The sequence below is a fragment of the Mycobacterium sp. genome, from assembly GCF_039583785.1.
In the GTDB taxonomy this organism is placed as follows: domain Bacteria; phylum Actinomycetota; class Actinomycetes; order Mycobacteriales; family Mycobacteriaceae; genus Mycobacterium.
Genome location: NZ_JAVKSG010000015.1, coordinates 1 through 56,287 on the forward strand (window position 1 = coordinate 1; position 56,287 = coordinate 56,287).

Below are 56,287 nucleotides of genomic sequence, written 5' to 3' on the forward strand. Positions count from 1 at the left end.
CTGGAGAAGAAGTGGGGCGCTCCCACGATCACCAACGATGGTGTGTCCATCGCCAAGGAGATCGAGCTGGAGGACCCCTACGAGAAGATCGGCGCCGAGCTGGTCAAGGAAGTCGCCAAGAAGACCGACGACGTTGCCGGTGACGGCACCACCACGGCGACCGTGCTCGCGCAGGCGCTCGTCAAGGAAGGCCTGCGTAACGTGGCGGCCGGCGCCAACCCGCTGGGCCTCAAGCGCGGCATCGAAAAGGCCGTCGAGAAGATCACCGAGACCTTGCTGAAGTCGGCCAAAGAGGTCGAAACCAAGGAGCAGATCGCGGCCACCGCCGCCATCTCGGCCGGCGACGTGCAGATCGGCGAACTGATCGCCGAGGCCATGGACAAGGTCGGCAACGAGGGTGTCATCACCGTCGAGGAGTCGAACACCTTCGGCCTGCAGCTCGAGCTCACCGAGGGTATGCGCTTCGACAAGGGCTACATCTCGGGTTACTTCGTCACCGACGCCGAGCGTCAGGAAGCGGTCCTCGAGGACGTGTACATCCTGCTGGTCTCGTCGAAGGTTTCGACGGTCAAGGACCTGCTGCCGCTGCTGGAGAAGGTCATCCAGTCCGGCAAGCCGTTGCTGATCATCGCCGAGGATGTCGAGGGCGAGGCCCTGTCCACCCTGGTGGTCAACAAGATCCGCGGCACCTTCAAGTCGGTTGCCGTCAAGGCGCCGGGCTTCGGTGACCGCCGCAAGGCCATGCTGCAGGACATCGCGATCCTGACCGGTGGCCAGGTCGTCAGCGAAGAGGTTGGCCTCTCCCTGGAGACCGCCGACATCTCGCTGCTGGGTCAGGCCCGCAAGGTGGTCATCACCAAGGACGAGACCACCATCGTCGAGGGTGCCGGTGACTCCGACGCCATCGCCGGACGGGTTGCCCAGATCCGCGCGGAGATCGAGAACAGCGACTCCGACTACGACCGCGAGAAGCTGCAGGAGCGTCTGGCCAAGCTGGCCGGCGGTGTTGCGGTGATCAAGGCCGGAGCTGCCACCGAGGTGGAACTCAAGGAGCGCAAGCACCGCATCGAGGACGCCGTGCGTAACGCCAAGGCGGCCGTCGAAGAGGGCATCGTCGCCGGTGGTGGCGTGGCCCTTTTGCAGGCGGCTCCTTCGCTGGACGACCTGAAGCTCACCGGTGACGAGGCGACGGGCGCGAACATCGTGCGCGTCGCGCTGTCGGCCCCGCTGAAGCAGATCGCGTTCAACGGCGGGCTCGAGCCCGGCGTCGTCGCGGAGAAGGTGATGAACTCCAAGCCGGGTGTCGGCCTCAACGCCGCCACCGGTGAGTACGAGGACCTGCTCAAAGCGGGCGTCGCCGACCCGGTCAAGGTGACGCGTTCGGCGCTGCAGAACGCGGCGTCCATCGCGGCGCTGTTCCTGACCACCGAGGCCGTCGTGGCCGACAAGCCGGAGAAGGCGGGCGCCCCTGCGGGTGACCCGACCGGCGGCATGGGCGGTATGGACTTCTAGTTCGAGTCCGCAGTCAACGGAAAGCCCGGTCCCCGTGTGGGGCCGGGTTTTTCGTATTTCTGGGTAACTGATCTACTGAGCGTTCGAATGGTTTGCTGACGAAGGGACGACGTAGTGGGAAATTCGTTATGGCGCACGATGTTTGGAGTAATCCCTGGCTGCGTGTTTGGTCTGATCGTCGCGCCGACCGCCGGTGCCACGCCCGATCCGTGCTCGGCCAGCGGGTTAGCGGCCACTGCCAGCGGGGTGCTCAACTCAGCGAGCGGATACCTCGACGCCCACCCGGATGCCAACAACGTGCTGACCGCAGCGGTCAATCAGCCGCCGGCGGACGCGAAGGCGTCGGTGCGCGGCTACTTTCTCGGCCATCCCGGTGAGGCGTTGGAGCTGAAGGGCATCGCCCAGCCGCTGCTTGACCTGCGCGGCCGGTGCAACACCGCGGTGTCACCGGACCAGCTGGCCGAGCTCTTCGACGCGCTGTCGAGCTAATACCTCCGGCGCGAAAGCCGAAAGCCACCGAGCCCGAGGGAATCCATATCAGCGCCTCGGGCTCGGTGGCTTTTGCTTCTAGTCCTGCTCTGCGCCTGCGCCTGCGCTTGCACCTGCGTCTGCGCCTGCGGTCGTGTTCTTGCGCCGCAACACCACGAAGGCCGCGATCGCGAGCAACAATGCCCCAGCCGCAACCACCAGCGCGACGATGGACGGCCACAGCGGGGTGTTGTTCTGGACTGTCTCGGTGGTAGTGAAGATGTCCAGATCGGAGGTCCCCGACGACAGCTTCAGCACCGGAGCCGGGTGGGCAGGCTGGGGCGGACCAGCGAACGGGTCGTCATTCCAGTTCACTATGCGCCCGTCGCTGTAGGTCTGTTCGGCGGGCAGCGCCACCGCGTTCCGGCTCGGTAGGGGGCCGGCGTAAAGGCGGAACTGGTCGAACTCTTTGGGCCCGATCGCCGACTGCGGGTTGTCGGCCGCCCAATGCACCTCAGAAATGAAGGTGTTATGCACCGTGCCGTTGTTGTCCGTTTGCGGCGTCGGGAGTGGCTTCTCGGTGAACATCACCGTCCAGCCCGGCTTGGGCTCGGCCTTCACGACGAAAATGGGAGCGTTCTCGGGGAGAAACACCCGCAGTCCGACCGTTGCGTTCGAATCTGAGTCGTTGGGGACGCTGAACGTCAGGACTCCGTAACCACCCTGCCTAACGTTGGTGCCGGAGACCTTGATGTGTGCCAGCGCGGGCGATGCGAACACCAGTGCGGCCAAGGCGGCCGCCATAGCGAGCAAGACGGCGCGTAGGGGATTCTTCGCGCGTGCGGGATTCTTCAAAGAAGTCACTTCCTTCACTGCTGTCGATCAATCAACCCGACACTCGGGCTTCGGTAGCAGAGGTTACGCGATGCTGCTGCCATAGAGCAGGACGTTTTCGATGCCCGTGTCGCCTCCGGTGCCGACGACGGCGCGGTCAACGGGGTCCGCGAGATGTCGACGCGCTGCTACCCGGGCACCGGTTGCCGGCCGCGGATCAGCTTGCCCGGCCGCGCGTCGGTCGGCACACCGTTCTCCGCGATCACCTCGCCGGTGACGATCGTGGCCACGTAACCATCGGCGGTCTGGTCGAGCCGACGCCCGCCTGCGGGCAGGTCGTGGATGATCACCGGCTTGTGTAACTGCAATGCGGCGTGGTCGATCACGTTCAGGTCGGCCTTGTATCCCACGGCGATCCGACCCCGGTCGCCCAGACCGGCGACGCGGGCCGGCACCGAGGTCAGCCTCCGCACGGCTTCGGGCACCGCGAACCGTCCGGACTTGCGGTCGCGCGCCCAGTGCGCCAGGAAGTACGTCGAATAGCTTGCGTCGCAGATCATGCCGTAGTGCGCGCCGCCGTCGCCGAGGCCGAGCACTACGTCGTCGCGGTGCAGCAACTCGCCGACGGTGTCCAGTGAGTTGTTCTCCAGGTTGCTGGTCGCGACCAGCAACATAGCGCGGCCGTCGTCATCGAGCAGTCGGTCGTAGGCCTCGTCCATCGGGTTGATGCCCTTGGCCCGGGCGCGGGCGCCGATGCTGTCGGCGGGATTCGGCTCGTAGTTCGGATTGTCTGTCAGCGGAAAGATCCAGTCCCACATCTGGGCCACGTAGAGGATCGGGTGGCCGTGGCCCGGCTTGTCGGCGAGGATGCGAGCGCGGACTTCCGGCTTGCGCATCTCGGCGACGCGCTCGGGCAGCGGCAGGTCCGCGATCTCGCGGTAGCTGGGATACAGCACGAACGGGTTGGCGCTCAGCTGCAGACCGATGATCAGCCCGATCGGACGCGGCAGCAACTGCGCGGTGACGTCTCCGCCGGACGCGTTGGCCTTCTCGATCATCGTGATGGCGTCCGGCCAGGTCGGGTCGCCGGTGTTGCCGACAACCAATGTGAACGTCACCGGCAGGCGCAAGTCCTCGGCGACGTCGAAGACCGTCTGCAGCACCGGCTGGTAGCCGCCTGCCGGGATGTCCGGCACGAACTGCAGCAGACCGCCCCCACCGTCGACGACACCGCGCGCGATCTCCTCGATCTCTTCGCGGGCCGCGTCGTAACTCGGTATCGGAGAACCGCTTTCGGTCTTGTGGATGGTGAACCGGGACGTGGCGAAGCCCAGTGCGCCGACCTCGATCGCTTCCTTGGCCAGCTGCCGCATCTCGGCCAGGTCCTCGGCGGTGGCCGGCTCGCGGTCGGCGCCGCGCCGGCCCATCACGTAGACCCGCAGCGGGGAGTGCGGCAGATACGCAGCCACATCAATGTCACGCCTGCCTTTTTCCAGCACGTCGAGATATTCAGGGAAGGTTTCCCAGTTCCAGGGCAGGCCGTCGGTCATCACCACACCCGGGATGTCTTCCACTCCGGCCATCACGTCGACCAGCACGTCGTGGTCCTCTTGGCGGCACGGCGCGAAGCCCACGCCGCAGTTGCCCATCACCGCGGTGGTCACCCCGTGCGCGGACGACGGCGTGAGCCGCTCCGACCAGATGGACTGGCCGTCGTAGTGCGTGTGCAGGTCGACGAAGCCGGGCGTGACCAGGTGACCGGTTGCGTCGATCTCGCGGGTGGCCCCGGCGCCGTTGACGTCGCCGATCGCCGCGATGATGCCGTCGCGCACTGCAACGTCGCCGACGTACGGCTCAGCTCCGAGCCCGTCGACGATGGTGCCGTTGCGGATGATCAGGTCGTAGGTCATCTAAATAATCTACGACCATGTCGGTAGCTGATGCCAGGATGTTTCCGTAATCGACCACGGGTAGGGTCGCGACTATGTCTGATGCCGCGATTCGAGAGTTGTTGCGCGATGCCTTCACTCGGCTGATCGAGCATGTCGATGAGCTGACCGACGGGCTCACCGACGAACAAGCCAACTACCGTCCGTCACCGCGTACCAACAGCATCGCCTGGCTGATCTGGCACAGCGCGCGGGTGCAGGACATCCAACTCGCGCCGATCGCCGGCGTCGACCAGGTGTGGACGGCCGGTGGATGGGTGGATCGGTTCGGTCTCGACCTGCCGCGCAACGACTCCGGGTACGGCCACGGGCCGACGGAGGTGGCCAAGGTGCGGGCGCCGATCGAACTGCTGGCCGGCTACTACCACGCCGTGCACGAGGTGACGTGCGAGTTCGTCGCCGGCGTCACCGCCGAGGATCTGGAACGCATCGTCGACCGCAACTGGGATCCGCCGGTGACCGCCAGCGCCCGGATCGTCAGCATCATCGACGATTGCGCCCAGCACCTCGGCCAGGCCGCTTACCTGCTGCCGCTCGCTCCCGAACCCAGCTAAAACTTGACACCCGTCGACACTGACAGCCGGCGTCTACGATCACGGCTATGACCACGATCACGCTGTCGCGCCCGCGCCCCGTCGCCACCTAGTGCGGTTCGCGCTGGCGGTACTGCTGTGGTTGTGCACCACGGTCGCGTTGGCTGTCGCCGTGCCGACGGCGTGGACCCAAATCCACGTCGTCGACGTCAACGGCTACACGGCGATGGCGCGCAAAGCGGCCGGCGACAAGACGTTGCAGGCGGTGATGGCGGCTGAACTCGCCACCAAGGCAACGGTTCTGATCAATCAGGGTGGCGGTCACGCCGCCTCGGCGCAAGTCCACGGCGTCGCGGCCGAGTACACCGCCGGCTCCGACTTTCCGGTGCAGTTCGCCGACGCCAACCGACTGGCGCACGACTGGATGTTCACCGGCGCCCACACCCAGTCCGAGGGCAACGAGTGGGTCGTCGACCTGTCCGGCATGCTCAAGGACTCCGCGTTCGAGCAACTGCTGTCGAGCTACAACGTGAAGGTGCCCGACACGGTCCGGGTTCCGGTGACGGTGTCGACACCAAAGGTGTTGCAACCAGGGCAGCTACGCCCGCTGGCCCGCTGGGGTCTGTGGGCGAGCATCGGCGTCGCGGCGCTGACCGGGTTCTTCGCGCTGCTGACGCTGGTCGCGGTGCGCAGTCGTGGCCGGGCGCTGGCCGGTCTCGGGATCTCCGCGCTGGTTGTGGGTGCTGCGGGCTGGATCGCGATCGAATTGGCCCGTTACCCACTCAACGACACGCTGAACAACACCACCGGCGGTATCCGCGGGATCGCCGATGTGATGGTGGGGCAGGCCGAACGGAGCCTGCACGACTGGCTCGACTTCACCTTGGCGGCCGGCGGCGCGCTGGTGCTGCTCGGTGTGCTAGTGGCTGGCCTCGGCGGGCTGCGGAAGGGCTGAAAAGTGTTCGCGCAGTAGGGCATCCAGCTTCTCGTTGGCCGAGCGTAGTCCACCGATGACCAGGCCGAAGATTTTGCTGCGCACCTTTTCCGGCTGGTCGATCAACGGGGCGTACATGTGCCGCATCAGGTCCAGCCGCGCACTGCACAGCCAATTCATCAGCTCGGGGTCTTCGAACCAGGTGATCTGGTTACGTTGCTCGGCGAGCGTCGTGGTCAGCCAATCAATGTCGGTGTTGGGATGAGGAATCGGCCGGCACAGCCGGTTTCGCGTCTCGTCATTGTCGTAGGAGGCTTCGACGTGGGCGATCATCCCCGAGCTGAACACTTGCTGGCAGCCGCGGATGCTCTGCAGCGTGATCCGACCGTCGTCGAACACCGTTACTGCCGGGCGTTTTTCCAGGCCGTCGGCACTGCAGTCGACGAACAGCGCAGAGCCGTCGACGGTGATCTCGCCGTCGTCCAGCACCACCCGGCCGGGTTCGATGCTCTGCACGCGGCCCATCCGGACGACGTCGCCGATCCGCCGCAGCTGCTCGAGCTCGGTCGTCGTCACGTTCGCGCAGCGATACATCGTCGGCTGCACTGACGGATCGAGCCGCAGTAGATTGCCGCACGCCTCCAGGCGGTCGAACAGATCGGCCACATCCGTGGCGGCCTCGATCGCGACCAGCCGCTGGGCGAAACCCGTCTGAAACCGCTCCAGGAACTGCGGGCCGGGCTGTATGTTGGCGCGGTCCATCAGCCACGAATCGCGCGGCATGATCCAGGTCAGCCGTTCGGGTGCAATACCATTGCGCAGCAACCACAAACACGCGTCGATACCGGTCTTGCCGGCGCCGACGATGACGAATCGCTCGCGACCGACCGCGTTGGCCGGCATGTCGTTGGGGGGCACGCAGTCGACGCCGTTGGCGACGGTGTAGGCCGGTGGCCGCATCGACGGCACCGTGGTCTGCAGGTAGGTCGCGTCGACGATCCGCTTGCGGACGTTGACGGTGCGCTCGCCGCCGCCCAGGACGCGAAAATGGCTGTCGCCCAGATATTCGGCCATCGGGAAGTAGGACAGCTGCCCACTGGGCAGCAGGTCCTGGTGCATCACCTTCTCGAAGTAGGCGCAGATCTCGCCGACCGTGGCCAGCTCGTACAGCCCTGCATTCCAGCCGAGTTGGTCGATGCTGTCGCTGCCCAGCGCGCGGGAGTTGACGCCGTAGTAGGCCGACGGCTGATGCAGGCGGACGAACGGATACGCACTATTCCAGTGCCCGCCGGGGGAGTGGCCACGATCGACCATCACCACCTGCGCGTCGGTCTCGTTCACCAGCGCGTCGGTGAACGCCATGCCCATCGCGCCGGCGCCGACGACCAGATAATCCGTGTCGATCGTCGTCAGGCCAATCCCTCCCCTCGGTGGCGACGTTAGCGGATCCCCAGAACCGCCGTCAGGTCAGCGGTAGTTTCGCGAAGATCTTTCCGGTCGGTTGCGGTGACCCGTCGCCAGGTTCGACGGTGAACGCCAGCACGCTGGAATTGTCCAGGCTGGTGAACGTGTGCGTGGTCGACGGTGCGATGGCGGCGGTGTTCATCGTGCCCGCCGACTGCGGGCCTTTGTCGCCGACCAGCCACATCTGGTAGACGGTGCCCTGCGACGGCGGCGGCACGTTATTCATCAGCAGCACAGCGCCATTCATGTCCCGAGAGAACACCATCGTTGCCGTTCCACCGGCCATCGGGGTCGACACCGTTCGCATGTCGGGGGCCGACATGATCTGCTCGGCCATCGCCGGTGCGTGCGCCGGTCGCAGCGCGATTCCCGCGCCGAAGGCCGCCAATGCCACCACGATTGCAGCGGCTGCCGCCAATATCGCAGTGCGCCAACGAGATGTGCGTGCTGTGGATGTGCGTGCTGTGCTGGCCAATACCGCCGCGCGCAGACGCTCCGGTGGTTCGCTGGCGGTCGCCGAGGACACGAGGGCCATGGTCTCGCACACCGCGCGCACCTCGTCGTCGAAGGCAGTCGCGACCGCACGCGGTGCAGTCGCGCGTTGCCGGTCGATGGCGACACGCTCGGTCTCGGAGACGGCGTTCAGCGCGTATGGCGTGGCCAGTTGCAGCAAGTCGAACTCGGCGGGCTTGGTCATGTCACACCCAGGCAACCGCGGAGCCCGCGCAATGCGTCCCGCATCCGAGATTTGATCGTCGACAGGTTGGCCGACAGCCGATGAGATACTTCGGCGTATGTCAAACCGCCGTAGTACGCCATTTCGATGCACTGCCGCTGCACGTCGGTGAGCGAATCCAGGCAAGCCGTCACCCGACGCCGCTCGTCGGCGGCTATCGCCGACTCGGCGACGAGATCGCTTGGTCGCTCGAGGGTGGCCGCGCCGTAGCGTGATTCCCGCTGGCCGGCGGATTGTTCGGCGCGCACCCGGTCGACAGCGCGGCGATGCGCCATGGTCATCAGCCAGGAAAGTGCGGAGCCTTTGGCGGAGTCGAACGACGCGGCGCTCCGCCACACCTCCAGGTAGACCTCTTGAGTGGTCTCTTCGCTGTAGCCCGCGTCGCGCAGCACGCGAGTGATCAAGCCGTAGACCCGGGCCCGGGTGGCGTCGTAGAGCGCGGCGAACGCCTCGGCGTCGCGATGCGCTACTCGACGCAGCAATGCGTCGAGTTCGGTGCCGTGCCGGGGTCCGCTCATCGACCGGTAGCCTAGCCGCTCCGCGATAGCGGCCGTCATGATCGTGCCGATCGGGGCGCACGCGGGATGAAAAACGATGTCCGTTGCTGGTATTCGCTGAAGCCGGACCGGCCTCGCATATATTTCTCGGTGAGCCGCGCCCCGGTGACGCGAACCAGGAAATATGTCATCAGCGCAGGCGAGAGAACGGTAATCAGCGACCGCCAGCCGGCCAGCGTGATCAGCCACAGCCCCCACCAGACGCAGGCGTCGCCGAAGTAGTTGGGGTGACGGGTCCATGCCCACAGCCCGCGATCCATCAGCAGCCCCTGGTGCGCGGGGTCGGACTTGAACACCCGCAGTTGACGGTCGCCGATGGCTTCGAAGAGCAGGCCGGTCAGCCACATCAGCGTGCCGGCGACGGTGGCGACCAGCCAGGGCCGCGGGGTGGGGCCGGTAACCGCCGAGAGTTGCAGCGGTAGTGAGATGATCCAGGTGGCGAAGGCCTGCACCAGGAACACCTTCACCACCACCTGGCCGACGGTGGCGCCGTGCAGCGTGTCCGCATAGCGGGGATCCTCACCGTGACCCAGCGACCGGCGGTAGATGTAGCCGCTGAGCCGCGACGCCCAGATCGCGACCAACGCCAGCAGCAGCCACCGGCGCAGCGGGTCACCGCTGCCGAGGATCGCCGCGGCCGTCGCGACGACGATGAAGCCCAACCCCCAGGCCACGTCGACGACGTTGTAGCGCCCTATCCGCCGGCCGATGCCGAAGGTGATGGTGTGCAGCACCAGCAGCGCGACGGCCGATGCTGCGGACACCGTGACGAAGTCGGCGATCATGGCGCCGCCCCCTTGGCGAAGGTCCATTGGTGGACATCCAGGTAGCCCGACCGGAAGCCGGCCTCCGCGTGGGCCAGGTACAGTTCCCACATCCGTGCAAAAACCTCGTCGAATCCGATGTGCGACAACGTTTTTCGGCGCTGCATGAACCGCTCCCGCCACAGTCGGAGCGTTTCGGCGTAGTGCTCGCGAAATGACAGCATATCGACTGCGCGCAAACATGTCTCACGCTCAGCGATGTCCATGATGGCCGTGGTGGACGGAATCAGCCCGCCGGGGAAGATGTACTTCTGAATCCAGGTGTGCGTATTGCGGGTAACCGTCATCCGGTTGTGCGGCATGGTGATCGCTTGGATCGCGAGCCGTCCGCTGGGCGTCAGCAGCTGATCCAGACTGCGGAAATAGTCCGGCCACGCGTGAAAGCCGAGGGCCTCGATCATCTCGACCGATATCACCGCGTCGTAGTTTCCGCCGACATCGCGATAGTCACGCAGATCGATCTGCACACGATCGGACAGCCCGGCGGCCGCGACGCGACGGCGCGCCAGCCATTGCTGGCGCTCGGAGAGCGTGACCGAGCGGACTTTGGCCCCGCGGGCCGCCGCCCGGATGCAGAGTTCCCCCCACCCGGTGCCGACTTCCAGCAGCTCTGTGCCGGGACCCACCCGTGCCGCGTCCAGCAGTCGGTCGATCTTTCGCCGCTGCGCGTCGGCGAGATCCGGCCACGCCGCCGGCAGGCCGGCGAACAGTGCGCTCGAATACGACATGGTCTCGTCGAGGAACTCTCCGAACAGATCGTTCGACAGGTCGTAGTGCGCCGCGATGGCCTGCCGGCTCTGTCGCCTACTGCGTGTCGCCGAAAGTGGTTGGGTGCCGGTGACCACGGGCCGCAACCACTGCACGCTGCGAGGCACCAAGTTGTCCATTTCGGTAGCCAGCGCGGTCAGTGCCTCGGTGAGCGCATCGGACTCCCACTCGCCGGCCATGTAGGACTCGCCGAACCCAATCAGTCCGCGTCGCCCGATCCGACGGGCCAACCGGTCCGGCTGGTGGATCGTGATCATCGGTGAGGCCGCGTCGCGTGCGCCGATAACCGCGCCGTCCGGGTAGGCCAGCCGCACGGGCAGACGGCCCGCGACGCGACGCAGCAGCCGGTCGGCCACCAACGCAGATACCGACGACACCGGCCCGGAGGGCACCACGGCCACCGCCGGCCACCGCTGCGGATCAATTGTGGTGTCGCGCGTTTCGTTGTCGACCGGCGTGCGTGGCACCACCGGGAGCCGACGTAGCCACAATGCGATGCCCTGGACGCGGATCCGCACCGCGACCATCAGCGGTGCCAGCGGCGCGAGAATCTGCATCCGCGCCACGTGGCTCACCGTCGCGGGCCGTCGGGTACCGCGCAGGGTCGCCACGAAGGACGGCTGACCGTCGCCGTGCAGCGACACCACGACGTCCACGTTGTGGTCGGGGCGCGGTGCTTGCACCCGGTAGTGCCCGGACACCGGGTTGAACGGAGACACGTACAACTTCTTGTCGACCAGTACCGGCGTGTTGGCCGGCGGCAGTAGATAGGCATGACGTTGCCCGTAGGTGTTGTGCACCTCGACGATCACCCGGTGCAGCTCGCCGGCACTGTCGTGGCACCAGAAGACACTGATCGGGTTGAAGACGTAACCCAGCACCCGCGCGTGCAGCAGCGCGGTGATTCGGCCGCCGGGCATCGCGGCATCGTGGTCGACGAGGTAGGCGTCGACGCGGTCCCGAAGTGATTTGCCGGGGCGCCCGTTGAAGTGGTCACGGGCGTCGAACCGGGCGAATGGGCGGAGCCACCACGGCAGCGACGGTAGATCGTCGAGATCGACGTACCAGCTGTAACTGCGGTACCTGAAACGGTGCCGCACCGGGGTCTCGCGATCGTGGGTGATAGTGGTGCGGTAGATCGCCGGCGTCACCGTGCCATCGCCTCCTTCGCGGTCGAGCACGACGGCCATTGCGCGCCCAGGTGTTGAGCCGCGCGCAGTCCCGACGCCGCCCCGTCCTCGTGGAACCCCCAGCCGTGGTAGGCGCCCGCAAAAGCCACCGCACCGTCGTTCAAGGTGGGTAACATCCGTTGCGCAGCAACGGATTGCGCTGTGTAGAGCGGATGGCTGTAGGTCATCTCGGCGAGCACGGATGCGGGGTCGACGCGCCCGCGCCCACCGAGTGTCACCAGGAAACGACGGTTGGCGCTGATTCGCATCAGCCTGCTGACGTCGTAGGTGACCAGCACCTGATCGGTCGCCGGCGCGATGAGATAGTTCCACGATGCGCGGACCCGGTGGTGCCGGGGCAGGACCGACTCGTCGGTGTGCAACTGGGCATGGTTGTCCGCGTAGCTGATCGCCCCGAGCACGGCCTGCTCCCACGGCGAGGGCGGGTCGAGAAGGCGCAGCGCCTGATCGGGGTGCACCGCGATCACGGCAGCGTCGAAAAATCGTGCGGCGTCGTCGCCGGCCGCAACAAGCACCCCGCCGGGTAGTCGGCGCAGGGAATGCACGGGCTTTCCCGTGCAGACCTCGTGCAGGCGGGACGCAATGGCGTGCACGTACTGTGCCGAACCGCCGACGACCGTGCGCCACGTCGGAGAGCCGAACACCGACAACATGCCGTGGTGGTCGAGGAAGCGGAACAGGTAGTGCGCCGGATAACGCAGCGCGTCGTCGTCGGCGCACGACCAGACCGCGGCCACCAGCGGGGTGATGAAATGCTCGACGAAGAAGCTGGAGAATCGGTGCCGGTGTAAAAACGCCTGCAACGTCTCCAGGTCCTCGCCGTCGCTCTCGCGCAGCAGTCGGCCGGCCGCTCGGTGGAAACGAAGGACTTCGGCAAGCATCCACAGGTAGCGGGGCCGCACCGAGTGCCGGGACGCGAACAGTCCGCGAAAGCCAAGTGCCCCGGCGTATTCCAGCCCGGTTCCGTCGGCCCGCACCGACATCGACATGTCGGAGTCCTGGGTCGTCACGCCCAACTCGGCGAACAATCGGCACAACGTGGGATAGGTGCGATCGTTGTGCACGAGAAACGCCGAATCTACGCTGACGGGGGTTCCGTCGCCGCCGTCGACCACGTGGGTGTGGGCGTGGCCGCCCAGTCGGGTGTCGGCCTCGAACAATGTGACCCGCCCGGATCCGGACAGTGCGTAGGCGGCGGTCAGTCCGGCAACACCGCTGCCGATGACCGCAATCGTCAGTACCGACTTGTCCAGCACGACGGGTATTCGGAGCGAATGCGTCGACGGATGTCGGTGACGGGAGTCGGATAGCCATCCACGGCGCCGGCCGCTCCGAATGACATATGCCTCATCCCCTCGAGGTGGCGGCGGTGCCGCCGACAACTTTGACAAAGGAGCCAAAGCGCATGAAGGACGTTCAGAGCAAGACGCTCGCGGTGGGCCTGGCCGCAGTCGCGATGGTCGGTTTCTCGGCATGTTCGAGCAACAAATCCGAAAACGCTCAGCAGACCAGCGCGCAGCCGACCAGTAGCTCTGCTGCGCCCGCCATGACCGGCGAGACGGCGGCCCCGGCCAGCGACCTGATCGGATCCGGGTGTGCGGATTACGCGGCGTTGCACCCCACCGGTCCGGCGTCGGTGGCCGGCATGGCGCAGGACCCGGTCGCGACGGCGGCATCGAACAACCCCATGTTGTCGACCCTGACCGCGGCGCTGTCGGGCAAGTTGAACCCGAATGTGAATCTCGTGGAGACCCTCAACAACGGCCAGTACACGGTTTTCGCGCCGACCAACGCCGCATTCGACAAGCTGCCGGCGGCCACGCTCGACGATCTCAAGACGAACACCGAGAAGTTGAAGAGCATCTTGACCTACCACGTGGTCCAAGACCAGGAGAGCCCGAGCAAGGTCGACGGCATGCACAAGACGTTGCAGGGCGCTGAGTTGAACGTGGTCGGCCAGGGCAACGACCTCAAAGTCAACGACGCAGGTTTGGTGTGCGGAGGGGTGCACACCGCCAACGCGACGGTGTACATGATCGACACTGTGCTGGTGCCGCCCAGCCAGTAGCGCTCACAGATCGTCGCGAGATAAGGCAGCCCGGTCACCCCGGGCTGCCTTATCGCGGTTATGCACCAACCACAACGATCCAAGCCGCGTCTGGTAGCGAATACTGACTATGTTGTCCCTCGCGTTGATCGGCTTGGTCGGTGGCCTGATCACCGGCATCTCGCCCTGCATCTTGCCGGTGCTGCCGGTGATCTTCTTCTCGGGCACTCAGGGCACTCAGGGCGCCGACGACGGCGCAGTTGCGGTTTCGACGAAACGCGAAGTGCGGCGGCCATATCGGGTGATCGGCGGGCTGGTGCTGAGTTTCAGCCTGGTGACGCTGGCCGGTTCGGCGTTGCTGTCGCTGTTGCATCTGCCGCAGGACGTGATCCGCTGGGTGGCCCTGGCCGCGTTGATGGCCATCGGCCTCGGGCTGATCTTCCCGCGCTTCGAGCAACTGCTGGAGCGGCCGTTTGCCCGCATCCCGCAAAAGCAGATCGGCACGCGAGCAAGTGGATTCGGTCTCGGGCTGGCGCTCGGCGTGCTCTACGTTCCCTGCGCCGGGCCGGTGCTGGCCGCGATTGTGGTGGCCGGAGCCACCGCGAACATCGGTCTGCCGGTTGTCATTTTGACGATGTCCTTCGCCCTGGGCACGGCGGTCCCGCTGTTGTTCTTCGCGCTCGCTGGTCAACGAGTTGCCCAGCGGGTCAGCGCTTTTCGTCGTCGTCAGCGTCAGATCCGGGTGATCGCAGGAATCGTGACCCTGCTGCTGGCAGTGGCACTGGTGTTCAACCTGCCGGCGGTGTTGCAGCGGGCGATTCCCGACTACACCAGTTCGTTGGAGAACAAGTTGGGCGGCGACCAGAAGGTCCAGCAGGCTCTCAACCTCGGCGGCATCGTCAACGACCAGAACAAAGGATTGTCGAATTGCCACAACGGCTCTGCGCAACTGGAGAATTGCGGTCCGGCACCCGATCTGAAGGGCATCACCGCCTGGCTGAACACCCCCGCTGCCTTGCCGGTCGATCTGCACGCGTTGCGCGGCAAGGTGGTGCTGATCGACTTCTGGGCATACTCCTGCATCAACTGCCAACGCGCCATCCCGCACGTCGAAGGCTGGTACAAGGCCTATCAGGACAAGGGTTTCGAAGTCATCGGCGTGCACACTCCCGAATACGCGTTCGAAAAGGTCACCGACAACGTGAAAAAGGGCATCGCTGACCTCGGCATCACCTACCCGGTCGCCCTGGACAACGGCTACTCGACGTGGACGAACTACCGAAATCGTTACTGGCCGGCCGAATACGTGATCGATGCAAGCGGAATTGTGCGGCATGTCAAGTTCGGCGAAGGCGACTACAACGGCACCGAAAACATCATTCGTGAGCTGCTCGCCGCCGCGCGGCCCGGAGTCGCGCTGCCGCCGCCGGTTGACGCGCCCGACACCACGCCGACCCTCGATCTGACACCCGAGACGTACTTCGGGGTCGGCAAGATGACCAACTATGCCGGAACGGGCGTGTACGACGAGGGCCGGGCGACTTTCGCCTATCCACCGGTGCTGCCCGACGACTCGTTCGCCTTGCAGGGATCGTGGGCGCTCGACTATCAGGGCGCGACGGCCGACAGCGATTCCTCCAGCATCGAGCTGAACTACCACGCCAAGAACGTCTACATGGTTGTCGGCGGAACCGGCAGTCTCAGCGTGACCCGCGATGGTAAGACGACAACGGTGCCGGTCAGTGGTCCACCGACGGCACACCAGATCGTCGCGACCAAGGACGTGGACCGGGCAACGCTCGATGTGCGCGCCAGCAAAGGAATCCAAGTGTTCTCCTTCACCTACGGATGATGGGCGTCGCGGCCCATCCACGTCGCGTTCGGCTCCGAATTAACCACGTCAGCCATTCACGATGAGGAGCCTGAAAACGCGATGAACACTCATATCAAGGCGGTCCCAGCTACCGGTCTCGCGGCAGCCGCCGCGGTGGGTTTAGCCCTTGCCACCTGTGCGCCCGCCGCGGCCGCCCCCAATCTGATCGGCGCGGGCTGCGCGGACTACGCGGCGCTACACCCGGACGGTCCCGCGTCGGTGGCCGGGATGTCGCAGGACCCGGTCGCGGTGGCGGCGTCGAACAATCCTGATCTCTCCACCCTGACCTCCGCGTTGTCCGGCCAGCTCAACCCTCAGGTGAATCTGGTGGACACGCTCAACAATGGTCAGTACACGGTGTTCGCGCCGACCAACGCCGCGTTCAACAAGCTGCCCGCCGGTACGATCGATCATCTCAAGACCGACGCGAGCATGCTGAAGAGCATCCTGACCTACCATGTCGTTCCCGGGCAGCTCAGTCCGGCGCAGGTCGACGGCTCACACCCCACCGTCCAGGGCGCGGCGGTGAACGTGACCGGCAACGGTAACGGGCTCAGGGTCAACAACGCCGGACTGGTCTGCGGCGGAGTGCCCACGGCCAACGCGCAGGTTTACATGATCGACACGGTGTTAATGCCACCTGGGCAGTGAGGTCTCCCACCGAAACCTCTGCAGGCGCGGCAACCGCCGTGGCACCCGTGCTGGCAGCCGCCATCGAACCGGTTATCGGTGGCGCGCTGCCAGTACGGCTGATCGCCTGGGACGGCAGCATGGCCGGGCCTGCGGGAGCACCTGCCGTGTGGTTGCGCAGTGCAGCGGCGCTGCGTCGAATGCTCTGGTGCCCAGGAGAACTGGGCGCCGCTCAGGCTTACGTCACTGGTGACCTCGACGTCGATGGCGATCTGGTCGCCGCCTTGGATCACGTGTGGTCGCAGATCGCTGCAAAGCGACTGACGCCGATCAAGCCGTCCGTCACGGTGCTGGCCCGGCTCTGCGCCGTTGCGGTGCGGCTGGGTGTAATCGGGCCGCCGTTGCCGCGCCCCGCCACCCAGGCCAGGTTGGGGGGCCGGTTGCACAGTTTGGCCCGCGACAAGGCGGCGATCACACATCACTACGACGCGTCGAACGCGTTCTACGAACTGATCCTTGACCCGTCGATGGCGTACTCGTGCGGCTACTGGGACGCGGCGCACCGGATCGACACGCTCGAGCAGGCGCAGCGCGCCAAGCTGGACCGCATCTGCGGCAAGCTCGGTCTCGATCAGCGACCTGACATGTGGCTGCTCGACGTCGGGTGCGGATGGGGTTCGCTGAGCCTGCACGCCGCCGAGCATTACGACGCGCGGGTGGTGGGTATCACCCTCTCGAGTGCACAGAAGGCCTACGTCGACGATGCGTTGACCGAGCGTGGACTCGCCGACCGGGTCGAGATTCGCGTGCAGGACTACCGCACCGTCACCGACGGGCCTTTCGACGCGGCAGCATCGATCGAGATGGGTGAACACGTTGGGCAGCAACACTACTCGACTTTTGCCAGCATGTTGCACGACCGCGTTCGGCCCGATGCCCGGGTGCTGATCCAACAGATGTCACGGCGCGGCAGCCATCCGGGCGGTGGCCCGTTCATCGAATCGTTCATAGCCCCCGACATGCACATGCGCCCACTCGGGGAAACCATCGGGCTACTGGAAGACGCCGGCCTGGTTACGGTTTCGGTCGAAGCGATGGGCTCGCACTACGTGCGCACCGTTGATGCGTGGATCGACAACCTCGAAAATCAGTGGGACGCTGCGGTAGCACTGATCGGCGAGGAAGCTGCCCGGGTCTGGCGGCTCTACCTGGCCGGCGGCAGGCTCGCCTTCGCGCACTGCCGGATGGGAGTCGACCAGATCCTGATGAGCAGGCCGGGCACCGGGACGGGCGCTGTTGGGTGGCGATGACAGCCGGCAAACGTCTTCATCAACGCATCGTGATCGGCGGGGGACACTAGCTGCTGGACAGCATCGGCGAGCGTGTGCTTCTCATCCGTTCAGTGTTGACGGCGACGACCGCCATCACCCGCTTCGTGGGCAGCGAATTCGTGGAGGAAACGGTCCGCCGCCACAGAGCTGTTGTGTATATTAGTGTGTATGGCTCGGTTGAACGTGTACGTGCCGGATGATTTGGCGGAGCGCGCCAGGGCACGGGGCTTGAACGTCTCGGCGCTGACTCAGGCCGCGATCAGCGCCGAGTTGGAGAATTCTGCAACCGAGGCGTGGCTTGAGGGCTTGGCGGCCAGAAGCACCGGCGCTCGGCATGATGACGTGTTGGATGCGCTTGATGCCGCTCGGGATGAGTTCGGAGCGTGAGCGCATCGTCTCCTTCGGCGCCGGAGCAGGTGGTTATCGACGCGAGCGCCATGGTGGATCTACTTGCTCGCACCGGTGATCGGTTCTCGGCGGTGCGCGCACGGCTGGCTCGGACCGCGATGCACGCGCCGGCGCACTTCGATGCCGAGGTGTTGTCAGCGCTGGGGCGTATGCAGCGCGCCGGCGTGCTCACCGTTGCGCAGGTCGATGCGGCACTGGATGAGCTGCGCCAGGCGCCTTTGACTCGGCACGGTCTTTCGTCGCTGGTTGCCGGAGCGTGGGCGCGGCGCGACACCCTCCGCTTGGCCGATGCGCTCTACGTCGAGCTGGCCGATGCGGCAGGGCTGGTGTTATTGACCACGGACCAAAGATTGGCACGCGCTTGGCCTTCGGCTGACGCCATTACCTAAATGCAGGTGGGGGTTGTGCAGTGTGCCACGTCCGGGGCGCCCACGGAACCGCTGCCGAGAAGGAGCTCATCCGCTTCACCATGCAGAACAAGGACCTCCGAGTCGAGCATCGGCGCGCGCTCCCAGCCGGGCGGCTGCGGAATCTTCAGCTGCGGCTCGCCCGCGGCGCGCGGATCGATAGGCGTCAGGGGAGCTGAAACCTGTTCGCAATCAGTGGGTTTGCGCCGCGGTGCGGGAACATCCCGGGTCGCGTTACCGGTGACCACCTTCGAACAGCCCGGTACCGCCAGCAGCGTCACGACGGCGACCGTCGCACACCGCATGTACCGCACGCGCATTGCGCCACACCACACCGTCATGACTTTCGCTGTCAAGCGTCCAACATTCGCCACAGGAACGCGAAGGCCAGGGCCGTCTTGAACGCAGTCTGGGCGTTGTCGGCCGCACCGGCATGACCGCCCTCGATGTTCTCGTAGTACCAGACCCGATGGCCCGCGGCCTCCAGCGCCGCGGTCATCTTGCGGGCATGCCCGGGGTGCACCCGGTCGTCGCGGGTGGACGTGGTGATCAGCACCGGCGGGTAGTCGGCATCGGCCGAAACATTCTGATACGGCGAGTATTCGGTGATGAATTTCCAGTCGTCGGGGTCGTCGGGGTTGCCGTACTCGGCGACCCAGGACGCGCCCGCCAGCAGCACGTGGTAGCGACGCATGTCCAGCAGTGGCACCTGGCACACCAGCGCACCGAACAGTTCCGGGTACTTCGTCAGCATGATGCCCATCAACAGACCGCCGTTGCTACCGCCCTGCGCGCCGAGCTGTGGCACCGTGCTAATGCCGCGGTCCACCAAATCGGTTGCCACCGCGGCGAAGTCCTCGGCCACCAGGTGCCGTCCGTCGCGCATCGCCTGGGTGTGCCAGCGCGGCCCGTACTCACCGCCGCCGCGGATGTTGGCCAGCACGTAGCAGCCACCGCGGGCCAGCCAGAGCCGGCCCATCACCGGGCTGTAGCCGGGGGTGAAGGAGTTCTCGAATCCGCCATAGCCGTACATCAGAGTCGGTCCGGGCCCGCTGGCGTCGCCCGGCCGCACCACGAAGTACGGAACCGCGGTGCCGTCCTTCGACGTGGCAAAATACTGCGCGATGTCGAGGTCTTCCGCGTCGAAGAAGTCAGGAGCGGCCTTGATCTGTTCGAGCGGGCCACTGCCGGTTCCGCGTAGCAGACGGGACGGGCTGTCGAAGCCGCTGGAGTCCAGAAAGAACTCATCGCTGGTGTCGTCGGCGGCGACGATCACGCTTTCGGTCGCCGGGGGAATACCGGCCAGCGGCTTACGCTCCCAACTGCCCGGTGTGACAACCTCGACCCGGCTGGCCACATCGACCAAAGTGACCAGCAGCAGTTGGTCACGGGTCCAGGCGTACTGGTGCAGGCAGGTGTGCGCGTCCGGCTCGAAGACCACGGTCAATTCCCGTCCGCCGGCCACGAATTCGTCATAGTTGGCCGCCAACAGTGAACCGGCGGGATAGCTGGTCGTGCCGAACTCCCAGTCGGTGCGCGGTTCGATCAACAGCCATTCGCGGTGAATCGAGACGCTGCTCGCGTCGGACGGAACGTCGATGCGGATCAGTTCCGGGCCGCGCAATTCGTAGCGCTCACTGTTCCAGAAGTCGGTGGATCGGGAGACGAAGGTCCGCTCGAAACCCGGTGTCCGATCGGTGGATCCGCCGACGCTGACGTCGGTGCGGGCACCTTCGAAGACCAGTTCCGCCGCACTGATCGGCGTACCGCGCCGCCACCGTCTGACGATGCGCGGGTAGCCGGATTCGGTGAGCGAGTCGGGCCCGAAGTCGGTGCCGACCAACACGGTGTCGCGGCCGTCCCAGCCGATCTGCGTCTTGGCTTCGGGCAGCTCGAAACCGCCATCGACGAATTCGCCTGTTTCCATGTCGAATTCGCGCACGATGACGGCGTCAGCGCCGCCCCGGGACAGGTTGACCAGGGCGCGGTCGAATTCGGGTTCGATGACGGTGGCGCCCGCCCAGACCCAGTTTTGGTTGTCAGTTCGGCTTAATTGATCTAAGTCCAACAGCACCACCCAGTCGGTGGCGTCGTTGCGGTAGCCGTCCAGAGTGGTCCGCCGCCACAGCCCACGCGGGTTGGCGGCGTCGCGCCAGAAGTTGTACAGGTACTCGCCGCGACGGCGCACATAGGGGATGCGGGCATCGGTGTCGAGTACCTCGAGAGCCTCGGTGCGCATCCGCTCGAATTCCTCGCCGGCGAACTGGGCGACTGTCGGGTCGTTGCGAGCGCGCACCCAGTTGAGCTGCTGCTCACCGAGGACGTCTTCGAGCCAGAGGTAAGGATCTTCGGGCTCGTCGGCAGGCATGGTTCTCATTGTGGCTTCTTACAACGTAGCGCCCGTTGCGAGGGCGTGGGCTAATCGGATCGAGCGAGGTTTGGTGCGAATCGCCGCTAGCACGCGCGTGCAGGTCGCCTGCTCGGCTCCTGATGATCGCTGCCAGCGCAGCGCTGACCGGCTTGGTCGTTCTGCACCTCGAGACGGACTTCGACCTGATTGCGGCGATCACCGGACAACGATCGACTGACGGTCTGATTGTCAGCGCATGCTGCGTGGCACACGGCAGTAGTGTGAGTTGTGTAACACCATTGAACGAGGAGTGGCGCACATGACCGTCTTCGCACGTCCGGGTGCTTCAGGGGCGTTGATGTCCTTCGAGTCGCGGTACGACAACTTCATCGGCGGCGAGTGGGTGGCGCCGGCGGCCGGCCGGTACTTCGAAAACCTGACGCCGGTGACCGGGCAGCCGTTCTGCGAGGTGGCGCGTTCGGACGCCGACGACGTCGAGAAGGCGCTCGACGCCGCTCACGCGGCCGCCCCCAAATGGGGTAAGACCGCCCCGGCCGCGCGGGCCGCGATCCTGAACACGATCGCCGACCGGATCGACGCCAACCGGGAGGCGCTGGCGCTGGCCGAAGTCTGGGACAACGGCAAACCGATCCGCGAGACGCTGGCCGCCGACATCCCGCTGGCCGCGGACCATTTCCGGTATTTCGCCGGGGCGATCCGCGCCCAGGAGGGCTCGCTGAGTCAGATCGACGACGACACCGTCGCCTATCACTTCCACGAGCCGCTCGGTGTTGTCGGGCAGATCATCCCGTGGAATTTCCCCATCCTGATGGCCGCCTGGAAGCTGGCGCCGGCGTTGGCGGCGGGCAACTGTGTGGTGCTCAAGCCCGCCGAGCAGACCCCGGCGTCGGTGCTGTATCTGATGTCGCTGATCGGCGACCTGCTGCCCGCCGGGGTGGTCAACGTCGTCAACGGATTCGGGGCCGAAGCCGGCAAGCCGCTGGCCTCGAACAACCGGATCGCCAAGGTCGCCTTCACCGGGGAGACCACCACCGGGCGGCTGATCATGCAGTACGCCAGCCAGAACCTGATCCCGGTCACCCTCGAACTGGGTGGCAAGAGCCCCAACGTCTTCTTCAACGACGTGATGGCCGCCCACGACGACTTCTGCGACAAGGCGCTGGAAGGGTTCACCATGTTCGCGCTGAATCAGGGCGAGGTGTGCACCTGCCCGTCGCGCAGTCTGGTGCAGGCCGACATCTACGACGAGTTCCTGGAACTGGTGGCGATCCGCACCAAGGCGGTCCGCCAAGGCGATCCGCTGGACACCGAGACCATGGTCGGCTCGCAGGCCTCCAACGACCAGCTGGAAAAGGTGTTGTCCTACATCGAGATCGGCAAAGACGAGGGCGCCAAGATCATCACCGGCGGCGAGCGCGCCGAGCTGGGCGGCGACCTCTCGGGTGGCTACTACGTGCAGCCCACCATCTTCGCCGGCAACAACAAGATGCGTATCTTCCAGGAAGAGATTTTCGGTCCGGTGGTCTCGGTCGCGTCGTTCTCCGATTACGACGACGCGATCTCGATTGCCAACGACACCCTCTACGGTCTGGGCGCGGGAGTGTGGAGCCGGGACGGCAACACCGCCTACCGGGCCGGCCGCGACATCCAGGCCGGCCGGGTGTGGGTCAACTGCTACCACGTCTACCCCGCGCACGCCGCGTTCGGCGGCTACAAGCAGTCCGGCTTCGGCCGGGAAAACCACAAGATGATGCTCGACCACTACCAGCAGACCAAGAACCTGCTGGTGTCGTATTCGCAGCAGGCGCAAGGTTTTTTCTGATGGGTTTTTTCTGATGCCCAGCCGGGTGGTCGTCACCGCCGATGCGGCCGCGCTGCTCGACCAGCTGCGAGACCGGCACGGCCCGTTGATGTTTCATCAGTCCGGCGGTTGCTGCGACGGATCGTCGCCGATGTGTTACGCGCAAGGCGACTTCATCGTCGGCGACCGCGACGTGCTGCTCGGTGTCCTCGACGTGGACGGCGGGGTGCCGGTGTGGATCTCCGGCCCGCAGTTCCAGGTGTGGAAACACACCCAGCTCGTCATCGACGTGGTGCCCGGTCGTGGCAGCGGGTTCAGCCTGGAAGCGCCCGAGGGTAAGCGGTTCTTGTCCCGCGGACGCGCCTTCACCGACCGCGAAAACGCCGAGCTGGCTGCGGCCTCGGTGATCACCGGAGCCGACTACGAGCGCGGCGAGCGGCTGTCGCTACGCGCGCCGGTGGTCGCGTCCGCCGTCGACGCGTGCCCAGTCGCGGCAGGGCGCGCCGCGCCGGTAAAGCCGTAGTCGGCGGTTGCGGCAGTATCGTTGATTCGTGATCCCGCTGCCGCGGCCCTGGCTTTTGACCGGTGCGATGCTGCTCGGCGTCGCCGCTGGGCTGCTGGGCGGCACGGCTGCGCTGACCGTGGAGCACGCCCGCATGCGTCCCGACATCGCGATTGCGTTGGTGGTCGGATTTCCCAGTGCCGTCGGGCTGATGGTGATTCTGCTGGCCCGACGCCGATGGCTCACCGCGCTGGGCGCGTTCATTCTGGCGTTGGCGCCGGGATATTTCGGTGTGCTCGCCCTGGTCGAGGTCGTGACCCGTGGCTGAGCACGAACCCGTCGAGACCGAATCGATGCCGCTGACCGAGCCGTATAAACCGACGTTCGACACCGGTATGCAGCCGCGGGCCGAACCCGCGTTCATCGAGCCCGAGGCGCCGCCTCGCCGCCGCCGGTGGCTGCGTCGGAAGTCGACCGACACCGCCGATCAGCCGGCAAGCGGCGTCATCCCGACGGTATACACCGAGACGGAAGCACCTCCGTCCGAAGCGTTTCCGGTGGTCAACGCCTCCGGCCAGCTGTATCTGAAGTGGTGGACCTTCGTCCTGATGCTGCTCGCGGTCTGGGTTCCGGCGGGCGGGGCCGGGGCGGGGCTGTTCTATTGGTGGAGCCACGACGCCTCCAAACACAAGACCACGGTGGTCTTCGTCGTCTTGGTCTATGTCGTGGTGACGACGGTCGCCGGACTGATCCTGGCGATGGTGTCGGACCGGCCGCTGGTGTCGGCGCTGTCCATCGCGATGCTCTCGGCGGTCTTCGCGTCCGTGCTCGGCGCTGCCCCGGTCTACGGCAAGTTCTACTGCGAGCACAGTCAACAGCACTGCGCGGCCGGCATCCTGCCGTACTGAGCAACCGCTCGAAACAGAAGCTGCGGCTGGGATCGCGCCGAAATCGCGACCCTGGGTTCTGTCTGTCGACGAATATCGGTGCCCACTAGGGTAGGTGCCGTGACCCACTATGACGTTGTCGTCCTCGGAGCCGGACCCGGCGGATACGTGGCGGCCATCCGCGCCGCACAGCTGGGACTGAATACCGCGATCGTCGAACCGAAGTACTGGGGCGGAGTCTGCCTCAACGTCGGCTGCATCCCGTCGAAGGCGCTGCTGCGTAATGCCGAACTTGCGCACATCGTCACCAAAGAGGCCAAGACCTTCGGCATCGGCGGCGAGGTGACGTTCGACTACGGCGCCGCCTTCGACCGCAGCCGCAAGGTGGCCGAGGGCCGGGTGGCCGGCGTGCACTTCTTGATGAAGAAGAACAAGATCACCGAGATCCACGGCTACGGCAGATTCACCGACGCCCACACCCTGGCGGTCGAACTCAACGAGGGTGGTGCTGAAAATCCTGAGACCGTCACCTTCGACAACGTCATCATCGCCACCGGCAGCAGCACGAAGCTGGTCCCCGGTACCTCGTTGTCGAAGAACGTGGTCACCTACGAGGAACTGATCCTGTCCCGCGAGCTGCCCGAGTCGATCGTCATCGCCGGCGCCGGAGCCATCGGTATCGAGTTCGCCTACGTGCTCAAGAACTACGGCGTCGACGTGACCATCGTCGAGTTCCTGCCGCGCGCGCTGCCCAACGAGGACGTCGAGGTCTCCAAGGAGATCGAGAAGCAGTACAAGAAACTCGGTGTCAAGATCCTCACCTCCACCAAGGTCGAGTCGATCAACGACGACGGCACTGCTGTCACCGTGACCGTCAGCAAGGACGGCAAGACCGAGCAGCTCAAGGCCGCGAAAGTGTTGCAGGCCATCGGTTTTGCGCCGAATGTCGACGGCTTCGGCCTCGACAGGGTCGGCGTCGCGCTGACCGACCGCAAGGCCATCGGCGTCACCGACTACCTGCGCACCAACGTCGACCACGTCTATGCGATCGGTGACGTCACCGGTTTGCTGCAGCTGGCCCACGTCGCGGAGGCTCAGGGCGTGGTGGCAGCCGAAACTATTGCCGGCGTCGAGACGTTGGCCCTCGGTGACATCCGCATGATGCCGCGTGCCACGTTCTGTCAGCCGAACGTGGCGAGCTTCGGGCTCACCGAGCAGCAAGCCCGGGACGAGGGCTACGACGTCGTGGTCGCCAAATTCCCGTTCACCGCCAACGGCAAAGCGCACGGCGTCGGCGACCCGAGTGGATTCGTGAAACTTGTCGCCGACGCCAAACACCTCGAACTGCTGGGTGGACACCTAGTCGGCCATGACGTGGCCGAGTTGCTGCCGGAGCTGACGCTGGCCCAGAAGTGGGATCTGACCGCAAACGAGTTGGCGCGCAACGTCCATACCCATCCGACGATGTCGGAGGCGATGCAGGAGTGCTTCCACGGCCTGACCGGTCACATGATCAACTTCTGACCCCGAGGAGCGATATGGCCAGATTGAAAGCGGTACGAACCGAATCGATGTGGGCCGCGCTCGGTGGGGTGCTGGTCGGCTATCTGCTGTGGCTGATCGCGATCTCGATAGGCGACTTCTTCACGACAGCTGGCCGGTGGGGTCCCATCGTTTTGGCAGTCTCGGTGGTCTTCGCGCTGGGCGCGCTGTTGTGGGGACGACGGGTGCGGGGCCGGGGAAATCGCACCGTGGCGGCGTTCGCGGTGGTGCTTCCGGTGCTTCCGGTGCTGCTGTCGTTGCTGGTGGTAGCCGACAGCTACTTGTGATCACCCGGGTGGTCCAGCGGAATCTCCAGCGCCGACATGGTTGCCGCCAGGCAGTCGTATTGCCCTGCCAGCAAGCAGAATTCGATGAGCTGGCGCCGATCGAGGTGCCGGGACAGCTGCTGCCAGACCGGTGCGCTGATCGAGCGACTCCCGATGAACTCGTCGGTGGCGCGCAGCAGCGTCTGCTGGCGTTCGGTGAGCCCGGCACCGGTCACATTCGGCCAGGCGAAGATCAGCGCCTGGGTCTGGTCGTCGAGCCCGCGGCGGCGTCCGATCCAGCGATGATGCTGCAACTCGTACTCGGAATGGCGCAGGTGCGCGACCCGCAGGATCACGAGTTCGGTGTCGACCCCCGGCAACCGGCCCCGCAGTAGCCTGGCGTTATAAAACGCAAATACCCAGAACAGCAACCTACGCTGGCCCAGCGTGGTGAACAGATGCATCTCCGGAGCCTTGAGTGTCCGGGCGGCCAGCTTTGCGATCACCCAATTAATCGGTCCCAGTTCACGGAAGCGCCCAGCCGGGATACGACCCACCTGGCCGGTCATGCGCGCTTCACCAGATAGGGCGACACCGTGCTGCGGTGTTCGTCAAGGTCGAGGGCGCGACCCAGCGCGGGGAACGCCCGCTGCGGGCAGGTGTCGCGTTCGCAGACCCGGCAGCCCGCGCCGATCGGTGTGGCTAACAAGGCTGGGTCGCCGGACAAGTCGAGTCCTTCCGAGTAGACGAGCCGATGGGCGTGCCGGAGTTCGCAGCCCAGCCCGATCGCGAAGGTCTTACCGGGCTGACCATACCGGGATGCTCGGCGCTCGACGGTGCGGGCCACCCACAGGTAGCTGCGTCCGTCCGGCATCTGGGCGATCTGCACTCCGATCTTGCCGGGGTTGGCGAACGTCTCGTAGACGTTCCACAGCGGGCAGGTGCCGCCCGCGGACGAGAAGTGAAACCCGGTGGCGGACTGGCGTTTCGACATGTTGCCGGCCCGATCGACGCGGACGAACGACAGCGGGACGCCGCGCATCGAGGGCCGCTGCAGGGTGGACAGCCGGTGGGCGATGGTTTCGAAGCTCACCACGTAGAACGCCGCCAGTCGCTCGATGTCGTAGCGGAAGTTTTCGGCGATCTCGTGGAACTGCCGGTATGGCAACACCGTCGCGGCGGCGAAGTAGTTGGCCAGCCCGAGCCGGGCCAGCGTGCGTGACTCGTCGCTGGTGAAACTGCCCTCGTCGACCAGGCGGTCGATGAGGGCGCCGTGCTCCAGGTAGGCCAACTCGGCGGCGAGCTTGAACGCATACTGGCCCGACGGCAGGTGCCCGCCGATCTCCAATGTCCGAGTTTCCGGGTCGAAGCGGTGAAGGACGTTGTCGCCCAGATCGATTCGCTTGATGCGGACATCGTGCACCGAGGTCAGCCGATCGGACAGGTCGCGGGCCAGATCGGCGCGGTGCATGCGCATCCGCACCGTGAGCTCCTCGGCGGCGGTGTCCAGCTCGTGCAGGTAGTTCTGCCGCTCGTAGAAGTAGTCGCGCACTTCTTCGTGGGGCATCGTGATCGACCCGCTGCCACTGCCGTCGGAGAACCGGTCCTCGGTGGCGGCCGCCAGCTGGGTGGTCGTCAGCCGGTAGCGACGGTGCAAGTTGACCAGGGCGCGCGCCAGTGCCGGGTGCGCGTTGACGATGTCGGCCAGCTCCGACTGGTCCACCTCGACGCCGAGGTCGTGGTCGAGGGTGACCTCGCGCAACTCGGCGAGCAGCCGGGTGTCGTCCTGCGACGCGAAAAAAGTGGCGTCGACGCCGAACACCTCGGTGATGCGCAGCAATACCGCGACCGTCAGCGGCCGGACGTCGTGCTCGATCTGGTTGAGATAGCTGGGGGAGATGTCCAGCATCTGCGCCAGCGCGGCTTGGCTGAACCCGCGCTCGCCGCGCAGCTGCCGGACCCGCGAGCCAACGAATGTCTTGGCCATCCGACCAGCGTACCGGCATTGCGAAGGTGCAATTAGCAAAATTTGCAGAGCAACTGAGGATTGGCGCCGCGGCGAGGTCGTTTGGCATTATGCGCACAGCAGCTAGGGCTAGGGTGCCTAGCAAAGTTTGGGAGTGCAGCCGTGAGCTTGGACAAAGTGATGATGCCGGTGCCCGACGGGCATCCCGACGTCTTCGACAGGGAGTGGCCGCTCCGCGTCGCCGACATCGACCGCGAGGGCCGGCTCCGCTTCGACGCCGCCGCCCGTCACATCCAGGACATCGGCCAGGATCAGTTGCGGGAGATGGGGTTCGAGGAAACCCATCCGTTGTGGATTGTGCGCCGGACGATGGTCGACCTGATCCGCCCCGTCGAATTCGGCGACATGCTGAGGATGCGCCGCTGGTGTTCGGGCACCTCGAACCGCTGGTGTGAGATGCGGGTCCGCATAGATGGCAAGCGCGGGCGCGGCCTGTTGGAGTCGGAGGCGTTCTGGATCAACATCAACCGCGACACCCAGATGCCGTCGCGCATCTCCGACGATTTTCTCGACGGCCTGCGCAAGACCACCGACGTGAACCGGCTGCGGTGGAAGGCTTATCTCAAAGCGGGCAGTCGTGAGGACGCCGCCGAGATCCACGAGTTCCCGGTCCGCGTCACCGACGTCGACCTGTTCGACCACATGAACAACTCGGTGTACTGGAGCGTGATCGAGGACTACCTCTGGTCGTTCCCCGAGTTGCTCAAGGCGCCACTGCGGGTGACGATCGAGCACGATGCGCCGGTGGCGCTGGGCGACAAGCTGGAGATCATCTCGCATGTACACCCGGCCGGCTCCACCGACCGGTTCGGCGAGAACCTCTCGGACCGCACTGTTAGAACGCTCACATATGCCGTCGGCAACGAGGTCAAAGCGGTCGCCGCGATCTTCCCGCTGTAACCGTACGGGCGTTATGCAAACGCCCGCGCTGACCTGCGGATTCAAGTTACCGGTTGGTAGAAGCTGAGCAGCTAGATCTCAGATAAATCTTCGCAACCTTTGCAAAATGCGACTGACTCCTAACCGAAATTGGCATGGAAATGAGTGGACCTGCGGCGCTGACCTGTGCCATCTTCGATTTAGCAGATCAGCAACGATGCTGAGGTCCTTAGCAAGTGTGGAAATCCAGGGTCCTCAGATCATGAACATTTTGAGGAGCAGTGCGATGTCGAGTGTTGGCCAGCCGAAGAGCCCCGAGGAGATCCAGAAGGACTGGGACACCAACCCCCGCTGGAAGGGCATCACCCGCACCTATACCCCGGCCGACGTCGTGGCCCTGCAAGGCTCGGTCGTCGAGGAGTCGACGCTGGCCCGCCGCGGCGCCGAGGTGTTGTGGAGCCAGCTGCACGACCTGGAGTTCGTCAACGCGCTCGGCGCGCTGACTGGCAACATGGCCGTTCAGCAGGTCCGCGCCGGCCTGAAGGCCATCTACCTGTCCGGGTGGCAGGTCGCCGGTGACGCCAACCTCTCCGGCCACACCTACCCCGACCAGAGCCTGTACCCGGCCAACTCGGTGCCGCAGGTGGTCCGCCGGATCAACAACGCGCTGCTGCGCGCCGACCAGATCGCCAAGGTCGAGGGTGACACGTCCATCGAGAATTGGCTGGCCCCGATCGTCGCCGACGGTGAGGCAGGCTTCGGTGGTGCGCTCAACGTCTACGAGCTGCAGAAGGCCATGATCGCGGCCGGTGTCGCGGGCTCGCACTGGGAAGACCAGCTGGCGTCGGAGAAGAAGTGTGGCCACCTCGGTGGCAAGGTGCTGATCCCGACCCAGCAGCACATTCGCACCCTGACCTCGGCCCGTCTGGCGGCCGACGTGGCCGACGTGCCGACCGTCGTCATCGCCCGTACCGATGCCGAGGCAGCCACGCTGATCACCTCCGACGTCGACGAGCGCGACCAGCCGTTCGTCACCGGCGAGCGCACTTCCGAGGGCTTCTACCGGGTGCGCAACGGTCTCGAGCCGTGCATCGCCCGCGCCAAGGCCTATGCGCCGTACTCCGACCTGATCTGGATGGAGACCGGCACTCCGGACCTGGACCTGGCCCGTCGCTTCGCCGAGGGCGTCAAGAGCGAGTTCCCCGACCAGCTGCTGGCCTACAACTGCTCGCCGTCGTTCAACTGGCGCAAGCACCTGGACGACTCGACGATCGCCCGGTTCCAGAAGGAGCTCGGCGCGATGGGCTTCAAGTTCCAGTTCATCACGCTGGCCGGTTTCCACGCGCTGAACTACTCGATGTTCGACCTGGCCTACGGCTACGCCCGCAACCAGATGAGCGCCTACGTCGAGCTGCAGGAGCGCGAGTTCGCCGCCGAGGAGCGCGGTTACACCGCCACCAAGCACCAGCGCGAGGTCGGGGCCGGTTACTTCGACCGGATCGCCACCACCGTGGACCCTGCCTCGTCGACGACCGCGCTGGCCGGCTCGACCGAAGAGGGTCAGTTCCACTGACGATCAGCGCCGAGCAGACGCAGAATCGCACTCTTGCGCCCGCGATCATGCGAGTCTGCGTCTGCTCGCGCGTCTGAGTAGCCACAAGCATGCGGCTTGACAGCGCAGGCCCCGCCCGGAAACCCTGGGCGGGGCCTTCCGCATATCGAAAGGACTACCTGCAAGTGAGCAATGCGATTGAGCGCGTCGGCGTTATCGGCGCCGGACAGATGGGCGCAGGCATCGCCGAGGTATCGGCGAAGGCCGGCGTCGACGTGGTGGTCTACGAGCCCACCGACGAGTTGGCCGCCGCGGGCAAGGCCCGCATCGAGGCGTCGCTGGAGCGGGCCGTCAGCAAGGGCAAGCTGCCCGCCGACGACCGCGACGCGACGTGCAAGCGAGTGCGCTACACCAGCGCGCTGTCCGACCTCGCCGACCGTCAGCTGACCATCGAGGCGATCGTCGAGAACGAAGCCGTCAAGGCGAAGCTCTTCGCCGAACTCGACGAGATCGTCACCGATCCCACCGCCGTGCTCGCGTCCAACACATCGAGCATTCCGATCATGAAAATCGCTGCGGCCACCAAAAATCCGGGCCGCGTGCTCGGTCTGCACTTCTTCAACCCGGTACCCGTGCTGCCGCTCGTCGAGCTGATCAGCACGCTGGTTACCTCCGACGAGGCGGTGGTGCGCGTCGAACACTTCGCCAGCGAGGTGCTCGGCAAGAAGGTGGTGCGCTGCGGCGATCGCTCCGGCTTCGTCGTCAATGCGCTTCTGGTGCCCTATCTGCTGTCGGCCATCCGGATGGTCGAGTCGGGCGTCGCGTCGATCGAAGACGTCGACACCGCCATCGTCGCCGGGCTGTCGCATCCGATGGGTCCGTTGCGGCTTTCCGACCTGATCGGGCTCGACACCATGAAGCTGATCGCCGATGCGATGTACGACGAGCTCAAGGACGCCCACTACGCCCCACCACCGCTGCTGCAACGCATGGTCGAAGCGGGTCAGCTCGGCAAAAAATCCGGCAGGGGCTTCTACTCGTACTGAGCTTTCTGGTTTCAGCCAGCGGGCTCTAAGTCTAAGCTGGATAAGGCTGGGTTGGAGTCGAACCGGGGTATCTGACTGCAATGGTGAACTTGTCGACGGGCAACGGTTTGCCCGATGTCGTCGTCACCGCGGTCGAAATGACGACCGCGCTGGCGACCGACGCCGAAACCACCTGGGCGAAGCTGCTTGCCGGGCAGAGCGGCATTCACAAACTCGACGATGCGTACTTCGACGAATTCGGGTTGCCGGTGCGCATCGGCGGGCAGCTGCTCGAGGACTTCGATCAATACCTGACCCGGATCGAGCTGCGCCGGTTTTTGTTCCTGCAGAAGATCGCGACACAGGTCGCCCGGCGGCTCTGGGAGCGCGCGGGCGCGCCCGAGGTCGATGTCACGCGGTTGACGGTGTCCATCGGGACAGGCCTGGGCTCGACGCAGGAGTTCATCGAGGTCAGCGACGACTTCAATCGACGCGGCATGAGGGCGATCTCGCCGGTGGGCGTGCAGAAGGCGATGCCCAACGCGGCCGCCGCGGCCGTCGGCCTCGAACGCGGAGCCAAAGCCGGGATCCTGACGCCGACATCTGCCTGCGCATCCGGCGCCGAGGCGATCGCGCTGGCGTGGCGCAGCATCGTGTTCGATGAGGCAGACATGGCGATTTGCGGCGGCGTCGAAACCAAGATCGAAGCGGTACCCATCGCGGCGTTCGCCAACCAGGGTCTGCTGTCGACCAACAACGACGATCCGGAGGGCGCGTGTCGCCCGTTCGACAAGAACCGGGACGGTTTCGTCTTCGGTGAAGCCGGCGCGCTCATGGTCATCGAGAACGAGGAGCACGCAAAAGCCCGCGGCGCGAACATCATCGGGCGGGTGATGGGTGCCGGCATCACCTCCGACGGATACCAGCCGGTGCTGGCCGACCCCACCGGCGAGCAGGCCGGCCACGCGATGACGCGGGCACTGCAACTTGCCGGACTCTCGCCGCACGACATCGACCACGTCAACGCGCACGCCGCCGGCACAGTCGGCGGTGACCTTGCCGAGGCGAAGGCCATCAGACGGGCGTTGGGCACACACGCGCCCGCCGTCTTCGCTCCGAAGGCCGCGCTGGGGCACTCGATTGGTGCGGTCGGTGCCGTGGAGTCGATTTTGACCGTGCTGGCGCTCCGCGACGGTGTGATCCCGCCCACGCTGAACCTGTACGCGATCGATCCGGCGATCGATGTGGACGTGGTAACCGGTGCACCGCGGCGAGGCGACTACCAGTACGCGATCAGCAACTCGTTCGCATTCGGCGGTTTCAACGTCGCACTGGCTTTTGGGAGGTGTTGATGCGGCATTAGACTTGAGTCAGCGGCTAGGCTTACCTCCCAGGGGTGAGGCAAAGCCTCGGCCTAGGTGTCGCGGATGCGGCACCGTCCCCGTCGCAATTCATTCCGAACGTTCAGGACAAACGGTGTCAGATATCTCAAGCGCAACGCCCAGTGCCCAGTCCAAGTGGTTGTCGAAGTCTGCCTCGCAGACCCGCGGCTCGGACAAACAGGAAGTCCAGTTCCACTACGACATCTCCAACGACTTCTTCCGGCTGTGGCAGGACCCGTCCCAGACGTACAGCTGCGCGTATTTCGAGAAGGACGATTACACGCTTGAGCAGGCGCAGCGGGCCAAGGTCGACCTGTCGCTGGGCAAACTGGGACTGAAGCCGGGCATGACGTTGCTGGACATCGGCTGCGGGTGGGGCTCAACAATGATGCGCGCCGTCGAGAAGTACGACGTCAACGTCATCGGGCTGACTTTGTCGGAGAATCAAAAGCAGCACATCGAGGATCACTGGTTTGCTAACTCGACCAGCAAACGCCATATGGAAGTCCGGTTGCAGCCGTGGGAGGACTTCGACGAGCCGATCGACCGCGTGGTGTCGATCGGCGCTTTCGAGCACTTCGGCTTCAACAAGTACGACGACTACTTCAAGAAGACCCTCAACCTGATGCCCGACGACGGGGTGATGCTGCTGCACACCATTATCATTCCCAGTGATGAAGAGATCAAAGAGCGCAAGCTGCCGCTGACGATGTCGCGGGTCCGCTTCATCAAATTCATCATGGACGAGATCTATCCCGGCGGCCGCCTGCCACTGGCCGCGCAGGTCGAAGATGCTGCGGTCAAGGCGGGTTACCGGGTGACGCTGAAACAGAAGCTGCGCCCGCATTACGCCCGCACGCTGGACACCTGGGCGAGCAACCTGGAGTCCAAGAAGGACGAAGCCGTCGAGATCACATCCGAAGAGATCTACGAACGCTTCTTGAAGTATTTGACCGGTTGCGCCGACCTGTTCCGCGAAGGCTATACCGACGTCTGTCAATTCACCTGCGAAAAAGCCCCCGCCTAGAGGAATCGGGAAAAGTGCGTTATACAGATCGGTCTACACAGCAGAACCTAACGAACTGAACGAGATTCATTTGTGAAAGGCTCATCTCAGATGACCGACAGCGGGTCGGAGGACACGTCGAATTTGCGGCCGGCCTATGAGGACGTCCAAGCTCATTACGACACCTCCAACGAGTTCTTCGGCCTGTTCCAAGACCCGACGCGGACCTACAGCTGCGCCTACTACGAGCACGACGACATGACGCTGGAAGAGGCGCAGATCGCCAAGATCGACCTCTCCTTGGGCAAGCTGAATCTGGAGCCCGGGATGACGCTGCTCGACGTGGGCTGCGGCTGGGCGGCCATGATGAAGCGCGCCGTCGAGCAGTACGACGTGAACGTGATCGGGCTCACCTTGAGCAAAAACCAGCACGCGCTGGGTCAGCAGATTCTCGATCAGCTCGACAGCGATCGTTCGCGGCGGGTTCTGCTGCGCGGATGGGAAGAGTTCGACGAGCCGGTGGACCGCATCGTCAGCATCGAGGCCTTCGAAGCGTTCCCCAAGTCGCGCTACAAGGCGTTCTTCGACCTCTGCTACCGCATCATGCCGAGCGACGGTCGGATGGTGCTGCAGACGATCATGGGCCACCCGCTCAAGCGCTGGCCGGAGATGGGCATCCCGATCACGATCAGCGACCTTCGGTTCATGAGGTTCATCGCGGCGGAGATCTTCCCCGGCGGCGCGGTTCCCTGCGACGAGGATGTCGTCGAATACTCCGCCAACGCCGGGTTTTCGGTCGAACGCCTGCAGAAGATGACGCCGCACTACGTGCGGACGCTCGACACCTGGACCACCAAGTTGGAAGCGGCCCGCGAGGAAGCGATCGCGGCGACCTCCGTCGAGGTCTACGAACGCTACCTGCGCTACCTGATCGGATGCTCAGACTTCTTCCAGCGCAACATCTCTGAAGTCGGTCAATTCACTCTTGTGAAGAGTGTGAAGAGCTAACTAGCCGGGAGTCCGGGGGCCAACGCGCCGATCGCCAAGCCCACCACCAGCAACCCGCCCGCTTGCCGCACGTGCACCCAGGCCAGCGCCGCGTACCACAGCGGCCATACCGGGAAGTTCGCCGGCGGCTCCTCGGGCGGTAGACGGCGGAAGTACGGCCACACCTTGACCAGCCGGGGCAGCGCCAGCACCACGAGCAGGGCCGGCCACGGCATGGCCTTCGCCAATACCGCGTCGACCACCAGCAGGTAAAACCCGACCATCATCGCGAGTGTGATTGCGCGGGCCCGTCTCTCACCGAAGAGCACCGGCAGCGTGTGGATACCCAGCGGCTCGTCGTAGGGAATCTTGTCGATGTGCTTGCCCATCAGCACCGTCGTGCAGAGCAGTCCGTAGGGCAGCGACGCCAGCAGCACCGGCCAGCCGAGGTGACCGACCGCGGAGTAGTAGGTGCCGCAGATCATCAGCGGGCCCCAGACCACCAGCACGTCCGGCTCGCCGAGGCCGCGCTTCTTCAGCCGCAGCGGCGGCGCGGTGTAGGCGAAGCTCAGCACGAACCCGGATAGCGCAAACGCCGCCACCGGCCAGCCCCGCGCCCAGGTCAACACGATCAGGATCGCGAGGTCGGCCAGGTTCACCAGGCCGATCGCAACGAGCAGGGTGCGACGGCTGACCAGTCCGGAGAGCACCGGGTGCGGGGCGTAGAGCGCCCGCGGATATGTCGCGCTGTCCAGGCCGGTCTGGGTGTCGTACAGATCGTTCATCAGGTTGTTGGCGGTGTGCGCCAACAGGATTCCGACGATCGCCAGCGTCAGCCAGCGCCAGTCCAGTCCGGGTTGGCCCACCGCGAGCAGCGCGGCGACCAGTCCGGCGAACAACGTCATCGGCAACACCGCCGCGCGGGTGACGACCAGCCACCGGGTGACGGCATCGACCGGGCCGTCCGGCGGGGGATTGGTGGTGCGCAGGGCGTAGGCCCAGGAGCTGAGGCGAGAGCGCGTCGTTGCGTTGCTCATCTTCGGAACCTAGTCCCGAGGGTCGGTCAACGGCGGCACAATCGGCGAGGGATGCGGCAGTGCGCGGAACTTCTCCAGCGAGCCGGCGACTTCGACGATCCCGCACAGCGCGCTCCAACTCAGCATCGTCAGGTAGTCGGTCAGCTCGTCGGCGCTCATCCGCGGGTCCAGCAGCCACGAGTGCGTGGCCAACTGAACCCCGCCGACGATGTGATAGGCCCACGGCTCCACGCCGCCGATATCCATCCCCTCGGGGCGCATCCGGCGGCGCAGCATCACCGCGAGCATCCGGGCGATGATCCGCTCGGAATCGGCGACGACCTTGTTCTTGCCGGCCGAGTTGTTGGCCATTACGAAGCGGTAGGGCTCCGGTTCGGAGGCCACCGTCTGGACGTAGACCCGGATGACTTCCCGGGTGAGTTCATACCCGTCGAGGTTCGACGACAGGGCCTTGGCCATGTTGGGGATCAGCGTGGCCTGTGCGAAGCGCATCATCACCGCGGTGGTCAGGTCGTTCTTGTCGACGAAGTAGCGGTAGAGCACGGTCTTGGAGACGCCGATCTCGCCGGCGATTTCGTCCATGCTGACGTACTGGCCGCACCGCCGGATCGCCTCGATCGTCCCGTCGATCAGCTCGTTGCGGCGTTCCACCTTGTGCCGGTGCCAACGTCGCTTTCGACCATCGGTTTTTACCGTCGCGGCCCGGACCTGCTTCGCCACCATGCCGGTTCCTATCCACTCGATCTTTCCCATAGTAGCTCTTATCTGAAGGCGGTTTCTTGTCTGGACCTGAGTCAACGGTGCGGTGTCGTGAGGTCGGTAACAGTTACCAGGCAAAATGGCCGACTCGGTCCGAGGGCGTCGTCACCGACCAGCGGCGTCGATAGCGGATGATGGTGCGGTGGCAGTCGGACTGAACGGGAGACCCGCTTCGGGACCCAAACACCGAGCCGATCCGCAGCGCCCCCAGTCGGCGCCCGCGGACCTGGCGTTGCCGCTGGGCGACCCGAGCAAGTCGGCGTCCTTCGCCGAATCGTTCGCCGGAGCCAACCGGCAAGCCGACGCCGAAAGGCAGCGCGCGCTGAACCGGATGAAGATCGTGGCGCTGGGCTTCCTGGTCGGTGCCACCGCGGTGTTCCTCGGGTGCCGGTGGGCACAGGCTCACACTATGGGCGGCATAGCGCCCTCCTGGATCGGCTATCTGGGAGCGGCCGGGGAGGCCGGCATGGTCGGCGCGCTCGCGGACTGGTTCGCGGTGACCGCGTTGTTCTCCCACCCGCTGGGCATCCCGATCCCGCATACCGCGATCATCAAGCGCAAGAAGGACCAACTCGGCGAAGGCCTGGGCAACTTCGTGCGGGAGAACTTCCTGTCGCCGGAGGTCGTCGGTACCAAGATCCGTGACGCACAGATCCCGAGCCGGCTGGGCAAATGGCTCTCGCAGCAGTCGCACGCCGGGCGGGTCGCCGCCGAATCGGCAACCGTCCTGCGGGTTTTGGTGGAACTGCTGCGCGACGAGGACGTCCAGCAGGTGATTGACCGGATGATCGTGCGGCGCGTCGCCGAACCGCAGTGGGGACCGCCGGCGGGACGGGTGCTGTCCACGCTGCTGGCCGAAAATCGGCAGGAAGCCTTGATCCAGCTGCTGGCCGACCGGGCGTTCCAATGGTCGCTGAACGCCGGCGAGGTGATCCAGCGGGTGATCGAGCGCGATTCGCCGACGTGGTCGCCCCGATTCATCGACCACCTTGTCGGTGACCGCATTCACCGCGAGCTGATGGACTTCACCGACAAAGTTCGCCGCAATCCCGGGCACGAGCTTCGCCGTTCGGCGACCAAATTCTTGTTCGAGTTCGCCGACGACCTGCAGAACGACGACGCCACGATCGCCCGCGCCGAGGCGGTCAAAGAGCAATTGATGTCGCGCGAAGAGGTCGCAGGCGCCGCCGCGACGGTGTGGAAAACGCTTAAGCGATCGGTGCTCGACGGCGTGGACGACCCGTCCAGCGCGTTGCGTACCCGCATTGCTGACGCGGTGGTGCAGATCGGTGAATCGCTACGCGATGACGCGGAATTGCGCGACAAGGTCGATAACTGGATCGTGCGTGGCGCCGAACATGTGGTCGCCCAATATGGGGTCGAGATCACAGCGATCATCACCGACACCATCGAACGCTGGGACGCTGACGAGGCCAGTCGGCGCATCGAATTGCATGTGGGCCGTGACCTGCAGTTCATCCGGATCAACGGGACCGTGGTGGGGTCGTTGGCCGGGCTGATTATCTACGGACTAGCGCAGCTTCTGTTCTGAGAGTGCTTGCAAAAGTTCTTCGGCATGCTAACTGTGCTTGCAAAAGCTAGCACTAGTTAGCTACCGTGAGCGCGTCCGTACCGACCAGCCGACGCGAGGAGTGACTATGCCGCAGGATGAACACCTTGCTGCAGTGGTGACGACAGCTGCGTCGGATATCGGCAGCTTCATCAAAGCGCAGCGTGAAGCGGCGCAGGTCTCGGTGCGGCAGTTGGCGGAAAAAGCCGGTGTCAGCAATCCATATCTCAGCCAGATCGAGCGTGGATTGCGCAAGCCTTCGGCCGGCGTCCTCAACCAACTCGCCAAGGCATTGCGAGTTTCCGCCGAGGTGCTCTACGTCCAAGCCGGAATGCTCGAGCCCGGCCCGAAGAGCGAAGTCCGCGACGCCATCGTTGCCGACGCGACGATCACCGAAGGGCAGAAGCAGGTCCTACTGGACAGCTATGCGTCCTTCGTTCGACAAAACGAGGCTGCCCGGGAGGAGAACACCTCTGCATAAACCCGGACACCTATCGGAAACCCTTGACGTACAACGAGAACGACGAAAGGAACCACCATGGCGGAGAACAATCCGTCGATCGACGACCTGAAGGCCCCGCTGCTTGCTGCGCTGGGTGCCGCCGACCTGGCCCTGGCCACGGTCAACGACCTGCTCACCGAGCTGCGGGAACGCGCCGAGGGGACCCGCACCGACACCCGCAGCCGGGTCGAGGAGAGCCGCGCACGGCTGACCAAGCTGCAGGAGGAACTGCCCGAGCAGCTGCGTGACCTGCGCGAGCGCTTCACCGCTGACGAGCTGCGTAGCGCCGCCGAGGGTTACGTCGAGGCTGCGACCTCGCGCTACAACGAGCTGGTCGAGCGTGGCGAGGTCGCTCTGGAGCGGCTGCGCAGCCAGTCCGGTCTGGACGACGCTTCGGCTCGCGCCGAGGGCTACGTCGACCAGGCGGTCGAGTTGACCCAGGAGGCGCTGGGTACCGTCGCGTCGCAGACCCGTGCGGTCGGCGAGCGCGCCGCCAAGCTGGTCGGCATCGAGCTGCCGCAGAAGGCCGACGCGGCCGCCAAGAAGGCCCAGAAGGCGGTCGCCAAGAAGGCGCCGGCCAAGAAGGCCCCGGCCAAGAAGGCGCCGGCCAAGAAGGCGCCGGCCAAGAAGGTCACCCAGAAGTAGTCTGATCGACCACTCGACTCCGAGTCGCCCGCAAGGGGGACTCGGAGTCGACGTTTCTGGCGGCACCCGCTTACGCTTACCGGGTGGACTTGGTGAACATCGTCATTTTCTACTTGCAGATCGGCGTCATGCTGATGACGCTCTGTGCCTTTGTGCACGCGGCGATGCAGCGGCCCGACGCCTACACCGCGGCCGACAAGATGACCAAGCCGGTGTGGCTGGTGATCCTAGGGTTGGCCATGCCGATCGCGTGGCTGCTCAATGTGATGGGAGCGGTGGCCGCCGCCTGCGCCGCCGGTGTCTACTGGGTCGACGTGCGGCCCAAGCTCCTCGAGGTTCAGGGCAAGTCACGATAGCGGCATGCGACTCTTCGGCGTCACGGTGGCATTGATTGCCGCGCTGTGCGCGGCTGCTCCGGCGTTTGCCGACCCGGGCCCGGCGAGCGACCGCTTCTATTCGCCGCCATTCGTCGATCACGTTCAGTGGGCGCACTGGAGCCAGCTGTCCAGCCTGCGGGTGTACCCGACGGCGTCGGGCCGCGCAGCCGCCCAACAACTCGGATCGCTGACCCCGGAGGCCGACGAGGCCTGGGCCGAGGTGCTCAGGCTGGCGCCGGAGGCCGACGGGCCCGGCATGCGTGCGCAGTTCCGCTGCCACTGGGATTTCGCCGAGAATGTGCAGCCCGGCAAGACCAGCTGGAACCTCGAGCCGTGGAGACCGGTCGTCGACGATCCGACGATGGTCACCACCGGCTGCAATCCCGGCGGCGCGCAGGAGCCGCTGTAGATGTCGTGGACCCGCGAACAAGTCGCCGCCCTGGTCGATCACACCCTGCTCAAGCCGGAGGCCACCACCGCCGAGGTGGCCGCGCTCGCGGCGGAGGCTGCGGCACTGGGCGCCTATGCCGTCTGCGTCTCGCCGTCGATGGTGCCGCACGCGGCCCACGCCGGGCTTTTAGTGGCCACGGTGGCCGGATTTCCGTCGGGCAAGCACATGCCCGAGATCAAAGCGGCGGAGGCGACGCTGGCCGTGACGTTCGGCGCCAGCGAAGTCGACATGGTGATCGACATCGGCGCTGCGCTCGCCGGCGACATCGACGCGGTGCGGTCGGAGGTCGCCGTGGTGCGCGCTGCCGTGCCCACCGCGGTGCTCAAGGTCATCGTCGAGTCGGCCGCGCTGTTGACGTTCGCCGACGAACAGACACTCGTCGCGGTCTGTCGCGCCGCGGAGGACGCCGGCGCGGATTTCGTCAAGACCTCAACCGGTTTCCATCCCGCCGGCGGCGCATCGTCGGCCGCTGTCACGCTGATGGCCGACACCGTCGGCGGACGGCTGGGGGTCAAGGCCAGCGGCGGCATTCGCACGGCCGAGTCTGCCCTGGCGATGCTCGACGCGGGCGCCACCCGGCTGGGGCTGTCCGGCACCCGCGCCGTGCTCGACGCGCTCGGCTGAGTTGCCCGGCTCCTGCTCATCGCGCTATACGCTCTGCATCGTCACCGGGCGGGCTAGAGGTTGGCCAGGCAGGGGTCTTGGCCAGCGCCACTGCTGGCCGGGATGGTGGCATTGCGGCTGGAGAACGTGGCTTCCACGCCGCTGTCGGTGACTTTCACGCTGTCGGCGTGGATGCCCAGCGGATAGTTCTGGGTCGCTTTCGACGTCAGGCTGTCCAGATCCTTCTGCACTGTCGTCGTCGAGATGTCCGATCCCAGCGCGCTCAGGCTCACCACGTGCAGCGACAGCCCATTGCCGACGATTTGCGGCGTGACGGTGGCGCTGTCGAATATGCCCTTCAGCGAGACGGTGCCGGCGCCGGGGTCGGTGGTGACGTCGCCGGTCACGAACTTGCCCAGCACCGGGATGGCGTCCTGAATCGATCGCTTGATGCCGTCCGATGACCAGGTGATCGTCCCGTCGATCGACCCGATGGTTCCCTGTGAGTTGTTGCCGTTGCTCAACTTGATGTTGCGAATGTCGATGCTCACCTTCATGCCCTTGGCGGAGCGGATCTGGTTACCCGCCGTCTGCACCGAGATGTCGCGGTAGTCCTTGGTCAGGTACTGCCAGAGAACGGGCGGGAACCCGGCAAACGACACCTTGGCGCTGTCCTGGACCTCGCACTGCACCGCGTTCGCCACCTTGCTGCTGGCGATGTGACGGGCGTACAGCTCACCGCCGATCGGAATCGCGAATCCCACCAGCGCGACGATCAGCAGGATCAACAGCAGCGACGTGCGGTTGGCGAAGAAGCGGCGTCCGCCCTCGTCTTTGGTCTCACCGGTTGGCGGGGGAGGTGGCGGTATCGACATCCGGGTGTCCTGATTCTCGTGAGCCGGCCACGGCGGACTGGGTTGCTGCGCCCGCGGGTGGGGCGGCAGCCCGGGTTGCCGCGGCGGGCCCTGCTGTTGCGGCGGGCCCTGCTGTTGCGGCGAGTTCGGCTGCCGCGGTGGGCGATTCGGCGGGGGCGCCGGCTGTTGCGGCGCCCGTCCCGGTGGGCGCCCGGGTTGCTGCGGACGCGGCACGTCTCGAGCGGACGGCTGCTGTGGGCGGCCCGGCGCAGGGAAGTGCCTGGTCGGAGATTCCGACGGCGGCGGTGGAACGCGGCGCGGCGGGAAGCCGCGGTTGGGTGGCCCGGCCGGACGGGGCGGGCGGCCGCGCTGCGGCTCGTCGCTCGGCGGGCCCGGTGGGTTAGACATGCGCGAAGCAGGGGTCGCTCTGGGCCACCGGTATCGACGCGTTGCGCGTCGAGAAATGCGCTGAGACACCGGCATTGGTGACTTGCACACTGTCCGCCTTGATGCCCAGCGGGTACTGCTTGAGCAGTGCCGCGGTGAAGATGTTCAGTGCGGTTTGCGCGGTCTCGTGCGGGATGAGCACGCCGAGCGCGTTGACCTTGTAGACCTGCAGGGTGAGCTGCCCGTCGGCGACCTGCGGCTTGACGGTGACGCCGCCGAGGCCCATCGCCCCGGTGAGCTCGATGGTGCCCGCGCCGGGATCGGTCGTGACGCTGTTGACCAGGCCGCCGATGAACGGAAGGGAGTCCTGAACGGTCTCCTGGATGCCGTCCGACGTCCAGGTGATGTTGGCGTCCAGCTTGCCGATGGTGCCCTTGGAGTCGGCGTTGCCGTGCAGGTTCACGTCGTCGATCTCGATGTCAGCCTTCATGCCTTTGGCGTTGCGGATGTTGTTCCCGGCGGTGCGGATGGAAATGTCGTTGTAGTGGCCCATCAGGTGCTGCCACAGGAAAGGGGTCGGCCCGAACGACACGGTGGCGCCGTCGTGAATGACGCATTCGGTCGCGGACGCTACGACGCTGTCGGCCCGGTGACGGGCATACAACTCGCCGCCGACCAGACCGGCTACACTCAGCGCCGCGACGATCACCAGAACCAGGACGATCGACACCGGGTCGGCGCGGAAACGGAAGCGGCGCTTGGGTTTCACCGGCTCGGTGGGGTCGTCCGACGGCGGCTGCTCGAACTCCGCGACCGTCGGGTATTCCTGGACCGGCGGCGGATACGCTAACTCGGCCTGCGGCCCCGGCTGGGTGGGCGAATTCTGGTCGCCCGGGCGGGCCCACGGCGAGGACGTGTCCTGGTGTGGGGGCCCCTGAGGATTCGTCACCTGCGCGATTCTGCCTTATCACCATGAGCAAACGCCACGTAGTTGCGCAGCACCGCGATCGTCTCGCGGGCCTTGGTCACCTGCTCGAGGTCCAGGTCGGTGACCAGCAGTTCCGGCTCGGAGCCCGCCGAGGCCACCACCCTGCCGAACGGCGACACCACCACGCTGCCACCGACTCCGGTCGGCGCGCTGGAAGCCAATGGCTCGCCGGGGTCGGCCTGTCCAGCCGCAACGACGTAGCTGGTGGAGTCCAAGGCGCGGGCACGGGCCAGTAAACTCCACTGCTCGAGTTTTCCCGGTCCGGCGGCCCACGATGCGCTGACCACGATCAGCCGGGCGCCGCGGCCGGCCAGCGTGTTGAACAGCTCGGGAAAGCGAAGGTCATAGCAGGTTGTCAGCCCCACGCTCACACCGTCGACGCTGACCTCGACCGGCTCGCGTCCGGGGGCGACCGTGGTCGACTCGGTGAACCCGAACGCGTCGTAGAGGTGGATCTTGTGGTAGTGGGCATCGGTGTGTGCACCGGTCGCCAACAGCGTGTTGTAGACCCGCCCGTCGTCGGCGGGGGTGAACATGCCCGCCACCACGGTGATGCCGGCCTCGGCCGCGATTGCGCGCACCCCGTCGGCCCACGGCCCGTCGACCGGCTCCGCGATCGGGGCCAGCGGGACCCCGAACCGGCACATCGTCGCTTCCGGGAAGACCACCAGCGACGCGCCGGCTACGGCGGCCCGTTGGGTGTAGTCCCGCACGGTCTGCAGGTTGTCATCCGGGTTGGTGCCGCTGAGAATCTGGGCTACCGCGATCCGCATGATCGCCAGCCTAAGGGCGAGCGCAAGCGCGGCGGGGCCGGGCGCGGCAGGTCGTTCCGTGGGTGGCTGGGCGAGATAGCCGATTCTGTGGCGGAGGACTGGGCGAAGTCCATATCAACCAGCTCGGCACGCGCTACTCTCTTCGACACGTATGCAATAAGATTTCGACCTCGGACTGGGGTGGTCTCCGAGGGAACTTGGGAGCCTCGGGATGGCAAAACACCGCAGCACTCGTCGAAACTCCCGACGTCGTGGCGTTGCTCGCGGCGCTGGTGCGACCCTGGCCACTGTCGCAGGCATCGGGATCGGCATAACCCCAGCCGATGAATCCACCCCCGCACAACCGCTGAACGCCGACGCCCGCCTGCTGTCCGGTCCCAGCGACACGGGCGTCGACGCATTCACCCTCGGCTCTTTCACCCTCGATCCCTACACCACCCCACTCCTCCTGCCCGAGGAGGGTTGGGCGACGTTCCCTGCCCCGGTCTTCCCGGGTCCGCCGGTGTTTGACATCTCGGGCGGGAACTTGGACGGCCTTGACCTCGCCCCACAAAACTTCGAGGTGTTCAACTCCAGCGGGACAGAAGTCGGGACCATCGGCACCGCCGGCACCATCGTGCAAGTCCTGGGCCAGGACAGTTACGAGTTCACCGTCACCAGCTCAACTCCGGTATCGGGAGAAACCGCCGCGAATTTGCCGGCGGTGGGAACCGTGTACGACATCTTCAACGGTCTCGGCGTGGGGCTCACCGGTGGATACAGCTACCAGAATGTCTACGAGGGCACCCCGAGCGGCACCGTCGCCGACGTCCTGGTGCTGCCGACGGGCCAATTCAGCCTGTCCGCGCCCGTCACGCTGCCCGGCGGAGTCGGCACGCTCAACCTCGAGTCGCTGTTGAGTCAGAACTTCACCGGCAACCTGCAGCCGGCCGACGCCTTCAGCAATCTGGTGGCGACATCGGGAGACAGCAGCATCGGCCCAGACGCCTTCACGATCAACGTGCCTGGCTTCGACTACACCCTGGACCCCTTCAGCACGCTCCTCGCCCCGGACACCTACAACGCGGTCTCACCCCTCGCGGGCTTCGCACCGCTCTTTGCCGCGGGCGGTGCCCAGTTCTTCGGCGTCTCTGCTGTCAGCCAAGGTTTCAACGTCTACAACGGCAGCGGCACCGAGGTCGGCAGCGTCGACGCCAACGAGTTTGTGCTCCATTTCCTGGGCTTGACCACCACGGAGGAAGTGGTCACCAGCCAACTGCCGGCCCTCGGGTTCACCGACGCCAACCTGCCGGCAGTGGGAACGGTGTTCAGCGTGACCAACACGGCCCCGTGGAACATCGCCCAAAAGGACGAGATCTACCTCGCCACCCCGACAGCACCGGCCACCGACACCACGGTGGCGTCGTACGGCACCTCCACTGTTGCCGCTCCGTTCAACCTCGACGCGGCCGGCAACGCGGAGATAAACCCGGCCGGCATCTTCGCCCCGCTGGCCGTGGAGCAACCGCAGGACGCCAGCATCCCGCCTCCCTTGCTCGGGGCCCAAGCTACGGACGCGTTCACCATCGGCCAGACAACCTTCTACCCGGTGACGTCTCTGCTCGCGGAGGGCTACAACAACATCGGTCAAACGATGGGCGGCGCACCGCTGTTAGCCGCCTTCGGCGGCTCGGCTGCCGGCATCAGTCTGGGGTCGCAAGATTTCTTCTACTACACCGGCACGGGTGCCAGCGCTCAAGAAGAAGGGGAGCTGAGTACCAGCTTGTCGGTCTTGGACATCTTGTCCTTCAGCAACGCCTCGTTCACGGTCACCGGTTGTGCGAGCTTGATCTGTACGGACGCCCCGGCGAACGGCACGGTCTTCGACGTGTTCAACTTCGGCGGCGGTGTCGAAAACGTCTACGAGGGCACCCCGAGCGGTTCGGTCGTCGACACCCTGTGGACCCCGCTCGGGCCGCTCTTCAATTTCGACATCCCGTCACTGGATGCCGCGATTCCGCTCTCTCCAGTTGACGTCATCCCTGCCGGTTTGGACGTGCCGACGCTGTGAACTCCGGCATCTGCGATCGGGAGGACGACGCCCGGCGGATCCGTCAGGTCACCGCGATGCCAGAATGACCTGATGATCGAGTTCACCCTTAAGCGGACGACGACGGCACCGATCGAGGCAGTGTTCGACTCGCTCACCGACCACCGTGGCATCGCGAACTACGTGAAGGCCGCCCGTCGCAGCACGCTGGACCGCGAGGGCACCCCCGCACCGAACGGCGTCGGAGCCGTCCGGCGCATCGAAGCGATCGGCCCGGCATTCGTCGAGGAGATCATCGACTACGAGCGACCCACGCGCTACGCCTACAAGATGGTCTCCGGTGCTCCGGTCCGCGATCACGTCGGCACGGTCACACTGCGCCCGGCCGGCAGTGGCACCGAGGTCAGCTGGCACCTGACATCGAAGTCCAAGATCCCCGGCCTGGACTGGCTGTTGACGCCGGTGATGAAGCGGGTGATCGGCGAGTTGCTGAACGGCGCCGTCGACGCCGCCGAAGGGCACGCTTAGGCGGTTTCGCCGATCCACAGCGTGGTGAAATGTTGCTCGCGGATCAGCAGCTCGACCAGCTGGCTGCCGATGAAGTTTTCCAGCTTGCCGCCGACCAGCGGGATTTTCACCTCGACGGTGGTCCGGAGGTTCAGCCTCGCACCGCCGTCCAGCGGCTCCAGCACGGCCGTCCCGGTCAGCGATGCCGGCGAGTCCAGGATCGAGCCGCTCACCGTCGCTGTCGCCGACCCGTCGACGATCGGCTCCCAGCGTTCCTCGCGGCGGATGCGCAGATCTCCGCGGTGGAACTGGGTGACCACGGCGGGCATCCGATCCGCCCGCAACACCTGGGTGGTGATCACGTCGATGGCGCCGTCGTCGCAGACGTCTATCGAGTCCAGCGTCGAGTCGTCGGCACCCGAATCGGCCAGCCTGGCCAGCCAGTATTGCTCTTCGCCGAAAGCCCGGAGAACCGCTTCGACGGATTTTGGGTAGTCGGTGGACATGTCGAACGAACGCGGCATAGCAGGTCAGGCTACCGTCAAGAACTAGGTAACCGGGTTCGAAGGGGGCACCGTGGGAACGGTTTTCGCCGGTGCTCGCGTCGAGGAGGACGTGCCGCTGGCGCCGCTGACCACGCTGCGGGTCGGCCCGGTCGCGTCGCGGGTGATCACCTGCGCCAGTACCGATCAGGTGGTCGCGTCGGTGCGTCATCTCGACGGTCAGGGGTCGGGGCCGCTGCTGGTGCTGGCCGGCGGCTCGAACGTGGTGATCTCCGACGCGCTGACCGATCTGACCGTAATTAGGTTGGCCAACAACGACATTCGCGTCGAGGGCAATCTGGTACGGGCCGAGGCGGGCGCGGTCTGGGATGACGTGGTGGTCGCGGCGATCACTGCCGGCCTCGGCGGGCTGGAGTGTCTGTCCGGGATCCCGGGGTCGGCGGGTGCCACCCCGGTGCAGAACGTCGGCGCCTACGGGGTCGAGGTGGCCGATACCATCACCCGGGTCCGACTTCTCGACCGCCGCAGCGGCCAGGTGCGTTGGGCGCCTGCCGAGGAACTCGGTTTCGGCTATCGGACCAGCGTGCTCAAGCACGCCGACTCCGCCACCGTTCTGGAGGTGGAGTTCGCGCTGGACGGGACGGGCCGCAGCGCGCCGCTGCGCTACGGCGAACTGGTCACCAGACTCGACGCCACCCCCGGCGATCAGACGGACCCGGCCGCCGTGCGCGCGGCCGTGCTCGCCCTGCGGCGCGGCAAGGGTATGGTGCTCGACGCGGCCGACCACGACACCTGGAGCGTCGGGTCGTTCTTCACCAACCCCGTTGTTACACAGCAGTTTTACCGAGAACTGGCCGACCGCGTCGATCGCCCAGTGCCGCACTACCCGGCCGCGGATGGCGTCAAGCTGGCTGCGGGCTGGCTGGTCGAGCGGGCCGGCTTCGGCAAGGGTTATCCGGACGCCGGTGACGCGCCCTGCCGGCTGTCCACCAAGCACGCGCTGGCGTTGACCAATCGCGGCAGGGCCGGCGCCGCCGACGTACTCGCTCTGGCCCGTACCGTGCGCGACGGAGTGCGCGATGTGTTTGGCGTCACATTGGTGCCCGAGCCGGTGCTGCTCGGCTGCTCCCTGTAGATCCCACGCGGCGGAAGGGGGTCGTTTCCGCCGGTATCTTGATGTCGTGGACTCAGAGCGCGGCGTCTCGCCGGTCACTCGGCGCCGGGCACTGACTGCCCTGGCGGTCGGGGTCTTCGCGCCCGGTGTGCTGGCGGCCTGCGCCGGCGGTTCGTCCAGGGATGGCGATAAAGCCAAGCCCCCGGCAGAAGCCTTCCTGACATTTCGCCCGGCCGACAAGACCACCAGGGTGCTGCCGACCGCGCCGATCAGCGTCGAGGTCCGCGACGGCTGGTTCCAGCACGTCGCGCTGACCAACTCCGGCGGCAAGGTGGTCGGCGGCACCCTCAACCGCGACCGGACGATGTACACGATCACCGAACCGTTGGGCTACGACGCGACCTACACCTGGAGCGGGTCGGCGGTGGGCCACGACGGCAAAGCACTCCCGGTGAAGGGCGAGATCACCACGATCGCGCCCACCAAGGTGATCGACGGCGGATTCCAACTGGCCGACGGCCAGACCGTCGGCGTCGCGGCGCCGATCATCATCCAGTTCGACGCCCCGATCGCGGACAAGGCGGCCGTCGAGCGGGCGCTGAAAGTGATCACCGAGCCGCCCGTCGAGGGCAGCTGGGCGTGGCTGCCCGACGAAGCCCAGGGTGCCCGAGTGCACTGGCGCACCCGTGACTACTACCCGGCTGGCACCAAGGTCAACGTCGACGCCAAGCTCTACGGCTTGGCTTTCGGCGACGGCGCCTACGGCAAGCAGGACATGAGCCTGAAATTCGACATCGGCCGCCGCCAGGTGGTGAAGGCCGAAGTCTCGTCGCACCGCATCCAGGTGATCCGCGACAGCGGCGTCATCATGGATTTCCCGTCTAGCTACGGAGAAGCCGACAAGCCGCGCAACGTGACCCGCAACGGCATCCACGTGGTCAGCGAGAAATACTCCGACTTTTACATGTCCAATCCGGCCGCCGGCTACAACCACATCCACGAGCGCTGGGCGGTGCGGATCTCCAACAACGGCGAGTTCATCCACGCCAACCCGAACAGCGCCGGAGCGCAGGGCAACAGCAACGTCACCAACGGCTGCGTCAACCTGTCGACGTCGGACGCCGAGCAGTACTACTACAGCGCGATCTACGGCGACCCGGTCGAGGTGACCGGCAGCACGATCGAGCTGTCCTACGCCGACGGCGACATCTGGGACTGGGCCGTCGACTGGGACACCTGGTTGGGCATGTCGGCGCTGCCGCCGCCGAGCGGCGCCAGGCCGTCGCCGGTGTCGATTCCACGCAACGCCCCGGCCACCCCGCGCGATGCGCCGACGCTGTCGGGCACCCCGACGACGACTAGCCCTGCGGGGCCCGGCGGTTGAACCGGCTGCCGGGCGCCTGATCGCGCGGCCGGATGACGATCTGGTCGAGGTCGACGTGCGACGGCCGCGACGCCACGAACCCGATCACCTCGGCGACGTCACACGCCGTCAACGGCGTGATCCCGGCATACACTGCGTCGGCGCGCTGCCGGTCACCGTCGAAGCGCACCAGCGAGAACTCCGTCTCCACCGCCCCGGGTGCAATCTCGGTGAGCCGCACCGGCTTTCCGAGTAGCTCGCCGCGCAGGGTGCGGTGCAGCGCGCCCTGCGCGTGCTTGGCCGAGGTGTAGCCGGAGCCGTTGTCGTAGGTCTCCAATGCCGCGATCGACGTGACGGTGACAATCAGGCCGTCGCCGGATTCGATCAGCTTGGGCAGCAGCGCACGGGTGACCCGCAGGGTGCCCAGCACATTGGTCTCCCACATCCAGCGCCAGTGCTCGAGGTCGGCGTCGGACACCGGCGCCAGGCCCTTGGCCCCACCGGCGTTGTTGATCAGCACGTCGACCCGATTCAGCCCGGCGGCCAGCCCGTCCACCGCCGCGTCGTCAGTGACGTCGGCCACAACTGCAGTGCCACCGATCTCGGTGGCCAGCGCGTTGATCCGGTCAGCCCTTCGCGCTACCACGACGACGTGGAAGCCTTGAGCCGCAAGGGTTCTCGCGGTCGCCTCGCCGATACCTGCGCTGGCGCCGGTGACGACCGCGACGGGTTTCCCGCCGGGGCGGGGATCAGCTGTCGTCGAATGCGGATCAGGGGAACTCATCTGAACGACTCTAGTGACCGTGCTAAATTCCCTGGGTGTTCTCGAGTTCCTTGTTGGTCTGTCTGCGCGCGTGTTGCTGCGCGGGCTGCGCGTGTTGTCGCCGCGCAACCAGCCGCTGCTGATCTGGGCGCTCAGCGCTCGCGACGGTGTGCGGCACAGACCGCCATCGGACCTCGGACAAGGAATCGCACGTGCGCTCAACAACTTTCACTTCTCCTCAGCACAACCCGCTCGCGGCCGCCCGGCGTCGAGGACCTCGACGCCACCGCGTCGTGGCGCCCTCTTTGCAACTCTCCGACGCCGCCGCGCCATCGGTATTCCGGGCCGTGCGGTTGCGCGGGCCGGTTGGCCGCGACGTCATCGCCCAGGCCACCTCGCTGTCGATTGCGACGGTAAACCGCCAGGTCATCGCCCTTCTTGAGGCCGGTATCCTGCGGGAGCGCGCCGACTTGGCCGTCTCCGGCGCGATCGGGCGGCCCCGGGTGCCCGTCGAGGTCAACCACGAGCCGTTCCTGACCCTCGGCGTCCATATCGGGGCCCGGACCACCAGCATCGTGGCCACCGACCTGCTCGGCCGCACCCTGGACGCCGTCGAAACGCCGACCCCGCGTAGCGCACAGGGTCCGGCGCTGGCCGCGCTGGCCGACGGCGCCAGGCACTACCTGCGGCGTTGGCGCCGTCGGCGGGCGCTGTGGGTCGGCGTCGCGATCGGTGGCACGGTCGACGCCGCCAGCGGCCAAGTCGACCACGCCCGGCTGGGCTGGCGCGACGCGCCGGTCGGCGCGGTGCTCGCCGAGGCTTTGGAGCTGCCGGTTTCGGTCGCTTCGCACGTCGACGCGATGGCCGCTGCCGAACTGTTGCTCGGTGTGCGCCGGTTTGGGCCGAACTCCTCGACCAGTCTCTACGTCTACGCCCGCGAGACCGTCGGCTACGCGCTGATGATCGACGGCCGGGTGCACCGCCCGGCCAGCGGACCGGGCACGATCACCAACATGCCCGCGCATTCCGAATTGCTCGGCGGCTCAGGGCTGTTGGAGTCCACCGTCAGCGACGAGGCCGTGGTGGCCGCCGCGCGCCGGCTGCGGATCCTGCCGGCCCACCACGGCCAGGTGGGCGGCACGGTGACCGAGGTACTGAAGGCCGCCCGCGGCGGGCACCCGCAGGCCCGGGAACTGCTCAACGAGCGGGCCCGCGTGCTCGGCGAATCGGTCGCGCTGTTGCGCGACCTGCTCAACCCCGACGACCTGGTGGTCGGCGGGCAGGCGTTCACCGAATATCCCGAAGGCATGGCGCGGGTGGAGGAGGCGTACCGGGCCCGCCTGGTGTTGCCGGCGCGCGACATTCGGATGACCGCCTTCGGCAACCGGGTGCAGGAATCCGGTGCCGGCATCGTGTCGCTGGCCGGGTTGTACGCCGATCCGCTGGGTGCCATGCGCCGTGCTGCTCCGCCGGTGCCGGTCTACCAGGTTGACGTCGAGACACCCGCCTGACCTGCGACTCGATCAGGTACTGCAAAGATGGCGGAGTGGGACTTTCTGATCTGATCAATCCGCGCCGCGTCGCGGTGCTGGCGGTGCACACTTCGCCGCTGGCGCAGCCCGGCGTCGGCGATGCCGGCGGGATGAACGTCTACGTGCTGCAAAGCGCGCTGCACCTGGCCCGCCGCGGTGTCGAGGTGGAGATCTTCACCCGGGCGACCGCGTCCAGCGATCCGCCCGTCGCGCGGGTGGCGCCGGGCGTGCTGGTGCGCAACGTCGTGGCCGGGCCGTTCGAAGGGTTGGACAAATACGACCTGCCGACGCAGTTGTGCGCGTTCGCGGCCGGTGTGCTGCGGGCCGAGGCGGCGCACGAGCCCGGCTACTACGACATCGTGCACTCGCACTACTGGCTGTCCGGTCAGGTCGGCTGGCTGGCCCGCGACCGGTGGTCGGTGCCGCTGGTGCACACCGCGCACACGCTGGCCGCGGTCAAGAATGCCGCCCTGGCCGAGGGCGACACGCCCGAGCCGCCGCTGCGAACGGTGGGCGAGCAGCAGGTGGTCGACGAGGCCGACCGGTTAATCGTTAACACCGATGATGAAGCGACGCAACTGGTTTCGCTGCATCACGCCGACCCTGCCCGCATCGACATCGCGCATCCCGGTGTCGACCTGGACGTTTTCCGTCCCGGCGATCAGCGTGCCGCCCGGGCCGCCCTGAGTCTGCCGACAGACCAGGACGTGGTGGCGTTCGTCGGGCGTATCCAGCCGCTGAAGGGGCCCGACGTGTTGTTGCGCGCGGCGGCCGAGCTGCCGCGGTTGCACGTGCTGGTGGCCGGCGGACCGTCGGGCAGCGGGCTGGCCGTTCCCGACGGTCTGGTTCGGCTCGCGGCCGAATTGGGTATCTCCGAACGTGTGACGTTCTTGCCCCCGCAGTCGCGGGACAGCCTGGCCACCGTCTTCGGGGCCGTCGACCTGGTGGCGGTGCCGAGCTACTCGGAGTCGTTCGGTCTGGTGGCCTTGGAGGCACAGGCCTGCGGCACACCGGTCGTCGCCGCGGCGGTCGGCGGGTTGCCGGTGGCGGTGCGCGACGGCGTGACCGGCACGCTGGTGGCCGGCCACGACGCCACGAGGTGGGCGCACGCCATCGACCAGACGTTGCGGCTCGGCCGAGAAGCCTTGGGCCACGCCGCGGTTGAACATGCGGCGGCCTTCTCCTGGGATAACACCGTCGACTCGCTGCTGGCCAGCTACCGCCGCGCGATCGGCGAGTTCACCGCCCGCCGGGCCGGTCGCGCGCTCCCGTCGACGCGGCGGGCGGCGCAGGTCGGACGGCGGCCGTCGCGACGCAAGGCGTGGGCATGAGTGGCAGCAACGGCGACAGTGGCGCGCCGATCACCCACGTCCAGCGGTTGATCGAAGACACCCTGAACACCAACGACCTGGCGTACTCCCGGCACGAGGGTGCCCACGGCGGACTGCCGGGGCTGATCGTCGAGTTGCCCGGCGAGCGCCGGCTCAAGACCAACACCATCCTGAGCATTGGCGAACATTCGGTGCGCGTCGAGGCGTTCGTCTGCCGCAAGCCCGACGAAAACCACGAGGGTGTCTACAAGTTCCTCTTGAAGCGCAACCGCCGGTTGTATGGCGTCGCCTACACCCTCGACAACGTGGGCGACATTTACCTGGTCGGCCGGATGGCCCTGGCGTCGGTGGACGCCGCCGAAATCGACCGGGTACTCGGCCAGGTGCTTGAAGCGGTCGACACCGACTTCAATACGCTGCTGGAGTTGGGTTTTCGCTCGTCGATCCAGAAAGAATGGGAGTGGCGGGTGTCGCGCGGCGAGTCGTTGAAGAACCTCGAAGCATTCGCCCATTTGATCGACGACGACGAGTAAGTCCGCCGCAGCCGTGCGAGCGTAACGCCGTGCGAGATTTCCCACCTGATCGGCGCAGGGCGTTACGCTCGGCGACCGTCTCGGGGGCGCGTGAAATACTTTCCGGCATGGGAGACGCTGCTGCGACGCTGATTCTGCTCCGCCACGGTGAAAGCGCATGGAATGCCAGTAACCAGTTCACCGGCTGGGTGGACGTCAACCTCACCGACAAGGGCCGCAGCGAGGCTGTCCGCGGAGGTGAGCTGCTGGCCGAACACAACCTGCTGCCCGACGTGCTCTATACGTCGCTGCTGCGCCGCGCCATCACCACCGGGCACATGGCGCTCGACACCCTCGACCGGCTGTGGATTCCGGTGCGTCGCACCTGGCGGCTCAACGAGCGGCATTACGGCGCGCTGCAGGGCCTGGACAAGGCCGAAGTCAAGAAACGCTACGGCGACGAGCAGTTCATGACCTGGCGGCGCAGCTATGACACCCCACCGCCGCCCATCGAGAGGGGCAGCCAATACAGCCAGGACGCCGACCCCCGCTACGTCGACATCGGCGGCGGCCCGCTGACCGAATGCCTGGCTGACGTGGTGGCCCGTTTTCTGCCGTATTTCACCGACGTCATCGTGCCGGACCTGCGGGTTGGCAGGACGGTGCTGATCGTGGCGCACGGCAACTCGCTGCGCGCGCTGGTGAAATACCTCGACGGGATGTCCGAGGACGAAGTCACCGGCTTGAACATCCCGACCGGAATTCCGTTGCGCTACGACCTGGATGCCGATATGCGCCCGTTGGTGGCGGGCGGCAGCTACCTCGACCCGGACGCGGCGGCGGCCGGCGCAGCCGCGGTGGCCAGCCAAGGCGCTAAATAAGCGGCTTTTCACAGCAACTTGGCAAACGCCGGGTGAACGGGCCCCGAACACCTGTCTGGCGGCATGTGACATGACCGATTTTGGCCTCGCGCTGCTGGGTTGGCGTTCACCAAATTTGTAAGCTTTCCATGTGACCGTGTTCTCGGCCCTGTCACTGGCCGGGGTCTTGTTTTTCGCGGCCTTGGCCGTCGGAACCACCGTCGGCGCGCGTTGGGCGCCGCGGGCGATCGAGCGACGCCAACGCGTGGCGGTCGAGGCCGCCGGAATCACCGTCGCGCAGATGCTCGAACGCATCGTCGCGCTGATGCCCTTGGGGGCCGCGGTCGTCGACCGGCATCGCGACGTGGTCTATCACAACGGCCGGGCCAAAGAGTTGGGGCTGGTCCGCGAGCGGCAACTCGACGACGAAGCCTGGAATGCGGCCCGTCGGACACTGGCCGACGGCGCCGACGTCGAATTCGACCTGCTACCGGGCAAGCGGCAGGCGCCGGGCCGGCCGGGTTTGTCGGTGCACGGTCAGGCGCGACTGCTCAGCGAGGAAGATCGCCGGTTCGCCGTGGTCTTCGTCTACGACCATTCTGAATACGCCCGCATGGAGGCCACCCGGCGCGACTTCGTGGCCAACGTCAGCCACGAACTCAAAACGCCGGTCGGTGCGATGTCTGTGCTCGCCGAGGCGCTGCTGTCCTGTGCCGACGACCCCGAGACCGTGCGTCGGTTCGGCGAGAAGGTGCTCGTCGAGGCCACCCGGCTGGGCAGCATGGTCACCGAGCTGATCGAGCTGTCCCGGCTGCAGGGCGCCGAGCGGATGCCGGATATGGGCGCCGTCGATGTCGATGACGTTGTCGCCGAGGCTATTTCGCGGCACAAGGTGCCCGCCGACAATGCCGACATCGTCGTGCGCACTGACGATGCCAGCGGACTGCGGATGCACGGCGAACAGGCGCTGCTGGTCACCGCGCTGGCCAACCTGGTCTCCAACGCCATCGCGTACTCACCCCGCGGCTCGCTGGTCTCGATCAGCCGGCGGCGCCGCGGCGACAACATCGAAATCGCCGTCACCGATCGCGGCATCGGCATTGACCGCAAAGACCAGGAGCGCGTCTTCGAGCGGTTCTTCCGCGCCGACAAGGCCCGCTCGCGAGCCACCGGCGGCACCGGCCTCGGCCTGGCCATCGTCAAGCACGTCGCCGCCAACCACGGCGGCAGCATCGGCCTGTGGAGCCAGCTGGGCACCGGGTCGACGTTCACCTTGTCGATCCCGGCCTTCGCCGGTGAATCCGAGCCGGTCGACCTGTCAACCGAGCGTGAGCCGCTCAACCTAAAGCCCCAACGAGAGGAAGAACTACGCCGATGACGAGTGTGCACGACGATGCAGAGCGCAGCGATGAGGAGGAGGCACGCCGATGACGAGTGTGCTGATCGTGGAGGACGAGGAATCGCTGGCCGACCCGCTGGCGTTTCTGCTCCGCAAGGAGGGCTTCGAGGCCACCGTGGTTACCGACGGCCAGTCCGCGCTGGCCGAATTCGACCGGGCCGGCGCCGACATCGTGCTGCTCGACCTGATGTTGCCGGGCATGTCGGGCACCGACGTGTGCAAGCAACTGCGGTCACGTTCCAGCGTGCCGGTGATCATGGTGACGGCTCGCGACAGCGAGATCGACAAGGTCGTCGGGCTCGAGTTGGGCGCGGATGACTATGTCACCAAACCCTATTCGGCGCGCGAACTGATCGCGCGGATCCGGGCGGTATTGCGCCGCGGCGGTGACGACGACTCCGAGGTCGCCGACGGCGTGCTGGAATCCGGCCCGGTGCGGATGGACGTCGAGCGCCACGTCGTCTCGGTCAACGGTGAGCTAATTACGTTGCCGCTCAAGGAGTTCGACCTGCTCGAGTACCTGATGCGCAACAGTGGCCGGGTGCTGACCCGTGGCCAGTTGATCGACCGGGTGTGGGGCGCCGACTACGTCGGTGACACCAAGACCCTCGATGTCCACGTCAAACGGCTGCGGTCCAAGATCGAGTCCAATCCGGCCAACCCGATTCACCTGGTGACGGTGCGCGGGCTGGGTTACAAGCTGGAGGGCTGACTTTCCCGACCGACGGCATGCCGGG

The 56,287-nt window shown here is 66.1% G+C and carries 57 protein-coding genes and 3 pseudogenes (1 of these 60 cut by a window edge); 39 read left to right on the plus strand and 21 right to left on the minus strand.

Features of this window, described 5'->3' with window-relative positions:
• On the plus strand, positions 1–1,512 hold a 1,512-nt coding region (gene groL / locus ABDV69_RS07550; protein ID WP_343572989.1), incomplete at its 5' end, for a chaperonin GroEL.
• A gap of 162 nt (positions 1,513–1,674) precedes the next feature.
• Positions 1,675–2,001 (plus strand): heme-binding protein, encoded by a 327-nt coding sequence (locus ABDV69_RS07555; protein ID WP_343572990.1) that lies wholly within the window; start codon positions 1,675–1,677, stop codon positions 1,999–2,001.
• Positions 2,002–2,079: 78 nt separating this feature from the next.
• Here ABDV69_RS07555 and ABDV69_RS07560 read toward each other — a convergent pair whose 3' ends face one another.
• Positions 2,080–2,844, minus strand: a complete 765-nt coding sequence (locus tag ABDV69_RS07560; RefSeq protein WP_343572992.1) for a YcnI family protein — start codon at positions 2,842–2,844, stop codon at positions 2,080–2,082.
• A gap of 158 nt (positions 2,845–3,002) precedes the next feature.
• Positions 3,003–4,724: an amidohydrolase family protein gene (locus ABDV69_RS07565; RefSeq protein WP_343572994.1), complete on the minus strand. Its 1,722-nt coding sequence runs from the start codon at positions 4,722–4,724 to the stop codon at positions 3,003–3,005.
• A 74-nt stretch (positions 4,725–4,798) separates the two neighbouring features.
• Here ABDV69_RS07565 and ABDV69_RS07570 point away from each other — a divergent pair, with 74 nt between their 5' ends.
• Positions 4,799–5,317, plus strand: a complete 519-nt coding sequence (locus tag ABDV69_RS07570; protein WP_343572995.1) for a mycothiol transferase — start codon at positions 4,799–4,801, stop codon at positions 5,315–5,317.
• 91 nt (positions 5,318–5,408) lie between these two features.
• Positions 5,409–6,251 carry a hypothetical protein gene (locus ABDV69_RS07575; protein ID WP_343572998.1) on the plus strand — a complete coding sequence of 281 codons (843 nt, stop codon included), beginning with the start codon at positions 5,409–5,411 and terminating at the stop codon, positions 6,249–6,251.
• On the opposite strand, the gene ABDV69_RS07580 is transcribed toward ABDV69_RS07575, so the two are convergent.
• The 7 genes and pseudogenes from ABDV69_RS07580 to ABDV69_RS07610 form a co-directional block, all read right to left on the minus strand.
• Positions 6,216–7,598 (minus strand): NAD(P)/FAD-dependent oxidoreductase, encoded by a 1,383-nt coding sequence (locus ABDV69_RS07580; RefSeq protein ID WP_343573000.1) that lies wholly within the window; start codon positions 7,596–7,598, stop codon positions 6,216–6,218. The genes ABDV69_RS07575 and ABDV69_RS07580 overlap by 36 nt on opposite strands.
• A 94-nt stretch (positions 7,599–7,692) precedes the next feature.
• Complete coding sequence (locus ABDV69_RS07585; protein ID WP_343573002.1) at positions 7,693–8,391, minus strand: anti-sigma factor; 699 nt, start codon at positions 8,389–8,391, stop codon at positions 7,693–7,695.
• Positions 8,388–8,948 carry a sigma-70 family RNA polymerase sigma factor gene (locus ABDV69_RS07590; RefSeq protein WP_343573004.1) on the minus strand — a complete coding sequence of 187 codons (561 nt, stop codon included), beginning with the start codon at positions 8,946–8,948 and terminating at the stop codon, positions 8,388–8,390. Before ABDV69_RS07590 ends, ABDV69_RS07585 begins: the two co-directional genes overlap by 4 nt.
• Positions 8,949–8,983: 35 nt before the next feature.
• Positions 8,984–9,772 (minus strand): DUF1295 domain-containing protein, encoded by a 789-nt coding sequence (locus ABDV69_RS07595; protein WP_343573005.1) that lies wholly within the window; start codon positions 9,770–9,772, stop codon positions 8,984–8,986.
• The gene (locus tag ABDV69_RS07600; protein WP_343573060.1) at positions 9,769–11,046 is read right to left on the minus strand and encodes a class I SAM-dependent methyltransferase; all 1,278 of its coding nucleotides are present in this window, start codon (positions 11,044–11,046) and stop codon (positions 9,769–9,771) included. Before ABDV69_RS07600 ends, ABDV69_RS07595 begins: the two co-directional genes overlap by 4 nt.
• Positions 11,038–11,769, minus strand: a pseudogene (locus ABDV69_RS07605) (DUF1365 family protein); the annotation flags it as partial. The gene ABDV69_RS07600 and the pseudogene ABDV69_RS07605, both read right to left, overlap by 9 nt.
• Positions 11,727–13,022: an FAD-dependent oxidoreductase gene (locus ABDV69_RS07610; protein WP_343573061.1), complete on the minus strand. Its 1,296-nt coding sequence runs from the start codon at positions 13,020–13,022 to the stop codon at positions 11,727–11,729. The pseudogene ABDV69_RS07605 and the gene ABDV69_RS07610, both read right to left, overlap by 43 nt.
• A gap of 152 nt (positions 13,023–13,174) precedes the next feature.
• On the opposite strand from ABDV69_RS07610, the gene ABDV69_RS07615 reads away from it, so the two are divergent.
• The 6 genes from ABDV69_RS07615 to ABDV69_RS07640 all read left to right on the plus strand — a co-directional run bounded on the left by ABDV69_RS07615 (position 13,175) and on the right by ABDV69_RS07640 (position 18,447).
• A complete protein-coding gene (locus tag ABDV69_RS07615) occupies positions 13,175–13,837 on the plus strand; it encodes a fasciclin domain-containing protein (RefSeq protein WP_343573007.1) in 663 nt (220 codons plus the stop codon).
• Positions 13,838–13,946: 109 nt separating this feature from the next.
• Positions 13,947–15,668, plus strand: coding sequence for a cytochrome c biogenesis protein DipZ (locus ABDV69_RS07620; protein ID WP_343573008.1), 1,722 nt, complete (start codon positions 13,947–13,949; stop codon positions 15,666–15,668).
• An 81-nt stretch (positions 15,669–15,749) separates the two neighbouring features.
• Positions 15,750–16,340: a fasciclin domain-containing protein gene (locus tag ABDV69_RS07625; protein ID WP_343573009.1), complete on the plus strand. Its 591-nt coding sequence runs from the start codon at positions 15,750–15,752 to the stop codon at positions 16,338–16,340.
• Between the two features lie 119 nt (positions 16,341–16,459).
• Positions 16,460–17,629: a cyclopropane-fatty-acyl-phospholipid synthase family protein gene (locus tag ABDV69_RS07630; protein ID WP_343573062.1), complete on the plus strand. Its 1,170-nt coding sequence runs from the start codon at positions 16,460–16,462 to the stop codon at positions 17,627–17,629.
• 189 nt (positions 17,630–17,818) lie between these two features.
• Positions 17,819–18,037, plus strand: coding sequence for a type II toxin-antitoxin system CcdA family antitoxin (locus ABDV69_RS07635; RefSeq protein WP_343573010.1), 219 nt, complete (start codon positions 17,819–17,821; stop codon positions 18,035–18,037).
• Positions 18,034–18,447: a type II toxin-antitoxin system VapC family toxin gene (locus tag ABDV69_RS07640; RefSeq protein ID WP_343573011.1), complete on the plus strand. Its 414-nt coding sequence runs from the start codon at positions 18,034–18,036 to the stop codon at positions 18,445–18,447. The genes ABDV69_RS07635 and ABDV69_RS07640 overlap by 4 nt, the downstream gene beginning before the upstream one ends.
• On the opposite strand, the gene ABDV69_RS07645 is transcribed toward ABDV69_RS07640, so the two are convergent.
• The gene (locus ABDV69_RS07645) at positions 18,444–18,746 is read right to left on the minus strand and encodes a hypothetical protein (RefSeq protein WP_343573012.1); all 303 of its coding nucleotides are present in this window, start codon (positions 18,744–18,746) and stop codon (positions 18,444–18,446) included. The genes ABDV69_RS07640 and ABDV69_RS07645 overlap by 4 nt on opposite strands.
• Before the next feature lie 71 nt (positions 18,747–18,817).
• Positions 18,818–20,842, minus strand: a complete 2,025-nt coding sequence (locus tag ABDV69_RS07650; RefSeq protein ID WP_343573013.1) for a prolyl oligopeptidase family serine peptidase — start codon at positions 20,840–20,842, stop codon at positions 18,818–18,820.
• On the opposite strand from ABDV69_RS07650, the pseudogene ABDV69_RS07655 reads away from it, so the two are divergent.
• The 7 genes and pseudogenes from ABDV69_RS07655 (at position 20,832) to ABDV69_RS07685 (ending at position 25,855) form a co-directional block, all read left to right on the plus strand.
• Positions 20,832–21,138, plus strand: a pseudogene (locus tag ABDV69_RS07655) (hypothetical protein). The gene ABDV69_RS07650 and the pseudogene ABDV69_RS07655 sit on opposite strands and share 11 nt — an antisense overlap.
• The gene (gene adh / locus ABDV69_RS07660; RefSeq protein WP_343573014.1) at positions 21,135–22,658 is read left to right on the plus strand and encodes an aldehyde dehydrogenase; all 1,524 of its coding nucleotides are present in this window, start codon (positions 21,135–21,137) and stop codon (positions 22,656–22,658) included. Before ABDV69_RS07655 ends, adh begins: the two are co-directional and overlap by 4 nt.
• A 13-nt stretch (positions 22,659–22,671) precedes the next feature.
• Entirely contained in the window at positions 22,672–23,160 is a 489-nt protein-coding gene (locus tag ABDV69_RS07665; RefSeq protein ID WP_343573015.1) for a DUF779 domain-containing protein, read from the plus strand.
• Between the two features lie 28 nt (positions 23,161–23,188).
• Positions 23,189–23,467 carry a putative holin gene (locus ABDV69_RS07670; protein WP_343573016.1) on the plus strand — a complete coding sequence of 93 codons (279 nt, stop codon included), beginning with the start codon at positions 23,189–23,191 and terminating at the stop codon, positions 23,465–23,467.
• Positions 23,460–24,047: a hypothetical protein gene (locus tag ABDV69_RS07675; protein WP_343573017.1), complete on the plus strand. Its 588-nt coding sequence runs from the start codon at positions 23,460–23,462 to the stop codon at positions 24,045–24,047. Before ABDV69_RS07670 ends, ABDV69_RS07675 begins: the two co-directional genes overlap by 8 nt.
• 99 nt (positions 24,048–24,146) lie before the next feature.
• Positions 24,147–25,550 carry a dihydrolipoyl dehydrogenase gene (lpdA, locus tag ABDV69_RS07680; protein ID WP_343573018.1) on the plus strand — a complete coding sequence of 468 codons (1,404 nt, stop codon included), beginning with the start codon at positions 24,147–24,149 and terminating at the stop codon, positions 25,548–25,550.
• A 14-nt stretch (positions 25,551–25,564) separates the two neighbouring features.
• Positions 25,565–25,855: a hypothetical protein gene (locus ABDV69_RS07685; protein WP_343573019.1), complete on the plus strand. Its 291-nt coding sequence runs from the start codon at positions 25,565–25,567 to the stop codon at positions 25,853–25,855.
• Here ABDV69_RS07685 and ABDV69_RS07690 read toward each other — a convergent pair.
• Together ABDV69_RS07690 and ramB are read right to left on the minus strand one after the other, a co-directional pair.
• Positions 25,846–26,403 (minus strand): carboxymuconolactone decarboxylase family protein, encoded by a 558-nt coding sequence (locus ABDV69_RS07690; protein WP_343573020.1) that lies wholly within the window; start codon positions 26,401–26,403, stop codon positions 25,846–25,848. The two genes, ABDV69_RS07685 and ABDV69_RS07690, sit on opposite strands and share 10 nt — an antisense overlap.
• Positions 26,400–27,821 (minus strand): acetate metabolism transcriptional regulator RamB, encoded by a 1,422-nt coding sequence (gene ramB, locus ABDV69_RS07695; protein ID WP_343573021.1) that lies wholly within the window; start codon positions 27,819–27,821, stop codon positions 26,400–26,402. Before ramB ends, ABDV69_RS07690 begins: the two co-directional genes overlap by 4 nt.
• A 141-nt stretch (positions 27,822–27,962) precedes the next feature.
• On the opposite strand from ramB, the gene ABDV69_RS07700 reads away from it, so the two are divergent.
• From ABDV69_RS07700 to ABDV69_RS07725, 6 genes are all read left to right on the plus strand, one after another.
• Positions 27,963–28,760: an acyl-[acyl-carrier-protein] thioesterase gene (locus tag ABDV69_RS07700; RefSeq protein WP_343573022.1), complete on the plus strand. Its 798-nt coding sequence runs from the start codon at positions 27,963–27,965 to the stop codon at positions 28,758–28,760.
• Positions 28,761–29,025: 265 nt separating this feature from the next.
• Positions 29,026–30,312: an isocitrate lyase gene (gene aceA / locus ABDV69_RS07705; protein ID WP_343573023.1), complete on the plus strand. Its 1,287-nt coding sequence runs from the start codon at positions 29,026–29,028 to the stop codon at positions 30,310–30,312.
• A gap of 164 nt (positions 30,313–30,476) precedes the next feature.
• A complete protein-coding gene (locus ABDV69_RS07710; RefSeq protein ID WP_343573024.1) occupies positions 30,477–31,337 on the plus strand; it encodes a 3-hydroxybutyryl-CoA dehydrogenase in 861 nt (286 codons plus the stop codon).
• Between the two features lie 80 nt (positions 31,338–31,417).
• On the plus strand, positions 31,418–32,668 hold the full coding sequence (locus ABDV69_RS07715) for a KasA/KasB family beta-ketoacyl-ACP synthase (RefSeq protein ID WP_343573025.1): 1,251 nt from the start codon (positions 31,418–31,420) through the stop codon (positions 32,666–32,668).
• Positions 32,669–32,792: 124 nt separating this feature from the next.
• The gene (locus ABDV69_RS07720; RefSeq protein ID WP_343573026.1) at positions 32,793–33,725 is read left to right on the plus strand and encodes a cyclopropane mycolic acid synthase family methyltransferase; all 933 of its coding nucleotides are present in this window, start codon (positions 32,793–32,795) and stop codon (positions 33,723–33,725) included.
• A 90-nt stretch (positions 33,726–33,815) separates the two neighbouring features.
• Positions 33,816–34,712, plus strand: coding sequence for a cyclopropane mycolic acid synthase family methyltransferase (locus tag ABDV69_RS07725; RefSeq protein ID WP_343573027.1), 897 nt, complete (start codon positions 33,816–33,818; stop codon positions 34,710–34,712).
• Here the strand turns inward: ABDV69_RS07725 and ABDV69_RS07730 are convergent.
• Complete coding sequence (locus ABDV69_RS07730; protein WP_343573028.1) at positions 34,709–35,728, minus strand: prenyltransferase; 1,020 nt, start codon at positions 35,726–35,728, stop codon at positions 34,709–34,711. The two genes, ABDV69_RS07725 and ABDV69_RS07730, sit on opposite strands and share 4 nt — an antisense overlap.
• A gap of 9 nt (positions 35,729–35,737) precedes the next feature.
• The gene (locus tag ABDV69_RS07735) at positions 35,738–36,448 is read right to left on the minus strand and encodes a TetR/AcrR family transcriptional regulator (protein ID WP_343573063.1); all 711 of its coding nucleotides are present in this window, start codon (positions 36,446–36,448) and stop codon (positions 35,738–35,740) included.
• Positions 36,449–36,713: 265 nt separating this feature from the next.
• Here ABDV69_RS07735 and ABDV69_RS07740 point away from each other — a divergent pair, with 265 nt between their 5' ends.
• The 6 genes from ABDV69_RS07740 (at position 36,714) to deoC (ending at position 40,656) form a co-directional block, all read left to right on the plus strand.
• Positions 36,714–38,039: a DUF445 domain-containing protein gene (locus tag ABDV69_RS07740; protein ID WP_343573065.1), complete on the plus strand. Its 1,326-nt coding sequence runs from the start codon at positions 36,714–36,716 to the stop codon at positions 38,037–38,039.
• A gap of 106 nt (positions 38,040–38,145) precedes the next feature.
• Positions 38,146–38,538: a helix-turn-helix transcriptional regulator gene (locus ABDV69_RS07745; RefSeq protein ID WP_343573029.1), complete on the plus strand. Its 393-nt coding sequence runs from the start codon at positions 38,146–38,148 to the stop codon at positions 38,536–38,538.
• A 57-nt stretch (positions 38,539–38,595) separates the two neighbouring features.
• The gene (locus tag ABDV69_RS07750) at positions 38,596–39,204 is read left to right on the plus strand and encodes a heparin-binding hemagglutinin (RefSeq protein ID WP_343573030.1); all 609 of its coding nucleotides are present in this window, start codon (positions 38,596–38,598) and stop codon (positions 39,202–39,204) included.
• Positions 39,205–39,287: 83 nt separating this feature from the next.
• Positions 39,288–39,560, plus strand: coding sequence for a DUF2516 family protein (locus ABDV69_RS07755; RefSeq protein ID WP_343573032.1), 273 nt, complete (start codon positions 39,288–39,290; stop codon positions 39,558–39,560).
• A gap of 4 nt (positions 39,561–39,564) precedes the next feature.
• A complete protein-coding gene (locus ABDV69_RS07760) occupies positions 39,565–39,990 on the plus strand; it encodes a DUF2599 domain-containing protein (protein ID WP_343573033.1) in 426 nt (141 codons plus the stop codon).
• The gene (gene deoC / locus ABDV69_RS07765) at positions 39,991–40,656 is read left to right on the plus strand and encodes a deoxyribose-phosphate aldolase (protein ID WP_343573035.1); all 666 of its coding nucleotides are present in this window, start codon (positions 39,991–39,993) and stop codon (positions 40,654–40,656) included.
• Between the two features lie 53 nt (positions 40,657–40,709).
• On the opposite strand, the gene ABDV69_RS07770 is transcribed toward deoC, so the two are convergent.
• The 3 genes from ABDV69_RS07770 to ABDV69_RS07780 all read right to left on the minus strand — a co-directional run bounded on the left by ABDV69_RS07770 (position 40,710) and on the right by ABDV69_RS07780 (position 43,637).
• Positions 40,710–41,723: a DUF2993 domain-containing protein gene (locus tag ABDV69_RS07770; protein WP_343573037.1), complete on the minus strand. Its 1,014-nt coding sequence runs from the start codon at positions 41,721–41,723 to the stop codon at positions 40,710–40,712.
• Positions 41,724–41,889: 166 nt separating this feature from the next.
• Positions 41,890–42,825: a DUF2993 domain-containing protein gene (locus ABDV69_RS07775; protein ID WP_343573039.1), complete on the minus strand. Its 936-nt coding sequence runs from the start codon at positions 42,823–42,825 to the stop codon at positions 41,890–41,892.
• Positions 42,822–43,637: a carbon-nitrogen hydrolase family protein gene (locus ABDV69_RS07780; protein WP_343573040.1), complete on the minus strand. Its 816-nt coding sequence runs from the start codon at positions 43,635–43,637 to the stop codon at positions 42,822–42,824. The genes ABDV69_RS07775 and ABDV69_RS07780 overlap by 4 nt, the downstream gene beginning before the upstream one ends.
• Before the next feature lie 211 nt (positions 43,638–43,848).
• Here ABDV69_RS07780 and ABDV69_RS07785 point away from each other — a divergent pair, with 211 nt between their 5' ends.
• Together ABDV69_RS07785 and ABDV69_RS07790 are read left to right on the plus strand one after the other, a co-directional pair.
• On the plus strand, positions 43,849–45,687 hold the full coding sequence (locus ABDV69_RS07785) for a hypothetical protein (protein WP_343573041.1): 1,839 nt from the start codon (positions 43,849–43,851) through the stop codon (positions 45,685–45,687).
• A gap of 72 nt (positions 45,688–45,759) precedes the next feature.
• Positions 45,760–46,194 (plus strand): SRPBCC family protein, encoded by a 435-nt coding sequence (locus ABDV69_RS07790; protein ID WP_343573042.1) that lies wholly within the window; start codon positions 45,760–45,762, stop codon positions 46,192–46,194.
• On the opposite strand, the gene ABDV69_RS07795 is transcribed toward ABDV69_RS07790, so the two are convergent.
• A complete protein-coding gene (locus ABDV69_RS07795) occupies positions 46,191–46,697 on the minus strand; it encodes a DUF2505 domain-containing protein (RefSeq protein ID WP_343573043.1) in 507 nt (168 codons plus the stop codon). The two genes, ABDV69_RS07790 and ABDV69_RS07795, sit on opposite strands and share 4 nt — an antisense overlap.
• A gap of 52 nt (positions 46,698–46,749) precedes the next feature.
• Between ABDV69_RS07795 and ABDV69_RS07800 the strand changes: the two genes are divergently transcribed.
• Positions 46,750–47,811 (plus strand): UDP-N-acetylmuramate dehydrogenase, encoded by a 1,062-nt coding sequence (locus ABDV69_RS07800; protein WP_343573044.1) that lies wholly within the window; start codon positions 46,750–46,752, stop codon positions 47,809–47,811.
• Positions 47,812–47,857: 46 nt separating this feature from the next.
• Positions 47,858–49,174: an Ig-like domain-containing protein gene (locus tag ABDV69_RS07805; protein WP_343573045.1), complete on the plus strand. Its 1,317-nt coding sequence runs from the start codon at positions 47,858–47,860 to the stop codon at positions 49,172–49,174.
• Here ABDV69_RS07805 and ABDV69_RS07810 read toward each other — a convergent pair.
• A complete protein-coding gene (locus tag ABDV69_RS07810) occupies positions 49,149–49,937 on the minus strand; it encodes an SDR family oxidoreductase (protein WP_343573046.1) in 789 nt (262 codons plus the stop codon). The two genes, ABDV69_RS07805 and ABDV69_RS07810, sit on opposite strands and share 26 nt — an antisense overlap.
• Before the next feature lie 272 nt (positions 49,938–50,209).
• On the opposite strand from ABDV69_RS07810, the gene ABDV69_RS07815 reads away from it, so the two are divergent.
• The 6 genes from ABDV69_RS07815 (at position 50,210) to regX (ending at position 56,262) form a co-directional block, all read left to right on the plus strand.
• Complete coding sequence (locus ABDV69_RS07815; RefSeq protein ID WP_343573047.1) at positions 50,210–51,427, plus strand: ROK family protein; 1,218 nt, start codon at positions 50,210–50,212, stop codon at positions 51,425–51,427.
• A 35-nt stretch (positions 51,428–51,462) separates the two neighbouring features.
• Complete coding sequence (gene mshA / locus ABDV69_RS07820) at positions 51,463–52,779, plus strand: D-inositol-3-phosphate glycosyltransferase (protein ID WP_343573049.1); 1,317 nt, start codon at positions 51,463–51,465, stop codon at positions 52,777–52,779.
• Positions 52,776–53,312, plus strand: coding sequence for a YbjN domain-containing protein (locus ABDV69_RS07825; protein WP_343573050.1), 537 nt, complete (start codon positions 52,776–52,778; stop codon positions 53,310–53,312). The genes mshA and ABDV69_RS07825 overlap by 4 nt, the downstream gene beginning before the upstream one ends.
• Positions 53,313–53,419: 107 nt before the next feature.
• Positions 53,420–54,172, plus strand: coding sequence for a phosphoglyceromutase (locus ABDV69_RS07830; RefSeq protein ID WP_343573051.1), 753 nt, complete (start codon positions 53,420–53,422; stop codon positions 54,170–54,172).
• A gap of 130 nt (positions 54,173–54,302) precedes the next feature.
• A complete protein-coding gene (locus ABDV69_RS07835) occupies positions 54,303–55,529 on the plus strand; it encodes an ATP-binding protein (RefSeq protein ID WP_343573052.1) in 1,227 nt (408 codons plus the stop codon).
• Positions 55,530–55,578: 49 nt separating this feature from the next.
• The gene (regX, locus tag ABDV69_RS07840) at positions 55,579–56,262 is read left to right on the plus strand and encodes a two-component sensory transduction protein RegX (protein ID WP_343573053.1); all 684 of its coding nucleotides are present in this window, start codon (positions 55,579–55,581) and stop codon (positions 56,260–56,262) included.
• Positions 56,263–56,282: 20 nt separating this feature from the next.
• Here the strand turns inward: regX and ABDV69_RS07845 are convergent.
• A pseudogene (locus tag ABDV69_RS07845) lies at positions 56,283–56,287 on the minus strand (type II toxin-antitoxin system PemK/MazF family toxin); its annotated part runs 190 nt beyond the window's last position; the annotation flags it as partial.

Coding starts and splice junctions, on each gene's coding strand:
- ABDV69_RS07665 (WP_343573015.1), top strand. CDS start 22,672: ATGCCCAGCCGGGTGGTCGTCACCGCCGATGCGGCCGCGCTGCTCGAC.
- ABDV69_RS07630 (WP_343573062.1), top strand. CDS start 16,460: ATGGCCGGGCCTGCGGGAGCACCTGCCGTGTGGTTGCGCAGTGCAGCG.
- regX (WP_343573053.1), top strand. CDS start 55,579: ATGACGAGTGTGCTGATCGTGGAGGACGAGGAATCGCTGGCCGACCCG.
- ABDV69_RS07730 (WP_343573028.1), bottom strand. CDS start 35,728: ATGAGCAACGCAACGACGCGCTCTCGCCTCAGCTCCTGGGCCTACGCC.
- ABDV69_RS07650 (WP_343573013.1), bottom strand. CDS start 20,842: ATGAGAACCATGCCTGCCGACGAGCCCGAAGATCCTTACCTCTGGCTC.
- ABDV69_RS07780 (WP_343573040.1), bottom strand. CDS start 43,637: ATGCGGATCGCGGTAGCCCAGATTCTCAGCGGCACCAACCCGGATGAC.
- deoC (WP_343573035.1), top strand. CDS start 39,991: ATGTCGTGGACCCGCGAACAAGTCGCCGCCCTGGTCGATCACACCCTG.
- ABDV69_RS07570 (WP_343572995.1), top strand. CDS start 4,799: ATGTCTGATGCCGCGATTCGAGAGTTGTTGCGCGATGCCTTCACTCGG.
- adh (WP_343573014.1), top strand. CDS start 21,135: ATGACCGTCTTCGCACGTCCGGGTGCTTCAGGGGCGTTGATGTCCTTC.
- ABDV69_RS07715 (WP_343573025.1), top strand. CDS start 31,418: ATGGTGAACTTGTCGACGGGCAACGGTTTGCCCGATGTCGTCGTCACC.
- ABDV69_RS07580 (WP_343573000.1), bottom strand. CDS start 7,598: ATGGGCATGGCGTTCACCGACGCGCTGGTGAACGAGACCGACGCGCAG.
- ABDV69_RS07750 (WP_343573030.1), top strand. CDS start 38,596: ATGGCGGAGAACAATCCGTCGATCGACGACCTGAAGGCCCCGCTGCTT.
- aceA (WP_343573023.1), top strand. CDS start 29,026: ATGTCGAGTGTTGGCCAGCCGAAGAGCCCCGAGGAGATCCAGAAGGAC.
- ramB (WP_343573021.1), bottom strand. CDS start 27,821: ATGGCCAAGACATTCGTTGGCTCGCGGGTCCGGCAGCTGCGCGGCGAG.
- ABDV69_RS07615 (WP_343573007.1), top strand. CDS start 13,175: ATGAAGGACGTTCAGAGCAAGACGCTCGCGGTGGGCCTGGCCGCAGTC.
- ABDV69_RS07620 (WP_343573008.1), top strand. CDS start 13,947: ATGTTGTCCCTCGCGTTGATCGGCTTGGTCGGTGGCCTGATCACCGGC.
- ABDV69_RS07745 (WP_343573029.1), top strand. CDS start 38,146: ATGCCGCAGGATGAACACCTTGCTGCAGTGGTGACGACAGCTGCGTCG.
- ABDV69_RS07760 (WP_343573033.1), top strand. CDS start 39,565: ATGCGACTCTTCGGCGTCACGGTGGCATTGATTGCCGCGCTGTGCGCG.
- ABDV69_RS07585 (WP_343573002.1), bottom strand. CDS start 8,391: ATGACCAAGCCCGCCGAGTTCGACTTGCTGCAACTGGCCACGCCATAC.
- ABDV69_RS07690 (WP_343573020.1), bottom strand. CDS start 26,403: ATGACCGGCCAGGTGGGTCGTATCCCGGCTGGGCGCTTCCGTGAACTG.
- ABDV69_RS07795 (WP_343573043.1), bottom strand. CDS start 46,697: ATGCCGCGTTCGTTCGACATGTCCACCGACTACCCAAAATCCGTCGAA.
- ABDV69_RS07830 (WP_343573051.1), top strand. CDS start 53,420: ATGGGAGACGCTGCTGCGACGCTGATTCTGCTCCGCCACGGTGAAAGC.
- ABDV69_RS07685 (WP_343573019.1), top strand. CDS start 25,565: ATGGCCAGATTGAAAGCGGTACGAACCGAATCGATGTGGGCCGCGCTC.
- ABDV69_RS07785 (WP_343573041.1), top strand. CDS start 43,849: ATGGCAAAACACCGCAGCACTCGTCGAAACTCCCGACGTCGTGGCGTT.
- ABDV69_RS07565 (WP_343572994.1), bottom strand. CDS start 4,724: ATGACCTACGACCTGATCATCCGCAACGGCACCATCGTCGACGGGCTC.
- ABDV69_RS07810 (WP_343573046.1), bottom strand. CDS start 49,937: ATGAGTTCCCCTGATCCGCATTCGACGACAGCTGATCCCCGCCCCGGC.
- ABDV69_RS07790 (WP_343573042.1), top strand. CDS start 45,760: ATGATCGAGTTCACCCTTAAGCGGACGACGACGGCACCGATCGAGGCA.
- ABDV69_RS07595 (WP_343573005.1), bottom strand. CDS start 9,772: ATGATCGCCGACTTCGTCACGGTGTCCGCAGCATCGGCCGTCGCGCTG.
- ABDV69_RS07825 (WP_343573050.1), top strand. CDS start 52,776: ATGAGTGGCAGCAACGGCGACAGTGGCGCGCCGATCACCCACGTCCAG.
- ABDV69_RS07625 (WP_343573009.1), top strand. CDS start 15,750: ATGAACACTCATATCAAGGCGGTCCCAGCTACCGGTCTCGCGGCAGCC.
- ABDV69_RS07725 (WP_343573027.1), top strand. CDS start 33,816: ATGACCGACAGCGGGTCGGAGGACACGTCGAATTTGCGGCCGGCCTAT.
- ABDV69_RS07590 (WP_343573004.1), bottom strand. CDS start 8,948: ATGAGCGGACCCCGGCACGGCACCGAACTCGACGCATTGCTGCGTCGA.
- ABDV69_RS07635 (WP_343573010.1), top strand. CDS start 17,819: ATGGCTCGGTTGAACGTGTACGTGCCGGATGATTTGGCGGAGCGCGCC.